The sequence below is a fragment of the Massilia sp. 9096 genome, assembly GCF_000745265.1.
Classification (GTDB): domain Bacteria; phylum Pseudomonadota; class Gammaproteobacteria; order Burkholderiales; family Burkholderiaceae_D; genus Telluria.
Genome location: NZ_JQNN01000001.1, coordinates 5423586 through 5478949 on the forward strand (window position 1 = coordinate 5423586; position 55364 = coordinate 5478949).

Genomic DNA, 55364 nt, shown 5'->3' on the forward strand with positions numbered 1-55364 from the left:
GCGCTGCGCCAGTCGCAGAAGATGGAAGCGATCGGCCAGCTCACCGGCGGCCTGGCGCACGACTTCAACAACATGCTCGGCACCATCGTCGGCAACATCGAGCTGGCGCGCCTGCATTTCCAGGGCGGGCGCACCGCCAACCTGCATCGCTATCTCGATGGCGCGGCGAACGCGGCGCACCGCGCGGCGACGCTGACCCATCGCCTGCTGGCGTTCTCGCGCCGCCAGACGCTCGACCCCAGGCCGACCGACGTCAACGGGCTGGTCACCTCGATGCACGAGATGATCGCGCGCACCGTGGGACCGGCGATCGGGGTCGAACTGCGGCTGGACAGCGCCTGCCCGGTCAGTTTCTGCGACACCAACCAGCTGGAAAACGCCATCCTCAACCTGGCGATCAATGCGCGCGATGCGATGCCCGGCGGCGGCGGCCTCCTGATCCGCACCGCGGACGTCCACTGCGCGCTGCCGAACCACCCGTCGGGGCTGGCGTCCGGCGAATGCATCCGCATCAGCGTGGTCGACAACGGCACCGGCATGGATGCGCAGACGGCGGCGCGCGCCTTCGAGCCTTTCTTCACCACCAAGCCGCAGGGCGAGGGCACCGGGCTGGGACTGTCGATGGTGTTCGGCTTCGTCAACCAGAGCAACGGCCACGTGGGCCTGGAATCCCGGCCAGGCAAGGGCACCGCGATCCATATCGACCTGCCGCGCCATTACGGCGCGGCTGGCGACGAGGAAGCGGCATCGGTGGCTCCCGGCGACGCCGCCGCCCCTGTTCGAAATGCGACCATCCTGCTGGTCGACGACGAGACCGCGCTGCGCCAGGTGCTGGGCGAGGTGCTGCGCGACGCCGGCCACACCGTGTTCGAGGCGGGCGACGCCGCCACCGCGCTGGCCAAGCTGCGCCACATCGACCAGGTCGACCTGCTGGTCAGCGACGTCGGCCTGCCGGGCGGGATGAACGGCCGCCAGCTGGCGGACGCGGTGCGCGCCAACCATCCCGCCATCCGCGTACTGTTCATCACCGGCTACGCCGAATCGAACGTGCTCAACGCCGACATGCTGGGCCAGGACGTACACATGCTGATGAAGCCGTTCGCGCTCAAGGAATTCCGCGACCGGGTCGGCGCCATCGTGGTGGCGCCGGACCGGAACGCCTGAACTCAGCGGTAACTGCGCAGGAAGTCGAGCAGCACGGCCGCCGCGACGTCGGCGTCGTCGGCGGTCATGGTCTCGAGCGGGTTGTGGCTGATGCCGCCGTTGCCGCAGCGCGTGAACAGCATCGCCACCTCGGTCAGGCTCGCCAGCGCCATGGCGTCGTGGCCGGCGCCGGACAGCAGCTCGAAGCGCGGCAGGCCGGCGCGTTCGAGCGCGGCGCCCAGCTGGTCCATCAGGCGCGGCGCGCACGGCGCGGCGGCGGCCTCGAGCAGCGTCTCGACGCCGTAGTCGATGCCGCGCCGTTCGCAGATGGCGCGGATGCCGTCCATGACGTCTGCGACAGCCGCCTGGCGCACCGCGTCGCTGGCTGCGCGGATGTCGAGCGACAGCCGGCAACGGCCCGGCACCACGTTGACCGAGCCGTCTGGCACGCTCAGCTGGCCGACGGTGCCGACCAGCGCATCCTCGCGCCCGCAACGCTGCTCGACCAGCAGCACGATCTCGGCGGCCGCGGCGGCGGCGTCGCGCCGCATCGTCATCGGGGTGGTGCCGGCGTGGCTGGCCAGGCCGCCCAGGTCGACCAGGTAGCGCGAGCTGCCGGCGATCGCGCCGACCACGCCCAGCGGCAGTCCGCGCTCGAGCAGCACCGGTCCCTGCTCGATGTGGACTTCGACGTAGCCCAGCACGTCCTCGCGCCTGCGCGCGATGCCGGGAATGGCCGCCGGATCGTGCCCGGCCGCTTTCAGCGCGGCGCGCATCGTGACGCCGTCGGTATCCAGCCGATCGAGCAACGCCATGTCGAAGGCGCCGGCCACCGCGCTGCTGCCGAGAAAGGTCGAGCGGAAGCGCACGCCTTCTTCTTCCGCGAAGCCGATGAGATCGAGGTGGAAGGGCAGGCGCTCCCCGCGCGCGTGCAGCGCGCGCACGAGCGCGAGCGGAAGCAGGATGCCGAGGCGTCCGTCGTACTTGCCGCCGTTGCGCACGGTGTCGTAGTGCGAACCGGTGATCAGGGCTTTCGCCTGCGGGTCGGCAGCGGCATGGCGCCCGACCACGTTGCCGACCGCGTCGACGTGCACCTGCATGCCGGCCTCGCGCATCCACTGCGCGAGCAGGGCGGCCGTGCGCCGGTGCGCCGGCGTCATGTAGGCGCAGGTCAGGCCGTGCTCGTCGTCGCTGATGGCGCCCAGCTGCTCGGCCCAGTCCATGATTGCCGCGCCGTAGGCCAGCTGGACGTTCAGCAGCGCGTTCAGGCGGATCTCGGCGATGCGCTGCACCTGGCGCAGCGCTTCCGCCAGCTCGGTGTCAACCCGGTTCTTCAGGCGCCGCTCGAAGGTGGCGATGATGGCCTGGCGCGTCAGGCCCTTGCCGGTCGGCCCCTTGACCGCGAGGATGAAGGGAAAGCCGAATCTGGCGTTGTAGTCGGCGTTCAGGCGCTGTAGAAGCGCGTATTCGTCCGGGCTGCACAGGTTCAGGCCGGAAGCGGCTTGCTCGCCGGTCGATTCCGCGGTCAGCGCGCCGGCGATCGCGGCCTTGCCGGCCAGCTCGGGGTGGGCGCGCAGCAAAGACAGGCGTTCGTCTTCGCTGGCCAGCTCGACCGCGTCCTGCAGCGCCAGCTTGAGGGCGGCCAGGCTGGAAAACGGCCGGCTTCTTGCGGCGCGCTCGGGAATCCAGGGCGAATGCTCGTAGATGCCGTGCAGCGCGTTGACGAAGGCGGCTGGGTCGAACGCGTTCAAATCCTGGAGAGTGGTCATGGCCTGGGGTTCCCGATTGGAGCAGTCGATGATAAATCCTGCAACACTGCGGGATATACGTCACTGCTGATGTGCGAATTCAGCCGTGGCATATAGCACGGACGAGCACGATCGCACGACAGCGCAATCCGCTGTCTTGGTACAATGACATCACCATGAAAAAGACCGCCATCTCCTTCATCCTCGGGGCCGCCTCGGTGACCGTACTGAGCGCCGCGCTGTCCGCCTGCGACAGCAAGACTTCCGCCAACGAAAAGAATTTCGGCATCGCCGTCACCCAGTATCTCGACAAGAAGGGCGAGCTGTGCCTGGACCCGGTGAGCTGGCCGGTCGACGTGTACGAGACCGACATCCGCCAGCAGAAGCTGTACCCGGATAACGCCGCCGGCCAGATGGCGGCGCTGGAGGCAGCCGGCCTGGCCATGGGCGAGGACACGACGTCGAGCGGGGTGAAGGTCAGGCGCTACCAGATGCTCGACGCCGCCAGGCCGTATCTGCGCGCGGACCCGGGCAAGAAGCCGCGCCTTTGCTGGGGCCGCAAGTCGCTGAGCAAGGTGCTGCGCTGGGACGATCCGGCCAAGGTGGGCGACCACGAGGAGTCCAGCGTGATCTACACCTACAAGCTGTCGAACGTGGTCGACTGGGCGCGCAAGCCGCAGTTCAAGGAAGCCTTCCCCGACCTGGGCCGGACCATCGACGGCGAGCGCGCGCAAAAGGAAAAGATGTACGTCAAGCTCACGCCGCAGGGGTGGGAAGCGTTCGGCCTGAACAACTGAGACGCGTTCCCCCCGCAGGGATCACGAACGCTTGAGCTGGCCGATGACGCTGGCGACCTTGGTGGTGATGACGTCGACCGCCGGGCCGTTCGCGCCGTGGGGCAGGATGACGTCGGCGTGGCGCTTGGTCGGCTCGATGAACTGCTTGTGCATCGGGCGCACCGTGTCCATGTACTGCTTGACGATGCTGTCCATGGTGCGGCCGCGCTCGGCGATGTCGCGTTGCAGACGGCGGATGAAGCGCACGTCGGGCGCGGTGTCGACGAAAATTTTCAGCGACATCATCTTGCACAAGTCCGCGTCGTACAGGGCGAACAGGCCTTCGATCACGATCACCGGAGCCGGCTTGACCGGGATGGTCTTGCCGGAGCGGTTGCTGATCGTGAAGTCGTATTCCGGCATCTGGATCGTTTCGCCATTGCGCAAGGACTGGACGTGCTCGACCAGCAGCGGCCAGTCGAAGGCGTGCGGATGGTCGTAATTGGTCTTGCGGCGATCTTCGAGCGTGAGGTCGGTCTGGTCGCGATAGTAGTCGTCCTGCATCACCACCGAGACCATCTCCGTGCCGAAGGAGGACAACACCTGCTGGGTCACCGTTGACTTGCCACTGCCGCTGCCGCCGGCGACTCCAATGACAAACGGTTGGAAGGGAATCTGATTCATCCTCGCATGATACCGGAGCGGCGCGCGAACCGACAGGGGCAGGGTGCTCTTGCCACTGGCGTGAGGCGATCTTGCGACGCCTGCACGCCGGGCAGGACCCTCAGCGGCTGTTCGCCCCGACGCCGTTGTTGCCGGTGCCGGCGCTGTTGCCCATCGAATTGTCGGCGCCGCCGCCGTTGGTGCCGTTGACGTGGTCCGTTGCGTTGGCCGCGTCCTGCGTGCCGACGCGGGTGGTGTTCATGTCCGTCGAGCTGCAAGCGGCCAGGCCCATGGCCATCATTCCTGCGATGAGAATGCCTTGGTAAGTCTTCATGATTGCTCCTCCCCTTGTGTGTGCACCAATCATGGACGCGGCTGCCCGTGTTCAAAATAGGATGGGTCCAAGTCGCCGTGTAGGACATGCCGTACGATCAGCCGGACAGCGCAGCCTTGGGAGCCGCAGTCAACCGTGCTGCACGAAATGTGGTTGGCGTTATATTCTGTTCAACATGGCAGGACAGATAAGCGACCACATTTAACGGACAAGGAGTGCTCATGCAAACGTGTTTACCGGTCAAATCTCCCGAGGGGGCAGCATCATGATGGCAAACCATCGTTCCACCAGATTCAGCCTGGGATCGGCATTGTTCGACCTGCTGGATCCGATCCCTTTCGGCTTCTTCGTGGCTACCCTGATTTTCGACATCATCTACGCAAACACCGCGGAGATATTGTGGGTGAAGGGTGCTTCCTGGCTCGTCAGCATCGGCCTGGTGTTCGCCATCATCCCGGAGCTGATCAACCTGTACAACGTCTGGTTCAACAAGCGCCGCGGCCGCATGCACGGCGAGGCCGCCAATTTCTGGCTCAACGTGGTCGGCATCGTCGCCGCCATCGTCAATGCATTCGTGCATAGCCGCGACGCCTATGCGGCGATGCCCGATGGGCTGTGGCTGTCCATCGTGACGGTTGCCACGCTGGCGATCGGCCGGATCATTCTGTCCGGGAGGAACGTGACCTACAAGGAATTCAACAATGAACGAGCATAAACAAAATTGGCGGTTCAAGGTCGGCGTAGTGGCAAGTCTGGCGCTTCTGCTGGCGGCATGCGACGAAAAAGCCAAAGTGGACCTCTCCCGGCAACTGGGAAGCAACCCGGAACTGCCCAAAGCGCAGGACTTCCTGGTGCCGCCGATGCAGGTTCCGGAAGGCGTGGGCTGGAAGGGCAATGCAAAGCCCCAGGTCGTGTCCGGCCTGCAGATCGAGAAGATCGCTTCGGGACTTCTGCACCCGCGCCAGCTGCTGGTGCTGCCGAACCAGGACATCCTGGTGGTCGAAGGGAACGGTCCGGGCGAAGAAGCGGTCACGAGCCCGAAACAGCTGATCGCGGGCATGGTCAAGGGCCGTTCGGGCAAAAGCGGCAAGGGCGGCAACCGCGTCACGCTGCTGCGCAAGAAAGCCGGGTCGACCGGCGAGTGGGAGCAGCACGTGTATATCGAGCACCTGCACTCGCCGTTCGGTATCCAGCTGGTGGGCGATACCCTGTATGTCGCCAACACCGGCAACATCATGAAATACCACTACACGCCGGGTGAAACCAGGATGTCCGATCCGGGCACCGAATTGGGCGACTTGCCCAGCACCGTCAACCACCATTGGACCAAGGCGCTACTGGCCAGCCCGGATGGCAAGAGGCTTTACGTCGGCATCGGCTCGAACAGCAATATCACCGAAAACGGCCTCGAAGTCGAATACCGGCGCGCCGACATTCTCGAAATGGATGCGGCGACCGGGGCCAGCCGTATATTCGCGTCCGGCATCCGTAATCCCACCGGTTTGGGATGGGAACCGCAGTCCGGCAAGCTCTGGGCCATCGCCAACGAGCGCGATGAAATCGGCGCCGACCTGGTGCCCGATTACCTGACCTCGGTCAAGGAGAAAGGCTTCTATGGCTGGCCTTACAGCTATTACGGCCAGCACGTCGACCAGCGCGTCAAGCCGCAGCGGCCGGACATGGTCGCGAAAGCCATCAAGCCGGATTACGCCCTCGGATCGCACGTGGCGGCGCTGGGCCTGTGGTTCTATACCGGCACCGGCCTGCCGGCGCAGTACCGGAGTGGCGCCTTCATCGCCGAGCACGGCAGCTGGGACCGTACGCCGCTGAGCGGCTACGCGGTCGTCTACGTGCCGTTCGCAAACGGCATGCCGAGCGGACCTGCCCAGACCGTCGTGTCGGGCTTCCACTCGGCCGACGAAAAGCAGCTGTACGGCGCGCCGGTCGGCATGGCGCAGGACGCCGCGGGCGCCTTGCTGATCGCCGACGACGTCGGTAACGTGGTCTGGCGCGTCACGAGCGCCGGGCAGTGATGAAGCTCCGGGGCGCCAATGACATGGCGCGCCCGGAACACGGCCTGCTGTCCGGCAGTTGTCGGAACAGCAGGCGGCACCCGTCTGTTCGAGCCACCATGGCGCTCAGTCGCTGCGCGGCCTGAACCACATCCATGCGCAGGTGAACAGTGCGCCGGCCGTAAAACCGGCGCCACCGGCGACTGCGATCGACATCGGCCGAATCGGAATCTCGTTGCCGAACAAGACGTGCAGAACGACATAAGTCACGACAAATTTAGCCGCAAAAATCCCTCCCGTCGTGCCCGCACGCTCCCCGGCATATCGCCATCGCTTCGTGCGCAGCGCCCATAGGATCCCGGCCCCGACCAACGGGCTGAGCGCGGCGCATAGCATGAAGATCCAGATCAACTTTTGACCAGCGCCCGGGCCGCCGCCGTCACCTGGTCGCGCAGCCATTTGTGCTCGGTCGACTGGTGCACGCGCTGGTGCCACAGCTGGTAAAAACGCATCGGCGGGAACTTGACGGGCACACTGAAGTTCTTCAGCGGCAGGGTTTTTTCATAGAAGCGGATGAACTGGCGACCGGTGGTCAGCACCAGGTCGGTCTGCGTGAGCATGTAGGGGATCAGGCCGAAGTAGGGCGACTCGACCGCCACCTTGCGCTGCATGCCCTGGCGTTCCAGAAAGCTGTCGATCACGCCGTGGTAGCCGGGCAGCATGGCGGCCGGCGCCACGTGCGGCAGCGACAGGTAATCTTCGATCGTCATCGCGTCGCTCGCGGTGCGGCGCGCGTAGGCGCTGTCGGCGCGCATGGTGCAGATGATCGGGTCTTCGAACAGCTTGGAGATGTGCAGGTGCGCCGGCGGTTCGTCCCAGTTGGCGATGACCAGGTCGATGTCGCCGTCGGACAGCATGCGCAGGTAGTCGTTGCCGCTGCCGAGGTGGTGGATCGCGACGCGGCTGTTGGGCGCGCCGCGCCGGATCGAGGCGACCACGTTGGGCAGGAACTGGGTGTCGAGGTAGTCCGGCGCGGCGATATGCCAGGTGCGCGCTGCTTCCTCGGGCAGGAACGGCGACTTCTTGATGAACAGGCTCTCGGTCTCGTCGAGGATGCGCTTGGCCGGTTTCAGCAGGCTCTCGCCGTGCTGGGTCGGGACCATGCCGCGCGCGCCGCGCACCAGCAGCGGGTCGCCGGTCAGTTCGCGCAGCTTGCGCAGCGAGGCCGAAATCGACGGCTGCGGCTGGTTCAGCTTGAGCGCCACGCGCGAGACGTTCTTTTCGACCAGCAGCAGATAAAGGATGCGGATCAGGTGCAGGTCGAGGTGTTGGGGCAGGCTGCTCATGGAAGAAAGGTCGACTGTTGCGTATATGCGGCGGACTATGTCGAATATACGGTATTTTTCATATGAAATAAATCCGAACCGGTTTATCGTCTGTTAATAGTTGATGATGTGTCTATGCAGTCCTAACCAGGAAGGAGCGGTATGGCGGTGCTTGAACTTTTCAATGCCTGGCTCGGGCCGTATGTGCTCGAATGGTTGAACATGCTGATCCGCTGGCTGCACGTCATCACCGGCATCGCATGGATCGGCGCCTCCTTCTATTTCGTCTGGCTCGACAACTCGTTGCGCCCGCCGGCGCCCGGCTCGGACCTCGCCGACAAGGGCGTCTCCGGCGAACTGTGGGCGGTGCACGGCGGCGGCTTCTACAACCCGCAAAAATACATGGTCGCCCCGGCCCAGCTGCCCAAGGAGCTGCACTGGTTCAAGTGGGAAGCCTATTCGACCTGGCTGTCGGGCTTCGCGCTGCTCACCGTGGTGTACTACTTCAACGCCTACGCGATGATGGTCGATAAAAGCGTCGCCGACCTGACGTCCTGGCAGGCGATCGGCATCGGCCTGGGCAGCCTGGTCGTGGGCTGGGTCGTGTACGACCTGCTGTGTCGCTCGCAACTGGGCAGGCACGGCCTGGCGTTCGGCGTGGTGGTGTTCGCGCTGCTGGTCGGCGCCGCCTGGGTACTGACGCATTTCCTCAGCGGGCGCGCGGCCTACATCCACGTCGGCGCGATGATCGGCACCATCATGGTCGCCAACGTGGCGATGGTGATCATCCCGGGCCAGCGCAAGATGGTGGGCGAGATGACGGCCGGACGCAAGCCGGACCCGGTCTACGGCATCCGCGGCAAGCAACGCAGTGTCCACAACAATTACTTCACGCTGCCGGTGCTGTTCATCATGATCAGCAACCACTTCGCGATGACCTACCGCCACGCCCACGCCTGGGCGGTCCTGGGAGCGATCATGGCGGCCGGCGTGTTCATCCGCCACTTCTTCAACCTGCGCCACAAGGGCCGCATCGAATGGCGCTACCCGGCGATCGGCGTGGCGATCCTGCTCGGCGTGTTCGTGGCGCTGATGCCGGAACCGCCCGGAATCACCGGCGCGCGCACGAGCGCGGGCGCGAGCCAGGTCCAGTTCGCCCAGGTCCAGACCATCATCCAGCAGCGCTGCGTGGCCTGCCATGCGGCGCATCCGACCCAGCCGGGCTTCGCCAGCGCACCGGCCGGGGTGATGCTCGACGATGCCAACGGCGTCAAGCAGAACGCCGCGCGCATCTACCAGCAGGCGGTGCAGCTCAAGGCCATGCCGCTGGCGAACATGACCAACATGACGGATGCCGAGCGCGCCCAGCTCGGGGCCTGGTTCCAGGCCGGCGCCCATACTCAATAATACGGACACGATGGCACACACACAAACGCAGGACCGCCTGCTGGCCTGGATCGACGCCCACTTCGACGAGGAAGTCGCGTTCTTGCAGGACATGATCCGCGTCCCGACCGACACCCCGCCGGGCGACAACGCGCCGCACGCCGACATGGTCGCCGACAAGGTGCATGCCTATGGCTGGCACGCCGAGAAGCACGCCGTGCCGGTCGACCGGGTGCGCGACTACGGCATGCAGAGCATCACCAACCTGATCGTGCGCCGCCAATATGGCCAGGACGCTGGCGACGGTCCGACGGTGGCCCTGAACGCCCACGGCGACGTGGTGCCGCCGGGCGAGGGCTGGAGCAAGCCGCCGTATGGCGCGGTGGTCGAAGACGGTTTCATCTACGGCCGCGCCGCCGCGGTCTCGAAAAGCGACTTCGCGACCTACGTGTTCGCCGCGCGCGCGCTGGAAGCGCTCGGGGTGGAGTTAAAAGGCGCGCTCGAGCTGCACTTCACCTACGACGAGGAATTCGGCGGCCTGCTCGGCCCGGGCTGGCTGCTAGAACAGAATCTCACGAAGCCGGACATGGTGATCGCCGCCGGCTTCGCCTACAACATCGTCACCGCGCACAATGCCTGCCTGCAGCTGGAGATCACGGTGCACGGCAAGGCCGGCCACGGCGCGATGCCCGAGACCGCCATCGACGCGCTGCAGGCCGCGACGCGCATCCTCAACGCGATCTACGGCCAGCTGCCCGAGCTGAAAAAGATCAAGTCGACCGTACCCGGCATCGATTCGCCGACCATGCTGGTGGGCCGCATCGACAGCGGCACCAACACCAACGTGGTGCCGGGCAAGGTCGTGATGAAGATGGACCGCCGCATGATCCCGGAAGAGGACCCGGCCGCGGTCGAAGCCCAGGTGCGCGCGCTGATCGAAGACGCGGTGCGCGACGTGCCCGGCATCCGCCTGGAGATCCGGCGCCTGCTGCTGTCGCAGGCGTTGCGCCCGTTGCCGGGGTCGAGCGCGCTGGTGGCCAGCCTGCAGCGCCACGCGCGCGACGTCATTGGCGAGGACATCCCGGCCCTGGGCACGCCCTTGTACGCCGATGCTCGCCTGTACGGCGAACGCGGCATCCCGGCCGTGCTGTACGGCGCCGGTCCGCGCACGGTGCCGGAATCGAACGCGAAAAAGGCGGACGAGCGCCTGCTGCTGGACGACCTGCGGCGCGCCACCAAGGTAGTGGCGCTGACCCTGCTCGACCTGCTGGCGGCCTGATTAGTCCTTCTTGGGGTCCGCCTTCACCCCGCGCGGCACGATCGCGAACTGCGGCGCGTTGCCGTAGTCCGGCTTGACGCTGCGCGCCATGAACAGCCGCCACGCTTCCTTGCCCGGGGCGCCGGCGACGTCGGCCGCATACGCCAGCGCCGGCTGCATGTTGGACGGGTAGCCCATGTTCGCATCCGGCAGGTTGTTCATCGAGCCGGGACGCAGCTTGAACTTCATCGCCATCTCCGGGCTGCCGCAGGGCAGGGACAGGATGTCGGCCGCGTGGCTGGCCTTGTAGGCTTCGGCCAGCGTCGCAAACAGCGGGGCGTTGTCCTTGGGCCGCACGGTCATCTCGTAGCTGGCGCCGTCGACCCAGCACACGCCCGGCGCCACCATGCGCCCGACCGGATAGCGCGCCTTCCATGCCAGCAGGCGCCCGGCATCCTTGAACCCGAGGTCGGCGAGGTGGCCGACGCTCGAGGTGAAGAAGTCGTCCTGCCAGGGCGCGAGGCCGGTGCCGTTGTTGTACACGATGGCGTAGCCGTTGACGATCACGCCCAGCTTGTTGGCGGCCGGGTTGTCGGTGTATTCGCCGTTGTACCAGTCGATGTTGTGCTTGACGACGCTGGTGAAGTAGCTCTTCAGGCGATCGTTGTCGGGCGTGGCGTAGGCCGCGTCGCCGAGGGTGCGCAGGCCCCAGGCCTGGCCGCGCACCTGCTCCGGCTTGAGCAGGCCCTTGACGTTGTCACGGTAGCCCGGGTTCGAGCTGAACGCATCCCAGCTGGCCCAGAACTGCAGCTCTTCCAGGTAATAGAAATCGCCGCTCAGCAGGTAGGGCACGTAGGCCAGGCTCGGCTGGTGCGGAACGTCCGGCGTGTACTCGGTGTCGCATGCATGCTGGGCGCAATCGGGGAATTTTTCCTGCTTGCCGGTGGCCGGGTTGACGGTGTCGCCGGGGTGGCCCAGCAGCGTCATGTAGGGATGGTCGAGCAGGCTCACCGGACGGCCGGTCTTCTTGTCGCGGTAGTGGATCGGCCAGCTGCCGGCGAGGTCGGCGGTGCCGAAGGTGGCCAGCGCCGCGTGCGGGTCCATGCTCAGCAGGTACATCGCGGCCCAGGACGGCAGCAGGCCGATGTCGTTGTGCGCGCCGGTGGTGGGCATGTAGGTCGTGGCCATGCCCGGGCCCATCGGCTCGATGGCCTTGCCGCTCATGCGCGCGCCGAGTTCGCCCAGCGCCGAGCTTGAAACCACGACCGACGGATCGTAGTGCGGCACCGCGCGCGTGGCGTCCAGGTAGACGCTGTCGTAGCGCAGCGCGACGGCGGGCGCATCGCCCCACCAGAATACCTTGCGCCAGCGCGCGTGGTGCAGGTGGTTCAGGCCCGGCTTGGCGTACACCTCCTTGCCGGCGAGGGTGACGCGCGCGTCGTACTTGATGTTGTGCGGGTCCGGCTCGTAGGCCCAGTCGTTGTCGACGCTGACGTCGACGCGCGCCTTGTGCGCGGCCGGATACCAGCGCACCGCGAAGCGCGCGGCCAGGTGCGGATGTTCGGCGCCCTTGGCGTTTGTCAAAGGCGCGTCGACCAGCCATTCGCGGCTGACCGGACCGGCCAGCCAGGCCGTGGCCTGCTTCCCGGCCAGCAGCTTGTCGGCGCAGGCCGACCAGGCCTGGCCGTCGATGGTGGCGCTGACGCAGGTGCGCAGGCCCTCGTCGAGCAGCGCCTTGGCATTCGTGGCGTTTGCGGCTGCGGCAGCGGGCGCGCCGGCCTTGCCGTCCTTGGCCAGCGCCAGCAGCACCGATTTGTGCGGCCCCAGCGCCGGCAGCAGCGCCGAGATCACCGCGTGGCGTACCGAACCGTCGGCGTGGCGCGCCTTGACGTCGACCTGCAGCGGCACCGTGGCGCCCCCGGCCAGCTTGCCGACCAGGCGCTCGCCCGGCTTGACCTCGCCCGGTGCGAATACCTGGCCGAAGGTGACCGGCACCTCGCGCTGGGCCACGCCGTCCGTGCTGTCGATGGCGACGCCGGTGAAGCCGCCCAGCTCGCGAAAGCCGTGCGGCACGCCGGCCGCGCCGTGCGACGGCGAGGGCCGCGGCGCCGGCTCGGCATGCGCGGCTGGTTTAGCCGGCGCGGGCGCCGTTGCAGCTGCCGTTGCGGCGGCCGTTGCAGCATGAGGCGGCTCCATGTGCATGGTGCCGGTAGTGGCGCTGACGCCGGCTCCGTTGCTGCCCGCGCTCGGCACGACCGGCGCAGTCGCCTCGGCCGCCTGGCCGTAGCGCGCCTTGACCACGCTTTGCGCATCCAGCTCGCCGGTGACGGGCAAGCCCTTGAACTGGCTGTCAGCGGAGGTCGACTGGGCCAGGGCGCCGAGGGTGGCGGAGCAGAGCAGGGCGGCGCTGGAAACCAGCAGCGGCAGGGGCGGACGACGAGACATGGCAAACCCGGTAGTGAACAAGCCGCTAGCTTAACCTGCTCGCGCGCGTGCAGGCGCGCCCGTGCGTACGCGGCGAAAAAAACGGCGCCACGCGGGCGCCGTCGTCATGCCGCCGGACCGGGCCCGGCGCTCGATGCGATCACTGCTTGAGCGTGCGCTCGAACAGCTGCCAGATGCGGCGGTACTCGTCGTACCAGCTTTCCGGCTGCACGAAGGCGTGGCGCTCCATCGGGTAGGGCGCCAGTTCCCAGTGGTCCTTTTTCAGTTCGATCAGGCGCTGCGACATGCGCACCGAGTCCTGGAAGAACACGTTGTCGTCGACCATGCCGTGCGCGATCAGCAGGTTGCCCTTCAGGTTCTGCGCGTACTCGATCGGCGACGAGACTTTGTACGCCTCCGGGTCCAGCTCCGGGGTGTTGAGGATGTTGGCGGTGTACTCGTGGTTGTAGGTCGACCAGTCGCTCACCGGGCGCAGCGCGGCGCCCGACTTGAACACGTCCGGCGCGCGCAGCAGGCCCATCAGGGTCATGAAGCCGCCGTAGCTGCCGCCGTAGACGCCGACGTTGGCCGCGTCGCCCTGCTGGTTGGCGACCATCCAGTTGACGCCGTCCAGGTAGTCGTCCAGTTCCGGATGGCCCATCTGGCGATAGATCGCGGTGCGCCACTTGGCGCCGTAGCCCTTCGAGGCGCGGTAGTCCATCGCCATCACGACGTAGCCCTTCTGCGCCAGCATGTTGTTGAACATCTGCTCGCGGAAGTAGATGCTCCAGCGCTGCGACACGTCCTGCAGGTAGCCGGCGCCGTGAACGAACATCACGACCGGGTACTTCTTGCCCGGCTCCATCTGGGCTGGTCGGTACACCTTGGCCCAGATCGGGGCGCCGCCGTGGGTCGACGGCACGGCCACGAACTGCGGCTGGATCCACTCGCGCGCCTTGTAGTCCGGGGTGCGGGTGTCGGTCAGCCTGGCCGCCGCGCCGCCCGACGAGGACAGGGTCGCGATCTGTTGCGGCAAGTAGGCGCTCGAGTAATGCACCAGCAGCTTCTTCTGGTCGGGCGACAGGCGGAAGTCCTCGACGCCGCCGTCCAGCGAAGTCACTTCGCGCACGCCGGCGTCCCTGGCCGAGACCGCGCAGACTTCATACGCGATCGGCGTCTTGCGGTTGCACATCATCCAGGCGGTCTGGCCGTCGGCCGACCAGGCCACGTCGCTGGCTTCCCAGTTGCCCTGGGTGAGCGCGCGCGTGCGCCCGTCCGCGCCACGCGTGTACAGGTGCGAGTAGCCGGTTTCCTCGGACAGGTACCACAGCGTGCCGTTGTCCGGCAGCCAGCCGAAGTCGTTGTTGTCGAAGTTGATCCAGGCCGGATCGGTGAGGCGATGCACCGGCTTGAGCGCGCCCTGGGGCAGGTCGACGGTGGCGATCCAGCGGTCCTTGTTGTCGATCGCGCGCAGCATCACGGCGACGTTGCTGCCGTCCCGGCTCCAGACGATCGACTCGCCTTCGAAGCCGACCTGCACCGGACGGTTGCCCTTCAGGGCGGGCAGCTTGCGCTCGGCGCGCAGCTGGGCCAGCGGGTCGGTGGCGATGCCGGGCAGGACGTCGAACGATACGTCCTTGATCTGGCGCGTGACCAGGTCGACCAGCTTGAGCGCGTGCGGGACCGGGTCGTTGCGGCCGACGCGGGTGCGCTCGTCCGAGGTCTCTTCATAGCCGCTTTCGGTGACGTAGCGCGGCATCTTGCCGACGCGGCCCTTGTCGTAGCCCTTGGGCGCGGTCACGACCAGCAGCCAGCGGCCATCCGGCGACAGGTGGCTGTCCAGCACGGTAAGCTTGTCGCCCAGGTAGATGGGCTCGCGCGCGCGCGTGGGATCGGCGCGGCGCTCGTCCTCGGCGCGCATGCGCAGGGCGTCGCGCTCGTCCTTCTGGCGCTTGAGCGTGGCGATCAGGCGCAGCTGCAGGTCGCGCTGCGCGTCCGGGTCGATCGCTTGCGGGTCCTTGGCGGCGCGCAGGATGGCCAGCGGGCCGGTCACACGCTCGGCGCGGTCCCAGCCGTACCACTCGTCGCCGGCGCGGAACTGCACGCTCTTTTCGTCTTTTGAATACTGCACGGCGCGGATCGGGCTGCCCAGGGCGCGCGTGATCTGGACCAGCGCACCGTTCTTGAGGTCGCGTTCGAACAGGTCGCCGTTGCGCAGCATGATGGCGCGCGTGCGGGCGCGGTTGTAGACCATGGCCGCGCTGTCCAGCCTGGCCAGTTCGGCGTCGGTCACCTGACGGAGCTTGCCGCCGGCCGCTTCCCAGGTGTCGCGCACCGGCGACCCGGCGCGCTTCTGCTTATAGAAGACGTCCTTGCCGTCCCAGCTCCACCAGGCGGCTTCGACCGGGTTGCCGATCCAGTCCGGATTGGCCATGGCCTGGTCGAGGGTGATCGGGGTCGGGGCGGCGGAGGCGCTGCTGAACGCAGCCATCAGCGCCGCAAGAACGGTAAAGGCAGGAAGTCGCATCGTGAATCGCTTTATGAAAGAACAAGAATGCTCGGGCGGCAAAATTGCAAAAAAGGATTCTAGCCCAGCGATATGCGATGCAGGTAAGAATTGGGGAGAACTTCAGGGGAGAAACGTCGAAGAAGTGGCGCGCGTGCGTAAGTACTGCACGAGAATGTAAAAAGCGGCGTTGCAAATGACAACGCCCGGCACATGCCGGGCGCATCGGAGACTCGAGCAGGAAACCGGGCGATCAGCCGGGTTGCTTCAGCTGCGGGTGTTCCGAGATCCACAGTTCGTTCGGCGTGGTGACCGACGGGTTGCGGATGAACATCACGATACGGGCAACGATGGCCAGGGCCGAGACGGAAACGGTGACGTATTCGACGGGCGTCATGATTATTCCTTGTTCAGGGTTTGATTGCGCGCCACAGCGGCGCTCGCCGGCTGGCCGGCGTCCAGGACGAACCAGCCGCCATGGGCCTGGTACATCTCGATCGCGAAAGCGCGGATCTTGCCGAGGGTCTCGGCGATTTGCTGGCGCACGCCGTGCGCCTGGGTCATGGTTGCAGTGGTCATCGAATTCTCCGGTTGATCTGAAATCTGTGTTGTTGCGGTGCAGTATAGAGAGGCTTTCGTCATAAATGAACTTTTAGTTTGTGATGTTCTTCATTCGCAAAACGAATATTTTCCGCAAGACAACTATTATTCTTTGTAGAGTCTAGATATCTTTTCTCGTGATATCTCCCCGTTCGCCACACGACTTGGCGCGAGATCTGGCCCAAAACTTGCATACCTCAACCGTATGAAATCGCCCCCTGTCCCGCGCACCCTGCGCATCGTCGTCGTCAACATCGCGCCCGGTGGCGCGGACGAACAGACCATGCAGGCCCAGGCCCGGCGCAACACGGCGTTGCGCATCGGCCTGCTCGAATCGGGCTACGACATCGTCGCCTCGCTGCCGGCCGACATCTTCCTGCCCGAGCGGATCGCCCAGATCCAGCCGGACATGATCATCATCGACAGCGAATCCGATGCGCGCGACGTGCTCGAACACATCGTGATCGCCACCCGCGACGAGCCGCGTCCGATCGTGCTGTTCACCGACGACCAGACCCCGGCCAGCATGGACGCCGCGATCGCCGCCGGGGTCTCGGCCTACATCGTGGCCGGGCTGCAGGCCGAGCGCGTGAAACCGGTGCTGGACGTCGCGCTGGCCCGCTTCAAGCGCGAGCAGAAGCTGCTGGACGAATTGACCGACACGCGGCGCCAGCTGGCCGAGCGCAAGCTGATCGAACGCGCCAAAGGCGTGCTGATGGCGCGCAACCGCATGACCGAGGACGAGGCCTACCAGAAGCTGCGCAGCATGGCGATGAACAAGAAACTCAAGCTGGCCGAGGTTGCGCAGCGCATCCTCGACGTCGAGGACCTGCTGTGATGCGCTCCTCTTTCATGAAGGTATCGATATGACAGGCGCATGGGTGGCGGGTTCCGACCGGCCGGAGAAAAAGGTGATCAAGGTCGGCTTCATGCCGCTGACCGACTGCGCCTCCTTGGTGATGGCGTCCGTGCTCGGGCTCGACGAAAAATACGGCATCAAGCTGGAGCTCAGCCGCCAGCACTCGTGGTCGGGCATGCGCGACCGCGTGATCAACGGCGAGCTGGACGCCGCACACGCCCTGTACGGCCTGCTCTACGGCGTCGAGATGGGCATCGGCTGCGCCGCGACACCGATGGCTGTGCTGATGGGCCTGTCGCGCAACGGCCAGGCGATCACGCTCTCGCGCGCGCTCGCGCAGGCGGGCGTGACCGACCTCGATGCGCTGTCTTCGGCCATGCGCGGCAGCGGACGCCGCTTCACCTTCGCCCACACCTTCCCGACCGGGAACCACGCGATGCTCCTGTATTACTGGCTGGCCGCGGGCGGCATCGACCCGGTGCGCGACGCCCAGATCGTCACGGTGCCGCCCAGCCAGATGGCGGCCAACCTGGCGGCCGGTCACATGGATGGCTTTTGCGTCGGCGAACCGTGGAACGGGCGCGCGGTACTCGACGGCAGCGGCGTCACGGTCGCGACCAGCCAGGACGTCTGGCCCGATCACCCTGGCAAGGCGCTCGGCGCGCGCGCCGATTTCGCCGATGCCAATCCGCACGCCTGCCGCGCGCTGATCGCGGCCGTGCTGGAAGCCGGGCGCTGGATCGACGCCTCCGGCGAACACCGCGAGGCTGCCGCCGAGGTGCTGTCCAGCCCCGCCTACGTCAACGCCGACCGCGCCATCATCGCCCCGCGCCTGCATGGCCGGTACGACAACGGCATGGGACTGCGCTGGGTCGACCCGCATCCGCTGCGCTTCCACCAGGACGGCGACGCCAACTTCCCCTATGTCTCGGACGGCATGTGGTTCATGACCCAGCACCGGCGCTGGGGCCTGCTGCGCGAAGACGTCGACTACCAGGCGGTCGCCGGCCGCGTCAACCGCGTCGGCCTGTACCGCGAAGCGGCGCTGCTGGCCGGCGTGAGCGCGCCTTACGGATTGACGCGTTCCTCGATCCTCATCGACGGCAAGACCTGGGACGGTAAAGACGCGGACGCTTATATCTCGTCGTTTGCGATCCGCAACCGCGCACTGATCAAAATCTAGGCGCTGCACCGAAGTGCATGCGCTTGCACATGAACGCCCGCTTTTCGGGCATGGTGCACTGCAATGACGCATGCCTCATCCTTGTGCAGCGCCGCGTGAGAGGGAAGGGACCTCTGGCACGGCTCTTGCAATTAACCGGGTAGTGGATCAACGGCGATCCCTGAACGAATCACATGACCGGTCCAACGGCGGACCGACAACCGGACAACGGCGTCCGCTGCAACCTTATCCATGCTCACGCATTCGTAAGGCCAGGCAGCGGGCGCCGTTTTGTTTTTGATATCGCAGATGCACAACAGGGGCTGATAATGATGTCGGGCAAAGCTAACAGCATCAAACTCTTTTCGTTCAACACACCGCAGATGCGTGCCTTCCACCTGAGCTGGGTGGCCTTCTTCGTCTGCTTCTTCGCCTGGTTCGCATGCGCGCCGCTGATGCCGGTCATCAAGGGCGAATTCCACCTGTCGGCCGGCCAGATCGCCGACATCAACATCGCCGCCGTTGCCATCACCATCATCGTGCGCATGCTGGTCGGCCCGCTGTGCGACCGCTTCGGCCCGCGCAAGACCTACACCGGCCTGCTGGTGCTGGGCGCCATCCCCGTGCTGGGCCTGGCCGCCGCTCAGAGCTACGAAAGCTTCCTGCTGTTCCGCCTCGGGATCGGTGCGATCGGCGCCAGCTTCGTCATCACCCAGTACCACACCTCGGTGATGTTCGCGCCGAAAGTGGTCGGCACCGCCAACGCCGCCTCGGCCGGCTGGGGCAACAGCGGCGGCGGCGTCGCACAAGCGCTGATGCCGCTGCTGATGGGCGCCGTCATCATGATGGGCGTGAACCAGGCCATGGGCTGGCGCGTCGCGCTGCTGGTGCCGGGCGTGATGATGCTGCTGACCGCCGTCGCCTACTGGAAGCTGACCCAGGATTGCCCGGAAGGTAACTTCGCCGAACTGCGCGCCGCCGGCGTGGCATTCGAGTCGAATAACAAGGGCGGCTGGGCCAGCTTCGTCGACGCCTGCCGCAACTACCGCGCCTGGCTGCTGTTCGTCACCTACGGCGCCTGCTTCGGCATCGAACTGTTCATCCACAACACCGCCGCCACCTATTACGTCGACCGCTTCCACCTGTCGCTGGCGCAAGCCGGCATGGCCGCCGGTTCGTTCGGCCTGCTGGCCCTGTTTGCCCGCGCACTGGGCGGTTTCATCTCCGACAAGATGGCCGCGCGCGGCGACTTGAACAGCCGCGTGACCCTGCTGACCGTCCTGATGGTGGGCGAGGGCCTGGGCCTGCTGTGGTTCGCCAACGCCGGCAGCGTCAACGTCGCGATCCTGGCCATGCTGTCGTTCGGCCTGTGCACCCACATGGCTTGCGGCGCCACCTACGCGCTGGTCCCGTTCGTGAACAAGAAGGCGTTGGGCGGCGTCGCCGGCATCGTCGGCGCGGGCGGCAATGCGGGCGCGGTGCTGGCCGGCTTCGTCATGAAGGGTACCGGCAACGTCAACCAGACCCTGATGATCCTGGGCGGCGCGGTGCTGGTGTCGGCGATCTGCGCGATCGGCGTGCGTTTCTCGAGCAGCACGGTCGAGACGCCGGCGCCGGCGGCAGCCTGAGTTCGAAAGTCGAGTTGAAAGTCTGAGCAGTCAAGGAGTCGCATCATGAAACTCATCGTCATCGGCCACGGCATGGTCGGCCACAAATTCCTCGAGACGCTTTTCGCTGATCCGCAGGCGGCGGCCGGCTTCGACGTCACCGTGCTGTGCGAGGAACCGCGTCCGGCCTACGACCGCGTGCACCTGTCCGCCTACTTTTCGGGCACCACCGCCGAGCAGCTGTCGCTGGTCGCGCCGGGCTTTTTCGAGCGGCACGCCGGCCGCGATGGCAAGCAACTGAGCTTCCGCCTGAACGCGAAAGCCGTATCGGTCGACCGCGCCGCCAAGACCGTGACCCTGGCCAGCGGCGAAATCCTCGGCTACGACAAGCTGGTGTTCGCCACCGGCTCGACCCCGTTCGTGCCGCCGGTCCCGGGGCGCGAGCGCGAAGGCTGCTTCGTCTACCGCACCATCGAGGACCTGGAAGCGATGCTGGCCGCGGGCGCGCAGTCGCGTTCGGGCGTGGTGGTCGGCGGCGGCCTGCTCGGCCTGGAATGCGCCAAGGCCCTGCGCGACATGAAGCTCGACACCCACGTGGTCGAATTCGCGCCGCGCCTGATGGCGGTGCAGGTCGACGAGCTGGGCGGGCGCGTGCTGCGCACCAAGATCGAAGAGCTGGGCGTGCACGTGCACACGCAAAAGAACACGCTGCGCATCGTCGACGGCGAATCGGCCAAGCACCGCATGGAGTTCGCCGACGGCACCTCGCTGGAAGCCGACATGATCGTATTCTCGGCCGGCATCCGCCCGCGCGACGAACTGGCGCGCGCCTGCGACCTGGCCATCGGGGCGCGCGGCGGCATCGCCATCGACGACGCCTGCGTGACGTCGGATGCGGACGTGTACGCGATCGGCGAATGCGCGGCCTGGAACGGCCAGACCTTCGGCTTGGTGGCGCCGGGGTACGACATGGCGCGCACGGTCGCCAAGGCGCTGCTCGGCCAGGAAGGCACTTTTGGCGGGGCCGACATGAGCACCAAACTGAAACTGATGGGCGTCGACGTCGCCTCGATCGGCGATGCGCACGGCGCCGCACCGGGTTCGCGCAGCTTCCAGTACCTTGATGAGCGCAAGCAGGTCTATAAAAAGATCGTCGTCTCCGACTGCGGCAAGAAGCTGCTGGGCGCGGTGCTGGTCGGCGACGCCGCCGAATACGGCACGCTGCAGCAGATGATGCTCAACGCGATGACGCTGCCGGCCTCGCCCGAGTTCCTGATCCTGCCGGATTCAAGCGGCGCGGCGCGTCCTTCGATCGGCGTCGATGCGCTGCCGGCCAGCGCCCAGGTCTGCTCATGCAACGCGGTCAGCAAAGGGACGATTCAAGCGGCGGTGGCAGAAGGCGCCTGCGACATCGGCGCGCTCAAGTCCTGCACCAACGCCGGCACCTCGTGCGGCGGCTGCGTCCCGCTGGTCACGCAGATCATGAAGGCCGAGATGCAGAAAGCCGGCCTGGCGGTCAGCAACCACCTGTGCGAGCACTTCCCCTACTCGCGCCAGGAACTGCACCACCTGATCCGCGTCGGCGGGATCAAGAGCTTCAACGACCTGCTGGACAAGCACGGCAAGGGCCTGGGCTGCGACATCTGCAAGCCGGTCGCCGCCAACATTCTGGCTTCGACCTGGAACGACTTCGTACTGAAACCCCAACACGCCAGCCTGCAGGATTCGAACGACTACTTCCTCGGCAATATCCAGAAGGACGGGACCTACTCGGTCGTGCCGCGCATGCCGGGCGGCGAAGTCACGCCGGACGGCCTGATCGCGGTCGGCCAGGTGGCCAAGAAGTACGGCCTGTACACCAAGATCACCGGCGGCGCGCGCGTGGACATGTTCGGCGCCCGCGTCGACCAGTTGCCGCTGATCTGGGAAGAGCTGATCGCGGCCGGCTTCGAATCCGGCCACGCCTACGGCAAGTCGCTGCGCACCGTGAAGTCGTGCGTCGGCTCGACCTGGTGCCGCTTCGGCGTCGGCGATTCGATCGGCTTCGGCATCGCGCTGGAGAACCGCTACAAGGGCTTGCGCGCGCCGCACAAGATCAAGTTCGGCGTCTCCGGCTGCACGCGCGAGTGCGCCGAAGCGCAGGGCAAGGACGTCGGCCTGATCGCCACCGACAAGGGTTGGAACCTGTACGTGTGCGGCAACGGCGGCATGAAGCCGCGCCACGCCGAACTGCTGGCCTCGAACCTGGACGAAGAGACGGTCGTGAAACTGGTCGACCGCTTCCTGATGTTTTACGTGCGCACCGCCGACCGCCTGCAGCGCACCAGCACCTGGCGCGAGAATCTGGAAGGCGGCCTGGAGTACCTGAAGCAGGTCGTGGTCGACGACAAGCTGGGCATCGGCACCGAGCTGGAAGCCGACATGCAGCGCGTGGTCGATACCTACGAGGACGAGTGGAAGAACGCCGTCGAAGACCCGGCCGTGCGCCAGCGTTTCCGCACTTTTGTGAACAGCGACAAGCAGGACGCCAACGTCGTCTTCATGCCCGAGCGCGGCCAGATCCGTCCGGCCACGCAGGAAGAACGCGATCAGCGCCGCGTGATCCCGATTGCCGTCGGTTCCATCTAATTCCAGGAGAATCCAAATGCACCGCGATCTTCAACTCAATCAATGGAACGCCATCTGCACCCTGGACCAGATCGTGCCCGACACCGGCGTCTGCGCGCTGGTCGATGGCCGCCAGGTGGCCGTGTTCCGTGTCGGCGCGGCGAACGATGCCAGCGAGACGCGCCTGTTCGCCATCGATAACTTCGATCCGAATGCGCAGGCGGGCGTGCTGTCGCGCGGGCTGGTCGGCTCGATCGGCGAGCGCATCGTGGTCGCCTCGCCGATCTACAAGCAGCACTTCGACCTGCAGACCGGCGAATGCCTGGAAGCGCCACATAACTCGGTGGCCAGCTATCCGGTACGCGTCGAGGATGGCAAGGTGTGGGTCGGCGCATGAATGGCGCTGGCGACAAGCCGTCGCTCGTTGTCATCGGCAACGGCATGGCCGGCATGCGCACCGTCGAGGAGCTGCTCAAGCTCGCGCCGGACATGTACCGCATCACCGTGTTCGGCGCCGAGCCGCACGGTAACTACAACCGCATCCTGCTGTCCCCGGTGCTGGCCGGCGAAAAGACCGTCGACGACATCATGCTGCACACGCGCGAGTGGTACGCGGCAAATGGCGTCACGCTGCACGCCGGCGATCCGGTCGTGCGCATCGACCGCAAGAAGCGCGTGGTGCACGCGGCCTCCGGCCTGCAGGTGGCGTACGACCGGCTCCTGATCGCAACCGGGTCGAAACCGTTCATCGTGCCGGTGCCGGGCCACCAGCTGCCGGGCGTGATCGGCTTTCGCGACCTGCAGGACGTCGACACGATGCTCGCGGCCGCGCACGCCGGTGGCAAGGCGGTGGTGATCGGCGGCGGCCTGCTCGGCCTGGAAGCGGCCAACGGCCTGCTGCGCCGGGGCATGCAGGTCAGCGTCGTGCACCTGGGCGGCAGCCTGATGAACCAGCAGCTCGATCCGCCCGCGGCCGAGCTGCTGCGCGCCAGCCTGGAGCGGCGCGGCCTGCGCATCCTGCTCAACCGCCAGACCGCGGCGATCGAAGGCGCGGGCAAAGTCGAGGCGATCCGCTTCGGCGACGGCGAGCGCCTCGAGGCCGACCTGGTCGTGATGGCCGCCGGCGTGCGTCCCAACGTCGAGCTGGCCCAGGCGGCCGGCCTGCACGTCGAGCGCGCCATCGTGGTCGACGACACGCTGCAGACCTACGACCCACGCGTGTACGCGGTGGGCGAGTGCGTGCAGCATCGCCGCTCGACCTTCGGCCTGGTGGCGCCGATCTGGGACCAGGCGCGCGTGTGCGCCGCCCACCTGGCCGGCCACGGCCATCGCCGCTACGTGCAGCAGGCGACGGCCACCAAACTCAAAGTGACCGGGGTCGACCTGTACTCGGCCGGCGACATCGTCGGCGGGGAAGGGACCGAAGACCTGGTCTTGCGCGACCGCCGCGGCGGCGTGTACAAGCGCCTGGTGGTGGCGGGCAACCGCCTCACCGGCGCCGTGCTGTACGGGGACGTTCTCGATGGTCCCTGGTACTTCGAATTGATCCAGAAGCGCACCGACATCTCGGCGATGCGCGACCAGCTGTTGTTCGGTCAGGCCCTCTGCATGGCGGCCTGACGGAGGATTCGTCATGAAGTTGTATCCGCAGTTGCCGATCCGCGCCGCGACCGTGCGCACCACCTGTCCGTATTGCGGCGTCGGCTGCGGCGTCTCGGCCGGCATCGATGCCGACGGCGAGCTGGCCATCGCCGGCGACGCCGCGCACCCCGCCAGCCAGGGCCGCCTGTGCGTGAAGGGCTCGGCGCTGGGCGAGACCGTCGGCCTGCAGGGCCGTCTGCTTGCGCCGATGCTGCGCGACGGACGCGCGCTGCGCGAAGCCGGCTGGGACGAGGCGCTGGCCAAGGTCGCCGACGGTTTTTCCCGCATCGTCGCCGAGCACGGCCCGGACGCGGTCGCGCTGTACGTCTCCGGCCAGCTGCTGACCGAGGACTACTACGTCGCCAACAAGTTCATGAAGGGCTACGTCGGCAGCGCCAACATCGACACCAACTCGCGCCTGTGCATGTCCTCGGCCGTGGCCGGCCACAAGCGCGCCTTCGGCGAAGACCTGGTGCCGGGCGCGTACGAGGATTTCGAGCTGGCCGACCTGGTCGTGCTGGTCGGCTCCAACGCCGCCTGGTGCCACCCGACGCTGTACCAGCGCCTCGCGCGCGCGAAGGAACAGCGCCCGCAGATGCAGGTCGTGGTGATCGACCCGCGCCGCACCGCCACCTGCGACATCGCCGACCTGCACTTGGCCGTCAAGCCGGGCAGCGACGTCTGGCTGTTCGACGGCCTGCTCGGCTACCTGGCCGCGCGTGCGCCCGACCAGGCTTTCGTCACCGCGCACACCAGCGGCCTGGCCGATGCGCTGGCCGCGGCCGGCGAGGCCGGCAGCCTCCTGGACGTCGCCAAGGCCTGCAAGCTCGACCCGCGGCAGCTGCTGCGCTTTTACGAGCTGTTCGCAAAAACCGAAAAGGTCGTCACCGCCTTCACGATGGGCGTGAACCAGTCGACCAGCGGCGCCGACAAGGTCAACGCCATCATCAACTGCCACCTGGTGACCGGCCGCATCGGCAAGCCGGGCATGGGGCCGTTTTCCCTGACCGGCCAGCCGAACGCGATGGGCGGGCGTGAAGTCGGCGGCCTGGCCAACATGCTGGCGGCGCACATGGAGCTCGACCATGCCGGCCAGCGCGCCGCGCTGCAGGACTTCTGGCAGGCGCCGCGCATGGCCGCCCAGGCCGGCCTGAAGGCCGTCGACCTGTTCCGCGCGATCGAAGAGGGGAAAGTCAAAGCCGTGTGGATCATGGCGACCAACCCGATCGTCAGCCTGCCGGACGCCGACCAGGCGCGGCGCGCCTTGGAAAAGTGCGAACTGGTGGTGGCGTCCGACATCGTGCTCGGCACCGACACCAATGCGTTTGCCGACGTGCTGCTGCCGGCGCTGGGCTGGGGCGAGAAGGATGGCACGGTGACGAACTCCGAGCGCTGCATCTCGCGCCAGCGCGCTTTTCTCTCCGCCCCGGGCCAGGCGCGCGCCGACTGGGACATCGTCTGCGACGTCGCGCGCCGCATGGGCTTTTCGGGCTTCGACTTCACGGCGCCGCACGAGATTTTTGACGAGCATGCGCGGCTGTCGAGCTGGCGGAATGGTGTGGCGGGCCAGCCGCGCCGCATGTTCGACATCGGTGGCTTGACCGGGCTGACGCGTGGGGACTACGACGCGTTGGAACCGGTGCAGTGGCCGGTGCGCGCGCGCGGCGAGTCGACCGAGCGCCTGTTCGCCGATGGCCGCTTCGCGCACGCGGACGCGCGCGCGCGTTTCGTGCCCACGCGCGTGCGCGCGCCCGCGCACCTGCCCGACGGAGATTATCCCCTGGTACTCAACACCGGCCGCGTGCGCGACCAGTGGCACACCATGACCCGCACCGGCCGCTCACCCAAGCTGGCAGAGCACATGCTCGAACCGACCGTCGACCTGCACCCGCAGGATGCGCTGCTGTGCGGCGTGAAGGAAGGCGAGCTGGCGCGCGTGAGCAGCCAGTGGGGCGCCGTGGTGGCGCGGGTCCAGCACGGCGGCGGCATCGCGCGCGGCAGCGTGTTCATGCCGATCCACTGGAGCGCCCAGACGGCGTCCGATGCGCGCGTCGGCGCGGTGGTCAACCCGGCCGTCGATCCGGTCTCGGGCGAGCCGGAATTCAAGCACACGCCGGTGCGCGTCGAGCCGTTCGGCGTGAACTGGTACGGCTTCATCCTCAGCCGCGGCGCACTTCCGCTGGACGGCGCCGCGCACTGGACGCGCATCCAGGGCCGCGACTTCATCCGCTACGAGCTGGCCGGGCGCACCAAGGTGTTCGAGGCCGCCGGCTGGGGACGTGGCCTGCTGGGCGTGGGTCTGGACGACGACGAGGCCGACTGGATCGAACTCGAAGACAAGAGCGGCGGCGTGTACCGCGCGGTGCATCTGGTCGACGGCCGCATCGAAGCCTGCCTGTTCGTCTCGCAGCGCCAGGACCTGCCGGCGCGCGCCTACCTGGCCGGCCTGTTCGCCAAGGAGGAGCTGACCCCGAGCGAGCGCCTCGGCCTGCTGTCGGGCCGCGCGCGCGAGGCGGGGGAAGACCCGGGGCCGACCGTGTGCTCGTGCTTCGGGGTCGGCCGCAAGACCATCGAGATCGCGATCCGCAAGAACGGCTGCACGGACGCGGCGCAGGTCACGGCGTGTACGAAGGCGGGTGGCAATTGCGGATCGTGCGTGCCGGAGATCCGGGCGATTCTGGCGCAAACGCAGGCGGAGGCGCGGGCGGAGGCCGCGGGCTGATCAGAATGCCGACCGCCTTGGGGTATCTCTTGGTGTCCCATCACCAGTCTTCTTTCTTGCCTGAGGGTGGCGTCAGTTTTGCCGGTGCGGCCATCGCTTTGGTTGGTGTCGAATGGCCTGGACCGTCCGCTTTCGCGCTCGGCATGGATCCGGCTTTTGGTTGGGCGTGTACGGTATTTGACTTACGTGGCCTGGATATTGGCCGTGTGGACGAGCCTGCGACTTGCAGCGCCATGCCGGCTCCAATGGCTTGCAGGATTGCCAGGAACCGTCCCACGCTCGTGGTCGACGGGTCAGCTTCGATCCTCGCGTAGGTCTGCTGGGTTGTTCCGATCCGCAAGGCGACTTCGGCTTGCGTCAAGCCCGCTTGCTTTCGGAATCCGCGCAGCACTGGCGAGAGTTGTGCGGACGTATTCAAAGGAAAGTCCATGGTATTAAAAACATCATGGATAATGTAAATTCAATTTACATCATAAATGATGTTGCATCAAGCTGATTACATTACATACAGTGTAATTTCAATTTACATCGCATGCGGTGTAAAAGACAATCTTTCCGATCAGTGAAGGTGTTACGTTTACGAAGTTCACGGCCTGGGCAAGCGGCGAGCTGCGCTTTGGCTATACCATGAGCGCCTTGCATGGCCAGGCACGGCCGCACTCCAGCCTCATCCTGCCGCGCTGATCCCGAACGCCTGCGGCACCGCCACCTTCATGATGTCGATGAATCTCCGCAGCCGCGCCGGATAGAAGCGCGCCGGCGGGTACACCAGGTCGACCGGCAGCGGCGACGCCGCCCAGCTTGGGGCGATCGCCAGCAGTTCGCCGCGCGCCAGCTCTTCGCGCACCGCCCACAGCGACGTCACGGCCACGCCCAGCCCCATCACGGCCGAGTTGCACAGCGCGTACAGGTTGTCGGTGTACAGGCGCGGCTTGAAGCGCAGCTGGGCGGTGGCGCCACTGTCGTTGTGCGTCAGCGCGATCTCGTCGCGGTAAAAATTGGTCTGCGACAGCCAGGGCAGGCGCATCAGGTGATCCGGTTCGACGGGCAGGGCGCTCGCCGCCACCAGCGAAGGCGCCGCGACGACGATGCGCGGTACCCGCCCCAGGCGCAGCGCCACCAGGTTCGGATCGGGCTCGACGCCGACCCGGATCGCGCAATCGATGCCCTCGGCGATGAAATCGGGCGTGCGGTCGTGCAGCAGCCACTCGACCGTCATCTGCGGATAACGGCCCAGGTATTCGGCCAGCGGCGCCACCAGCTGCTGCTGGCCGAAGGCGTGCGGCGCCACTACCTTCAGGGTGCCGACCGGCTCGTCGCCGGCGCCTCGGATCTCGCTTTCGAATTCCTGCCAGCCGGCGATGAGTTCCTTCGCGCGCGCGTAGCAGCGCATGCCGTCGTCGGTCAGCTTCATCGCGTGGGTCGAGCGCTGGAGCAGGGGCACGCCCAGCGATTTTTCCAGCGTCTTGAGGCGCCGGCTGATGGTCGGCTGGGTCGTCTCCAGCTGGCGCGCGGCCGCCGACAAGCTGCCGGCATCGACGATGCGCACGAAGGTCTCGACCAGCATCATGCGGTCCAGCGTAGAAATGTTGAGATTTTGGGCTGTGCTCATACGCCCATCGTATAACACTTTGACGTCCGCTGCGTCTACCGTCCCGTTTGGGCTGTAAGGATAATGGCGCTCATTCATTGTCCAACTTAACATCCAACCAGGAGTCGCCATGACCACCTCCCGAACGGCGGAGCAGGCAAAACAGCCAGCCACGGCTAATCCGGCAACGCAGGCCACCTTGTCGCCCGCGCTGACCTTCCTGCTCGCCGCCGGCACCGGCCTGTCGGTCGCGGCGCTGTACTACAGCCAGCCGTTGCTGGGCGTGCTGGCCGGCGACCTGCACGCCAGCGGCCGCCAGATCGGCTGGATCCCGACGCTGACCCAGCTCGGCTACGCCTTCGGCCTGCTGCTGCTGGCGCCGCTGGGCGATCGTTTTGATCGCCGCAACATCATCCTGATCAAGTCGGTGATCCTGTGCGCGGCGCTGGTGCTGACCGGATTCGCGCCCGGCCTGGCGGTGCTGATGGGCGCCAGCCTGGTGGTCGGCCTGTTCGCCACCGTAGCCCAGGACATCGTTCCGGCCGCGGCCACGCTGGCGCCGCCCGAGCACCGCGGCAAGGCGGTCGGCACGGTGATGACCGGGCTGTTGATGGGCATCCTGCTGTCGCGCGTGGCGAGCGGCTTCATCGCCGAACATTTCGGCTGGCGCGCCGTGTTCCTGGCGGCCGCCGTCAGTATCGCGCTGATGACGATCGTGCTGGCGCGCGGCCTGCCGCGCTTTGCGCCGACAACGACCCAGGCTTATCCGGCGCTGCTGCGCTCGCTGGGCCACCTGTGGGTCGCGCACCGCCGGCTGCGCCTGGCCGCGTTCGGCCAGGGTCTGCTGGCGCTGGGTTTTTCGGCGTTCTGGTCGACGCTGGCCGTGATGCTGCACGGCGCGCCGTTCCACATGGGGTCGGCGGTGGCCGGTTCCTTTGGCCTGGCCGGCGCGGCCGGCGCCTTGGCCGCCCCATTCGCCGGGCGCCTGGCCGACCGCCGCGGTCCGGAGTGGGTGACGCGCCTGGCCGCCGCCATTACCGTCGTGTCGTTCGCGACCATGCTGGCGATGCCGCTGCTGTCGACCGGCGCCCAGCTGGCGCTGCTGGCGCTGGCCACGGTCGGCTTCGACCTGGGCGTGCAAGCCAGCCTGATCTCGCACCAGAGCATCGTGTTCGGCCTGGAGCCGCCGGCGCGCAGCCGCCTGAATGCCATCCTGATGACCAGCGTCTTCATCGGCATGGCGGCGGGCGGCTTCTTCGGCGCCCAGGCGCTGGCAGGCTGGGGCTGGACCGGCGTGGTCGGCGTGGCGATGCTGGCCAGCCTGGTGGCACTGGGGGTGCGCATCCACGCCGCCAAGGTGCGCGACCACTGAGGCCGCCGGCCCGGCTGCCGGCGCCCGATTACGGTTGGGTGGCCGGCGCCGCCTCCTTCAGTCCCGGCACGTATTGCGCGCCTTGCTTGATCTGGGCGGTCGAAGGCTGCAGCGCGGCGCCGATCGGCTCCGCGCGTCCACCCAGGCAAGGCGCCAGGAAGTTTTCGGCCACGGCATTGAAGGCGATGTTGTTGACCGGGCGCGCAAAGCCGTGGCCTTCGTCCGGGAACACGACGTAGGTCACGGGGATATGCTTCGCCTCCATCGCCGCGACGATCTGGTCGGACTCGCGCACGTTCACGCGCGGGTCGTTCGCGCCCTGGCCGATCAGCAGCGGCCTGCTGATCTTGTCTGCGAAGTTGAGCGGCGAACGTTCCTTCAGCAGCGCGCGGCCTTCCTCGGTGGTCGGGTCGCCCATGCGTTTGTAGAATTGCTGCTTGCCGGCTTCCCAGTAAGGCGGAATGGTCTGCAGCAGCGTGAACAGGTTCGACGGGCCGACGATGTCGACGCCGCAGGCGAAGGTCGACGGCGTGAAGGCCATGCCGGCCAGGGTCGCGTAACCGCCGTAGGAGCCGCCCATGATGGCGACCTTGTCGCGCGTGGTGACGCCGTTCTTGACCGCCCAGTCGACCGCGTCGAGCAGGTCGTCGTGCATCTTGCGGCCCCACTGCAGGTCGCCCTTCGAGATGAAGTTCTTGCCGAAGCCGGTCGAGCCGCGGTAGTTCACCGACAGCACCGCATAGCCGCGGTTGGCCAGCCACTGGTGCGAGCGGTTCGAGCCGAAGCTGTCGCGCGCCCACGGGCCGCCGTGCACGAACAGCACCATCGGCACCGGATGCGAGGGACGGCCAGCGCCCTGCGGGTCGACGCTCTTCGGCAGCGACAGGTAGGAAACCAGGTTCAGGCCGTCGCGCGACTTGATCTCCTCGGCGAACATCGGCACCAGCGGCGCGCCCTCGAGTTCGGGACGGGCGACGAACAGCCGGGTCAGTTTCTTGGTCTTGCGATCGTACAGCCAGTCGGATACCGGACTCGAGACCGGGTCGTCCTCGACGATCCACTTGTCGTCCTGGTCGCTGCGCGCGTGCACCTGGAAGTCGCCCTTGAGCGCCCCCTTCAGGTGCTTCAGGTCGGCCTCGACCGAGGCGTCGAGCGGGATGTATTCATGCTTCAGGTACTCCACTTCGTAGGCCTGGATGCGGCCGGTGCGCACGTCGAACAGGCCGGATTCGATGTCGGCGCGCGGGTCCTGGGCCACGACGCTGCTCGCGCCGCTGGCGAAATCCTGGGCCACCAGCGCGGCCGTGTCGCGCCCGCGCGAATCGCGCCAGTACAAGGTCTTGCCGTCGGTGGTGAAGCCCAGCGGCGACGTCGTCAGCGAATCGTCCAGGCCGACCTGCACGAAGGGCTTGTCCTCGACCTTGGCGTCAACCATGCGGAAATAGTCGCTGCCGCCGTCGGGGCGCGACTTGGCGGCCGCGCGCAGCTTGAGCTGCTCGTCCGCGATGAAGCCGGCATAGCCGCCCTCGTTCTTGTATACCAGGGTCAGCTTGCCGCTCGCCAGGTCGAGGCTGTAGACGTCGTGCCAGCGCGGGTCGCGGTTGTTGACGCCGACCAGGATGCGGTCCTTCACCTGCCGGCTGATATTGACGATCATGACGCGCGTCTTTTCGAACGGCGTCAGCGAGGTCTGCTTGCCGCTGGCGACGTCGACGCCGTACAGCAGAAAGTTCTCGTCGCCGCCCTTGTCGTTAATGAACAGCAGCGATTTCGAGTCCGGCGCCCAGAACGTCGTGCGGATCGGACGCGTCTTCTCAGACGTGAGCGGCTTGGCCTCGCCCGGCTTGTCGATCGGCGCCACCCAGACGTTCAGCACGCCGTCGCGTGGCGCGATCCACGACAGCCACTTGCCGTCCGGGCTGACGCTGGCCGCCATCTTGCTCGGGTTGCCGAACAGCTTGGCGCGCTCGATCAGCGGCGTCTCGGTAGACGGGGACGGCGCGGTTTGCGCGAAGGCGCCGTGGACAAGGCTCAGGATGGTCAGTGCTACGAAGGCGGGACGGCGCATGAAGACCTCACAAGTGGCGTAAATACTCATCGTAACTATTTTCAAAACTGAAATATAGTTAAATTTGATGCATATGTGTTACGCCGGCTTGCGCTACAAACGCCGCCGATTGGCCGCCTCGCTTATTGCATATACCAGCCGTGGCTGACCACGATCGACTGCCCGGTCAGGGCGTTCGACGGGAAGGCCGCCAGGAACAGCGCGGTCTGGGCGACGTCGTCGACGGTGGTGAATTCCCCGTCGACGGTCTCCTTCAGCATCACCTTCTTGACCACGTCGTCCTCGCTGATGCCGAGCTCCTTGGCCTGCTCGGGAATCTGCTTTTCGACCAGCGGGGTGCGCACGAACCCCGGGCAGATCGTGTTGGCGCGCACGCCGTACTTGGCGCCTTCCTTGGCGACCGTCTTGGCCAGGCCGATCAGGCCATGCTTGGCCGTCACGTACGGCGCCTTGAGCACCGACGCTTCCTTCGAGTGCACCGATCCCATGTAGATCACGCTGCCGCCGCGGCCCTGCGCGTACATGTATTTCAGGCAGGCGCGCGTGGTGAGGAAGGCGCCGTCGAGGTGAATCGCCAGCATCTTCTTCCACTGGCCGAAATCGAAGTCCTGCACCGGCGCGACGATCTGGATGCCGGCGTTCGACACCAGCACGTCGATGCCGCCGAGCTGGTCGGCGACCGACTTGATGCCGGCGTCGACCTGTTCTTCATTGGTGACGTCCATCGCGACCGCGATCGCGCGCGCGCCCGAGGGGTCGAGTTCGCGCGCCGCGGTCCTGGCAGCTTCGAGGTTCAAATCGGCGATGGCGACCTTGGCGCCGTGCTGGAAAAACACCGTGGCGATCTGCTTGCCGATGCCGCTGGCGGCGCCGGTGACGACCGCGATCTTGTCTTTCATGTCCATGGATGGGTACCTGCTCAAGTGGGTGAGTGGATGGGTTGTGGGCGCGCCGGGGCGGTGAGGAAATCGTACAGGGCCGGGTTGTTCTCGAGCTGCGGCAGCTCGAAGATCTCGCCGTGCGCCACGGTCTTGGCGGCGTCGGCGTAGCCCGCCTGCCAGTGCTCGTTCATGGTCCGGCGCGAGAACTCGAAATCCTTGAACTGGCCCTCGTAAGTGGGCGAGCGGTAGACCAGCGTGACGATGTTGTACAGCGCCGGGTCGGCGGCTTCGGCCAGCAGGCGCGCCTGCGGCGAAGCGGCCAGCTCGGGCGGCATCTGCGCCAGCAGTTCGTTGAAGGCCGTGCGCAGCTTTTCGGTACGGCGGAAGGCGTCGGTGGCGCTGCGCGTGCGGCTCGAGTACTGGATTTCCTTCATGCGCGTGGCGACGCTGGCCAGGTCGTTCGGCAGCTCGCCGCGCGCGCTCCACAAATCGACCTGGAAGATCAGGGTGTCCAGGCCCGAGCGCGAGGACAGCACCCAGTCGAGCGGCGTGTTCGAGACCATGCCGCCGTCCCAGTAACGCTCGCCGTCGATCTCGACCGCGTCGAAGCCCGGGGGCAGGGCGCCGCTGGCCATCACGTGCTCGGGCCGGATGGTATCGGTGGCGTTGTCGAAGTAGGCGAAGTTGCCGGTCCTGACGTTGACCGCGCCGATCGAGAGCCGCGTCTCGCGCGCGTTGATGCGATCGAAGTCGACCAGGCGCTCGAGCGTGGCGCGCAGCGGCGCGGTGTCGTAATAGCTGGTCGCGCCGGCGCCAGCCAGCGCCATGAAGGGCGGCGGCACGCGTGGCTCGAAGAAGCCCGGCACGCCGCTCACCAGCACGCGGCTGGCGGCCAGCTGGTTGAGCCAGACGCGCATTGGATCGGCCAGCGCCATGGTCGTCCACTGGTCGCCGACCACGCCGTCGCTGGCGTTGCTGACCAGCTCCCAGAACTTGCGCAGGCGCTCGACGCGGTGTTCGCGCGCGTTGCCGGCGATGATCGCGCTGTTGATCGCGCCGATCGAGATGCCGGACACCCAGGTCGGCTCGACCTCGGCTTCCAGCAGGCGCTCGTACACGCCGGCCTGGTAGGCGCCCAGCGCGCCGCCGCCCTGCAGCACCAGCGCCACGCTCTCGAACTGGGTGGCGCCCGGCCTGGGCGGTTCGGCCGGCGCATGCGTGCCCTGATGCAGCACGCTTTCGTCTCGTCTATTCACGTTCGGGCACCGGCACGTTGTAGCCGTTGAGCGTGGTCGACACCAGCGCATACAGGCCGACCAGGTAGATCAGCTCGTTGGTGGCGTGCTGGCCGAAGGTCCCGATCGCCAGGCGGTACAGCGGCTCGGGCAGCACGCCCCCGCGCGCGAGCGCGTGCGCGAAGTCGAAGGCGACGTTTTCTTCCTTGGCGAGGTCGGTCGGCTTGACGCCCGCGACCAGCGCGGCCAGGCGCTCCGGCGACATGCCTTCCTTCTCGGCGACCGCGACGTGGGCATACAGCTCGTAGGCCGCGTTGTAGCGCGCGCCGACCACGAGGATCGCGATCTGGCGCACGTTGTCGGGCAAGACCGCGTTGGCGGTCATCGCCAGCGTCAGGTCCCAGATCGCCTTGCCGATCGCGGGCTCGTGCAGCCACGGGTTCCACGGGCCCATCAGGGCGCCGTCTTCGCGTTCGACCTTGAAGGCGTTGAAATTGCTGGCGATGCCCTTGCGCATCGCGTCGTACAGGGGCTTCTGTTCCGGGCTGAGCTCAGCCGGCGGGATGAGGGGCAAGCGCATTGTTCCTCCTGGTGTCAATACGTTGAGGAGGCAACGATGTCGGTGGGCTCTGCGTTGCCTCGTCCATCATTCTGGCATCAGCGGGAGAGGGGTGACGCTCGATTGATTGTGGGCGCCATATTTACATCTCGGCCGCGAACAGGACCACGGCCGCAAAAGCAAAAAGCCGGATCAGCGCAAAGCATGATCCGGCCTTCTTGAATTCTGTGGTCGGGGTGAGAGGATTCGAACCTCCGGCCTCTACGTCCCGAACGTAGCGCTCTACCGGGCTAAGCTACACCCCGACGGTAGGGTCTTTGAAGCGGCGACACCGCTAAAGAGAGATGAAACTGATGGTCGGGGTGAGAGGATTCGAACCTCCGGCCTCTACGTCCCGAACGTAGCGCTCTACCGGGCTAAGCTACACCCCGACTGTTCGAGAATCGTTGCCGAATCTCGGGAAGGCATTACTATAGTTGTCTCAATGGTTCCTGTCAACAGCGAAGCTGCACAGCTGGAGCAGGCTCTGCTTGTATTCGCTGTCCGGCAGGTCGGCGATCGCGCCTTGTGCGCGCGCGGACGCGGCTTCGGCCTGGCGGCGCGTGTAATCGAGTGCGCCGCTGCTGGTGACGGCGGCCAGCACGGCGTCGAAATGGGTCTCGTCGCCGTTCTCGATGCAGGCGCGGATCAGTTCGCGCTGCTCGGCCGTGCCGTTTTCCATCACGTAGATCAGGGGCAGGGTCGGCTTGCCTTCGCGCAGGTCGTCGCCGACGTTCTTGCCGATCTCGCTGGCGTCGCCGGCGTAGTCGAGCACGTCGTCGATCAGCTGGAAGGCGGTGCCCAGCGAGCGGCCGTATTCGCCGGCCGCATCGATCTGCGTGTCGTTGGCGCCGGCGATCAGCGCGCCCAGCTCGGCCGCGGCTTCGAACAGCTTGGCGGTTTTCGAGCGGATCACGGTCAGGTAGCTGGCTTCGGTGACGTCCGGGTCGTGCATGTTCAGCAGCTGCAGTACCTCGCCCTCGGCGATGACGGTGGTGGCGCGCGACAGGATCTCCATTACGCGCATCTCGTCCAGGCTGGTCATCATCTCGAACGCGCGCGAATACAGGTAGTCGCCGACCAGCACCGAAGCCGCGTTGCCGAACATCGCGTTGGCGGTCTGGCGGCCGCGGCGCATCGACGATTCGTCGACCACGTCGTCGTGCAGCAGCGTCGCGGTGTGGATGAACTCGACCACGGCGGCCAGCTCGTGGTGGCCGCGGCCCTCGTAGCCGTAGGCGTTCGCCAGCAGCAGCACCAGCACCGGACGGATCCGCTTGCCACCGGCGCTGATGATGTATTCGGCGATCTGGTTGACCAGCGCGACGTCCGACTGCAGACGCTGTCGGATCACCGCGTTGACGGCCTCCATGTCGGCTGCAATCGTGCGGGTGATCGGGTTCTGTTGTGCGTTTTGGGTAGCGGCGGACAAGGCGGACCTGCTTGCGGTTGAAGGCAAAACGGAGTTGTTGAGTGGCGCGATTATACGATAAGCAAGGGCGTCCAGCGCTTTTTCGCTGTGAAACCGGCACATCGGGACGGATGCGGTGCGTTGGCAGCGAATTTATACATACATCGGTACGCCGGGGCCGCCCGCCGGACTGTGCGGCGACGCCACATCCGTTTTGACGCCCGCCGCGCGTTTATGTATAATCCCCTGTTCCCCGAAGCCAGAGCGCGCTGTTCGCCGGCAGCGTGGGAATTTTCTTAACAATTAACGAGGTTTCAAATCATGTACGCGGTCATAAAAACCGGTGGCAAGCAATACAAAGTTGTCGCTGGCGAAAAACTCAAAGTAGAACAGATACCGGCAGACATTGGTTCCGAACTCACTATCGATCAGGTTCTCGCCGTTGGCGAGGGCGAGAGCATCAAGTTTGGTGCTCCGCTGGTGGAAGGTGCTTCGGTTCGCGTGACTGTTGTGTCGCACGGTCGTCACGACAAAGTGCGTATCTTCAAGATGCGTCGTCGTAAGCACTACCAGAAGCGTCAGGGCCATCGCCAGAACTACACCGAAATCCAAGTGGTCGCGATCAACGGCTAATCGCCGCGCGTCCATTCTTTAGTCAGCAAGGAGCATCTAAATGGCACACAAAAAAGGTGGCGGTACTACCCGCAACGGCCGTGACTCAGAAAGCAAACGCCTCGGCGTGAAGGTCTACGGCGGCCAGGCAATCAATGCCGGCGGCATCATCATTCGTCAGCGCGGCACCACCGTGCGTCCGGGCACCAACGTCGGCATGGGCAAGGATCACACCCTGTTCGCGCTGGTCGATGGCTCGGTCAAGTTCGTCAAGCAAGGCGTCGGCTCGAAGCAGTACGTGACCGTCGTTGCCGCTGAAGCAGCTGAAGCAGTCGCTGCCTAAATAGCGCAGCAGAAGCCCGTCCTGCGCGGCGGGCTTTGCGAAGCAGGGCGTAGGCCCTGCAATCTTAGGCTCTGCCTCCAGGTAGGGCCTTTTTAATTTCCGGCGCTGTCACCGTTAAGTGCGGATCGCTTAGTGCAGATCCATCCAGGGCGTTCTATCATGAACCCCGATCCGTATTTAACAGTGACATAGCCTCAGTTTTGGTGGTCTCATCATGAAGTTTATCGACGAAGCAAGAATCGAAGTCATCGCCGGCGACGGCGGCAACGGCTGCGCCTCGTTCCGCCGCGAGAAGTTCCGCCCGTTCGGCGGTCCGGACGGCGGCGACGGCGGCCGCGGCGGCTCGATCTGGGTCGTGGCCGACCGCAACATCAACACGCTGGTCGACTTCCGCTTTTCCAAGGTCCACACGGCGCGCAACGGCGAGCCGGGCCGCGGTTCCGACTGCTACGGCAAGGGCGCCGACGACGTGACACTGCGCATGCCGGTCGGCACCATCATCATCGATGACGCCACCGGCGAGATCATCGCCGACCTCACCGAGCACGGCCAGACCGAACTGCTGGCCAGGGGCGGCGAGGGTGGCTGGGGCAACATCCACTTCAAGACCTCGACCAACCGCGCGCCGCGCCAGAAGACCGAAGGCAAGGAAGGCGAGCGCCGCGCGCTGCGCCTCGAGCTGAAAGTGCTGGCCGACGTCGGCCTGCTGGGCATGCCGAACGCCGGCAAGTCGACCTTCGTCACCGCCATCTCGAACGCGCGCCCGAAAGTCGCGGACTACCCGTTCACGACCCTGCATCCGAACCTGGGCGTGGTGCGCGTCTCGCATGAGAAGAGCTTCGTGATCGCCGACATCCCGGGCCTGATCGAAGGCGCGGCCGAAGGTGCGGGCCTGGGCCACCAGTTCCTGCGCCACCTGAGCCGCACCGGCCTGCTGCTGCACATCGTCGACGTGGCGCCGATGGACGACAAGACCGACCCGGTCAAGGAAGCCAAGGCACTGGTCAAGGAACTCGAGAAGTACGACGAGGAGCTGCTCAACAAGCCGCGCTGGCTGGTGCTGAACAAGCTGGACGTCGTGCCGGAAGGCGAGCGCAAGAAGGTCGTCAAGGACTTCGTGAAGAAGATGGCCTGGAAGGGCCCGGTGTTCGAGATATCCGCGCTGAACCGCGAAGGCTGCGAAGACCTGGTCCACGCGATCTACCAGTACCTGGAAGAGAAGCGCCATGCCGAGCACCGTTCGGCAGAAACGCAGATGACCGAGGAAGCCCGCGCGATCTCGTCGATCGATCCGGACGACCCGCGCTTCAAGATCCTCGAAGATTAAGCGCACCCCTTGAGTACCAGCGCCATCGCCCCGACCGGCTTCGCGCGCGCGCGTGCACGCCTGCGCGGGCAGCTGCTGCAGCTGGCCGCGATCGCCGGTTCGCTGGCCGCGCTCGCGGCGATGCTCGATCCCGACCGGATCGCGGACGCGATGGGCTTGTTTCTGGTGGGCGTGAACGGCTACAGCCAGTTCTACGCCATCTATGTCGGAGTGCGCCTCGCCACCGCGGGGCTGGCTCTGCTGGCGGCCAGGAAGGGCGACCTGCCCATCCTCGGCGACCTCGCAGCATTGTTGATCCTGGCGCAGCCGCTCGGCCGCCTGGTTGCGGCGTTCGCGATCGGCCTGCCCACGGGATCCTTGTTCGTCATCTGCGGGATCGAACTGGCGGTCGGCCTGGCGCTGCTGCTGTTGCGACCGCAGGGACGCTTGTTGTCTTCCTGACCGAGTTCTCCTGAGCGCAGCCATGTCTTCCGATTCTTCGAACACCACTTCCGTCATCCAGCAAGCCGGCCGCATCATCGTCAAGGTCGGCTCCTCGCTCGTCACCAACGAAGGCCGCGGCCTCGATCACACCGCGATCGCGCGCTGGGCCGCGCAAATCTCGGCGCTGCGCCAGCTCGGCAAGGAAGTCGTGCTGGTGTCGTCCGGCGCCATCGCCGAGGGCATGCTGCGTCTCGGCTTCACGGCGCGCCCGACCGACATCCACGAGCTGCAGGCCTGCGCCGCGGTCGGCCAGATGGGCCTGGCGCAGATCTACGAAACCAGTTTCAGAAGCCACGGCGTGAAGACCGCCCAGGTGCTGCTGACCCACGCCGACCTGGCCGACCGCGAACGCTACCTGAACGCGCGCTCGACCTTGACCACGCTGCTGGCCTTTGGCGTGGTCCCGATCATCAACGAGAACGACACCGTGGTCACCGACGAGATCAAGTTCGGCGACAACGACACGCTCGGCGCGCTGGTCGCCAACCTGATCGAAGCCGATGCGCTGGTGATCCTGACCGACCAGAAGGGGCTGTATTCCGCCGATCCGCGCAAGGACCCCTCGGCCTGCCTGATCCAGCAGGCCCAGGCCGGCGACGCCACGCTGGAGGCGATGGCCGGCGGCGCCGGCAGCAGCATCGGCCGCGGCGGCATGCTGACCAAGGTGCTGGCCGCGCGCCGCGCCGCACGCTCGGGCGCGCACACGGTGATCGCCTGGGGCCGCGAAGACGAGGTGCTCACGCGCCTGGCCGGCGGCGAAGCGATCGGCACCCAGCTGGTCGCGCCGACCGCGCGCCTGGCCGCACGGCGCCAGTGGATGGTCGACCACCTGCACACCGCCGGCGAATTGGTGCTCGACGCCGGCGCCGTGGACAAGGTGCAGAAGGAAGGCAAGTCGCTGCTGCCGATCGGGGTGGTGGCGGTGCGCGGCGAATTCGGCCGCGGTGCGCTGGTCACCTGCGTCGGCGAGGACGGCCGGGAAGTGGCGCGCGGGCTGGCAAACTACACCGCCAGCGAAATCCGCCGCATCATGCGGCATCCGTCCAGCGAGATCGAGGCCATCCTCGGCTACGTCGAGGCGCCGGAGCTGGTGCATCGGGATAACCTGGTGCTGCTCTGAACCAGAACGGGATGCCGGCGCCGGCTCAATGGCCGAGCGCCGGTGGCGCCGTCCCCCCCCCCATCGTGCGGCGCGTACTTCTGCACGAAGCTGCCGACCACCTCGTCCAGCAAACCGTCCACCAGCTTGTCGGAAGGCGAGCTCAGATGCGCGACGCGCAAATGCAGCAGCATGCCTTCCTCGCCCAACATCGATTGCAGCAGCGGGGGCGGCGCTTCCTTGCGGTGCACGTAGGCCAGCGCCAGCTTGGCCGCTTCCAGGTTCGACGTGTGCGCGATCGCCACCGAGACCCCGGCCGGATTCTTGTCGTCGTCCGTGTCGCGGTTCGCGTAGATGATCAGCCTGGCATACGGGAACTGGCTGCGCAGCTGGACGTGCAGCCTGGCGAAGCGTTCTTCGATGCCGCTGCGCAGGCGCTGGGCCAGGACGGGATCGTCGTCGCAGAACACCGTGTAGGCAAATACCGGCGATTCGGCCGCCGTTGCGGCGTGCACGGCCAGGTACAGCAGGAGTGCCGCCACGATCCGCGTCAAGAGGGTCAGCATGGTAGTCCTTTGCCGGTTCAGGTAAGCCGCGTAGGCGAGCGGCAGGTCGGGCAGGGCCGGCATCGATCGATCCTCTCAGCTTGGGGCATCGTGGCAGACCACGCACAGCTTGTTGCGGTCCGGGTCGCGCAGGTAAGCGCCGTAGTAATGCGAGTGATAGCCGGGGCGCAGTCCCGGTGCGCCTTCATCCGTGCCGCCATGCGCCAGCGCGAGCGCATGGGCCTGGTCGACGGCCGCGCGGGTGGGCGCAAGGAAGGCCGTCATCTGGCCGTTGCCGGGAATGTGCGGCTGGCCGTCGCTAGGGGCGCCGATCAGGAACAGCGGGCGGCCTTGGCCGGGCGTTTGCCAGCCTGCCCACGGGCGGCCGGCATCGCAGAAACGTTCCTCGAGGCCGAGCGCGGCCAGCACCGGCCGGTAGAAAGCCAGTGCGCGCTCGAAGTCTGTGATGCCGATGAAGACATGGGAAAACATGAATGACAGCTTAGCATGTCCCTCCCGCAGCAAGATACGCGGACTATCACGAGCGGTCGGCATCGAGGCCATCATCGAAAACTGGTGACGCCGATTGTGCTATCCAATGGCATTTAAAACTGCTTGAATGTAGAATTTGTGTGATACATTGGAAAGCATAGTTCGCTACAACCGCTTTCCCATGAGAGGATGCCGATGCCACGATCGCTACGCCTGCCCACCCTATGCTGCCTGCTGCTGCCGGCCTTGCCCGCCGCGGCCCAGGAATTCGATCTCGCGTCGCAGCTGAGCAACGGCGGCATCGGCATCCTGGTGATCGGCGCCTTGTCGGTGCTGATGCTGGCGGTCTGCCTCGAGCGCCTGGCCAACCTGCGTGGACAAAAGCTGGCGCCGCAGGCGCTGGCCGAGGAGGCGCAAGCGCTGTGGCGCGAAGGCCGCTACGACGCCTTGCGCGAACGCGTGGCCGATGGCGCCAGTCCGCTGGCGCGCATCGTCGGCTTCCTGCTCGAGCATCGCTTCTTTCAGCCGGAGACGCTGGCCACGCGCGCGGCCGAACTGGCCGCCACCGAGCTGCGCGAGCAGCAGCAGAAAGCCTATGCGCTGAACGTGGTGGCCACCATCGCACCGATCGTCGGCCTGCTCGGGACCGTGGTCGGCATGATCGAGTCGTTCCACGTCATCGCCTTCAACGGCATGGGCGATCCGACCCTGCTGGCGGGCGGCATCTCGAAGGCGCTGGTCAACACGGCGGCCGGGCTGTCGGTGGCGCTGCCCTCGCTGGCGCTGCACCACTTCTTCCGCAACCGCCTGGTCAACATCGGCATCCGGCTCGAGCGCCAGCTCAATGGCCTGCTCGACCTCGTGCGTGCGCCGGCGCCCGCGTACGCGCGCGAGGCCCTCCCTGCCGCGCAGGAGGCCGAACATGCGCATTGACCTCGGCGACGACGAACAGCCCGAGATCGGCCTGATCGCGCTGATCGACTGCATCTTCTTCCTGCTGATGTTCTTCATGGTCGCGACCTCGTTCAAGCAGAAGGAGACCCGGCACAAGGACAAGGCGCTGCCGATCACGCTGCCGCGCTCGAGCGCCACGCTCGACCTGGAGCGCGCCGCGCCGGATCCACTGGTGATCCGCGTCGACCGCGCCGGCGATGTCGTCATCGGCGGCGACAAGCTGTCGATCGAAGCGCTGCACGAGCGCCTGCGCGGCGAGGCCCTGCGCAGCCCGGGCCGGCCGGTGCGCATCGAAGGCGACGGCCAGGCGTCCTACCAGTCGATCGTGCACGTGCTCGACCTGTGCCAGTTCGAGGGGCTGACCAACATCGCGATGCGCACGCGCCGATGAACGCCTACGTTCCCGCGCGGCTGGACGGCGCCTCGCTGGTCCACCTGTGGCGCCGCCATCCGTGGTGGCTGGCGTCGCTGGGCGCGCACGCCGTGCTCGTGGCCAGCCTGGTCACGGCCGGCCCGGTGCGCGTCGCGGTCAAGCGCGACGACGGCGTACGCGTGCAGGTGGCGCAGTCGCTGGCGCGTACCGCGCAGCGGCAAATGGGGCGCGAGCTGCGCGCGATGGAAGCCATCCGCGACGCGCTGGCCCAGAGCGCCGGCGACGTCGTGGGCGAAGGCGGCGATGGCGCCGGCAAACCGCAGGCCACCGATCCGGCCGCGCGCGCGCAGGCGCTGGCCAGGCAGATCGATGCGGTGCGCGAGAAGACCCGCGCGATGGAGATGGCGCGCCTGCTGAACATCCCCGAAGCCGAGGCGCGCCGGCGCGTGCGCATGGAAGCGGCGCGCCGGCCAGGCGCCACACCGCCGACGCATCTGCAACCCGAAGCCCAGGTCGCGCAGCTGCTGCAGCAAGCGAAGGACGCGCTGGCGCAACGCCGCGCCGAGCTGCTGGCGCAGCGCCATGGCGTACCGCTCACGCCGCCCGTCGAGGGGCCGCACGGCGCAAAAGGCGACAAAAGCGGCGCGCGCACCGCAAACACCGGCGGGGTCGGACCGGGCAATGGCAAGACCGGCGGCCAGGGCGCCCGGAACGGGCGCACCGGCGGCGGCGGCGTCCACGACTCGGCCTCGCTCGGCAGCACCGTCGATGCCCTGGCCACCGGCCTGGCGATGGGGCCGCCGGGCGCGATCACCGACAGCAGCATCGACATGTCGAGCACCTCCTTCAGCGATACGCGCCGCTTCGGCGCCTACGTCAAGCCGCCGCCGGTCGATGCGGCCAGCGTGCGCGGCGGGCGCGGGCGCACGATCGGCGCCGGCGGACCGTACGCCAACCGCATCTTCCTCGACACCTGGTACGTCATCGGTCCCTTCGAAGGCGCCGGCTACGACAGCCAGAACACGATCTATCCACCGGAGCGCGGCGTCGACCTCGACGCCGTCTACTTCGGCAAGAACGACCTGCCGGTGCGCTGGACCTTCCAGCAGGACGCACACTATCCGTCGGTCCCGCTGCCGCGCGCCGAGAACGCGGTCTACTACGCCTGGACCGAAGTCACGGTCGACCGCGACATGGACCTGTGGGTCTGGATCGGCGGCGACGACGACACCAAGCTGTGGTTTAACGACCGCCTGGTCTGGCTCAGCGGGGCCAGCCTCGACAAGCCCTGGTACCGCCAGGCTTTCCATACGCTCGACGGAATGGACACGCTGAACCTCACCGAAGGCCAGCGCAAGCTGCATTTCAAGCAGGGGCGCAACAGCATCCTGCTCAAGCTTTACAACGGCATCGACCTGATGTTTTATTCGGTCGTGCTGTCGCGCTGAATCGCCGGGGACACCGCCGGCAAGGGCAGCGGCTTCAAGGTCATCGAAGGCTTCCCGCCAGCGAGCCTGGCGCGGGTGGCGGACGCCTCAGACGGGCAAGGGCACCAGGCCCGCCGGCGCCGGCGTCTTGGCCTTGTACTCGCACAAGTCGTTGATGATGCAATTCCAGCACTTGGGCGTGCGCGCCACGCAGGTGTAGCGCCCGTGCAGGATCAGCCAATGATGGGCATCGTGCTGGAATTCCTTCGGCACGAATTTGAGCAGCTTCTGTTCGACGATGTCGACGTTCTTGCCGGGCGCGATGTTGGTGCGGTTAGACACCCGGAAGATGTGGGTGTCGACCGCCATGGTCGGCTCGCCGAAGGCCGTGTTGAGCACCACGTTGGCGGTCTTGCGGCCCACGCCCGGCAGCGCTTCGAGCGCCTCGCGCGCGCGCGGCACTTCGCCGCCGTACTGGTTCACCAGGATCTCGCAGGTCGCGATCACGTTCTTGGCCTTGTTGTTGTACAGGCCGATGGTCGAGATATAGGTCTTGAGTTCGTCCAGGCCGAGGTCGAGAATGGCCTGCGGCGTGTTGGCCACCGGGTAGAGCCGGCGCGTGGCCTTGTTGACGCCGACGTCGGTCGATTGCGCCGACAGCAGCACCGCGATCAGCAGTTCGAACGGCGTGCTGTATTCGAGTTCGGTGGTCGGGTGCGGATTGGCGGCGCGAAAGCGCGTGAAGATCTCGTAGCGTTTGGCTGCGTTCATCGTGACGTCCGGCGGCTTATTGTTGTGTGTCGTCGGTGCCGGGCGAAACCGGCGGCGCTGCGGCCGGCGCGGCGGCCTTGGCGCGCGCGCGCTCGATCGCGGCGGCGATGATCGCGCGCTTGCGCTCCTTTTCCGCCAGCTCGTCCGGGGTGTTGGTCTGCTCGGCGGTCACGGCGCGCATCTTTTCGACCGCCTTGGCGGCCAGGCGCGCGTCGTTCTCTTCCTTTTCGCGCTTCAGGCGCTCGCTGCGGAAGTCGTGGCGCGCGCGCGCGGCGTCGGCCTGTTCCTGCGACCAGGCGGCCCAGCCGGTGGCCTCGCCGGTCACCGGCAGCATGCTGATGCAGTCGACCGGGCAGGGCGGCACGCACAGGTCGCAGCCGGTGCACAGGCTCGGCACGATCGTGTGCATCTGCTTGGCCGCGCCAATGATCGCATCGACCGGGCAGGCCTGGATGCACAGCGTGCAGCCGATGCACAGGTGTTCGTCGATGAAGGCGACCGGGCGTGGGCGCTCGACGCCGTTGGCCGGATTGATCGGGATGACCGGACGGCCGGTGACGCGCGCCAGGCGCTCGACCCCTTCGATGCCTCCCGGCGGGCAGCGGTTGATGTCGGTTTCGCCGCGCGCGATCGCCTCCGCATACGGGCGGCAGGCGGGGTAGCCGCACTTGGTGCACTGGGTCTGCGGCAGCAGGTCTTCGATCTGGTCGGCGAGCGTCTTGGTCACGGGGTCAAGCGTTTGATAAGAAACAGTTTAGCGTTTGCTAAACCGCCATTATCCGCGAAAAGCAGGGTGGCGTCGAAATGCCGACGAATGTTGCCTGGCACACCTCCCAGGCAACTTTTGATGCCGGTCGTATGCGTAGGTGTGGCAACGTACGGAGCGCAAGGCAGACCTGGTGGTCTACTGGACTCATGCAAGTTCATGCAATCTATTCAAGGAGGGCCTTATGAATACGAAGCACCTCATGATTCCGGCGCTGCTGGCAGCGCTGATGTCCACCGCGCCGGCATTCGCCCAGGACCGCGACCATGGCAACTGGAACCAGGGCGACCGCGACCGCGGCGGCTACAGCCAGGGCGACCGTGGTAACTATGACCGCGGCAACAACGACCGCGGCAACCATGACCGTGGCGGCGATCGCCGCGACGGCTACGCTGCACGCGGCGGCCACGGCGGGGATAATGGCTATGGCGGCGGCCGTCACTGGAACGGCGCCGGCCCCGACCACAGCTGGCGCCGCGGCGACCGCCTGCCGGACCGCTACCGCAGCAACCAGTACGTCGTGAACGACTGGCGCGGCCATCATCTGCGCCAACCGCCACGCGGTTACCACTGGGTGCAATCGGGCGGCGACTATGTGCTGGCGGCCGTGGCTACCGGCGTGATCGCGGACCTGATCATCAACAGCCGTTAAGTTCAATTCCGGCTATTCCCCGCTCCGCGAGGGGCGGCGTGCACGGCCTGCTTCGCGCATGCGAGGCGGGCCGTTTGCGTTTGGCGCGAGTTTTCTTTTACGGCATAAGCTTTTACACTGGCTGTCTGAAATGTCATTCCGTGTCGAAAGCGCCCCTACATGAACGAGATCGCCCCGTCGTCGCAAATCGTGCTTTGCATACCTGGACCATGGAAAGATCCGTCCGAGTTTTTACAGCGAGTGGTCGATGGGACCGAGGGAGATTATCTGTTTGCCGGCCGTGTGTTGATGCATGTGCCGACCGGCACTGCCTGGGAACTGGAATTCGAAGGCCGCGATGCGCGGATGGCGCACGCCTTTGCGTCAGCCGGTCCGCATTGGCGCGACTCGCCCGAGATGGCCCGCATCGACACCCACCAAAGCGTCGTCTACTTGGTGGAGCAGGGTGGATCGGCGCAGAATGTTCAGGCGCTGATGCTGGCGGCGCGCGCGGTGCTCGATGCCGGCGGCCTCGGCGTCAAAGTCGAAAGCAGCGGTATTGCGCATTCCCCGGCTGCTTGGCGCAACATGTGCTCCGAACTTGTACTGTTCAGTGCTTATCGCGCGTTTGTCCTTGTCGTGACCATGCACGGCGAAGCCTATTCCTGCGGTATGCATACCTTCGGTTTATGGGACGTCCGGGTCGCCGACGAGGATAGCGCGAGCGCCTTGCAAACCGCCCGAGCGTTTTCTCATTACCTTTTCACCGAATCGCCGTCCCTCGAGGACCGGCAGACCTTTTCCAGCGATGCACAAGCGCCGGTTTATCGTATTTCGTCGGGGGGAAACGTGGAATATGAACATTCGCTGTTCGCCAATCCTTATGGGACCTGGCAACTGCGGCGCATCGATTCCGAAAACCAGCCATCGTCCTGGATGCAGGCAGTGCGGCGTCGTGTATTGGGACAGTAGCCTGATACGCCTGTTTGCCTTGAGAATATGAAAAAACCGCGGACCTGCCGCGGTTTTTGTTTGGAACGCTTGAAAGCTTGATCGATCAGGCGTTCTTGCGAATGAACTCGCCGATCATCGGGCAGATGATCTCGCGCCAGCGGCGGCCCGAGAAGATGCCGTAGTGGCCGCATTTCGGCGCCGTGAAATGCTGGTGCTTTTCCGGCGGGATGCCGGTGCACAGCTCGTGCGCGGCCTGGGTCTGGCCGGCGCCGGAGATGTCGTCCAGTTCGCCCTCGACGGTGAACAGGGCCACGCTCTCGATGTCTTGCGGGCGCACCAGCTGGCCGCCGACCTCCCAGGTGCCTTTCGGCAGGCGGGATTCCTGGAACACGGTTTTGATCGTTTCCAGGTAATACTCGGCCGGCATGTCGAGCACGGCGTTGTATTCGTCGTAGAACTTGCGGTGCGACTCGGCCGAATCGTCGTCGCCGCGCATCAGGTGCTGGTAGAACTCGCGGTGGCTCTGGGCGTGGCGGCCCGGGTTCATCGCGATGAAGCCGGCGTGCTGCAGGAAGCCCGGATAGACCTTGCGGCCGAAACCCGGGTAATTGCCCGGCACCGCGTAGATCACGGTGTTTTCGAACCACGAGAACGGCTTTTCGGTGGCCAGGTCGTTGACCGCGGTCGGCGACTTGCGCGGGTCGATCGGGCCGCCCATCATGATCATGGACTTGGGCAGCTTCGGATCCTTGTTGGTCGCCATCAGGGCAATGGCGGCCAGCACCGGCACGGTCGGCTGGCAGACCGAGATGACGTGCACGTCGGGGCCGAGGTGGCGGATGAAGTCCTGGACGTAGTAGATGTAATCGTCGAGGTGGAATGCGCCTTCGGACAGCGGCACCATGCGCGCGTCGACCCAGTCGGTGATGTAGACGTCCTGGTCGGGCAGCAGCGCGCGCACGGTGTCGCGCAGCAGCGTGGCGTGGTGGCCCGACAATGGCGCCACGACCAGCACGGTCGGTTGTGCGAGCGCGGCGAACTCCGCGTCCGGCAGGTCTTTCTTGAAATGGAGCAGCTTGCAGAACGGCTTGTCGACAGCCGTTTGTTCCACGATGCCCACCGTCTTCCCGTTGATCGTGGTCGAGGTCAGGCCGAAAGCAGGTTTCTCATAGTCCTTGCCGAGGCGGTACATCAGTTCGTAGCCGGCAGCGATGCGCTGCGAGAACGGGGTATGCGCGAACGGGGAGACTGGATTCGAAAACAGTTTGGCAGAGGCATCGGCCCACTGCATCAGCGGGTTCAGGAAGGAGCGTTGCATCTCGTGCAGTTGATAAAGCATAGGTTTTCCTTCGTGACTCTGTGCGCAATAAATAAACGTTTGCGCTACGTATGCGGTTGATTATAGGCTTATTTTAACGTGCGGCAACACTTGCATCTCGCCAATCTGAAAATGGTTCGTTGCAGTCGTTTTATCACACTTCGTTATACGCAGTTCGTTAAGTGCGATACATAAGACAATGCCCCGCTCGGGGCGGGGCATTCGGTATGTCGTAAGACTGTAACGGAACGATCAGTCGAACACAGGCGTCTCGACGCCGAGGATCTTGTGCAGCTTCGGCGAGGTGGTGGTGTACTGCATGTGGATCTTCTTGTCCGGGAAGATGTACGGCGCGGCGCCGAAGGCGGCCAGCGCGGCTTCGTGGAAGCCCGACAGGATCAGCTTCTTCTTGCCCGGGTAGGTGTTGATGTCGCCCACGGCGAAGATGCCCGGCACGTTGGTCTCGAACTTTTCGGTGTCCATGACCTTCAGCTGGCGGCGCTCGATGTCCAGGCCCCATTCGGCGATCGGGCCGAGCTTCGGCGACAGGCCGAAGAACACCATCAGCATGTCCAGCGGCACGCGGCGGGTAACGCCGTCGGCGCCGGTGACCTTGACTTCCGACAGCTTGCCGTCGCGCTCGTCGAAGCCGGTGACCTGGCCGGTGATCAGCTGCATCTCGTACTCGTCGCACAGCTGCTTCATCTTGGCGACCGAGGCCGGGGCGGCGCGGAAGTCGTCGCGGCGGTGCACCAGCACGACCGACTCGGCCTTGCCGACGAAGTTCAGGGCCCAGTCCAGCGCGGAGTCGCCGCCGCCGCAGATGACCAGGTTCTTGCCGTCGAACAGGCTCGGATCCTTGACGCGGTAGAACAGCTGGCTGTTCTCGAACTTCTCGATGCCGTCGACCTTGATGGTGCGCGCCTGGAACGAACCGACGCCGGCCGCGATGAAAATGGTCTTGGTGATGAACCGGGTGCCGGTCGAGGTCTCGACGTTGAAGCGCTGGTCTTCGCGGCGCTGCACGGTCGTGACTTCCTGGCCCAGGTGGAAGGTCGGCTCGAACGGCTCGATCTGCTTGAGCAGGTTGTCGGTCAGTTCCTGGCCGGTGCACACCGGCACGGCCGGGATGTCGTAGATCGGCTTGTCAGGGTACAGTTCCACGCACTGGCCACCGACGGCCGGCAGCGAATCGATCACGTGGGCTTTGATTTCCAGCAGGCCCAGTTCGAACACCTGGAACAGGCCGACCGGGCCCGCGCCGATGATCACGGCATCGGCTTCGATGGCGCCGGCAAAGGAACTGTTGGGAGCGATGGTGCCCACTTCGGGCGTAGCGCTGATAGTCATGGTTGTGGGATTTTCCTGTCGATGTTGTTTGGCTTGGCGGTCGGTCGAGGCGGAAAGCGGTGCTCGCAACACTGGCGTAGCGCGCTAGTGTGCCACGATTGCGGCAGATTTGCCGGGACCGGCCTCGCAGCGCAACCCGGACAATGCCGGGTCGGCGGGTGAGCGATTAACGCGCCAGTTCGCCCAGCTTGTCCTTGACGTCCTTCCACTCTTCGGCGTCGGGCAGGGCAGGCTTGGTCTTGGTGATCGACGGCCAGTTGCGCGCCAGGTCGACGTTGATCTTGATGAATTGCTGCTGGTCCGACGGCACGTCTTCTTCCGCGTAGATCGCGTTGACCGGGCACTCGGCCACGCAGACGGCGCAGTCGATGCACTCGTCCGGGTCGATCACGAGGAAATTCGGGCCTTCCCGGAAGCAATCTACCGGGCATACATCCACGCAATCGGTGTAGCGGCAACGGATGCACGATTCGGTAACAACGTGGGTCATAACAATCCTATCAATACGTTTTCAAGGCCCCCGGCCGAAAGCGGCGGCATGTGATGTGAGTGGGAGTTCGCCGGACGCGGCAAAGCACTGTATTTTAGGGCAATTCTGCGCCTAGGACAAATCAGACTTATACACAATACACATAAGCAAATGTGATGGGTACGCCCGGCAGGTTCCGGATCTTGCGGAAATTTGTGCGGATGAGCCGGCAGCTCAGGCTTCGGGCGTACGCGCGCCCGCGCGCAGGTGCGCGAGCAGGGCCGGCCAGAGCGCCTGGTCGAGGCCGCCGTCCTCGTGCAGGACGACGGTATGGCAGCGCTGGCCGTCGTCGGCGGTGATTTCCCAGCGGACCAGGTCGGCGCCGGCGGCCGCAGGCGGCGGCGCGGTGAAAAAGTCGAGCTGATCGAGCAGGGCCTCGATCGCGGCGCCGTCGCCGCGGCAGCCGGTATCGAGCTCGAAGCAGTCGCTGCGGCCGGCAAAGCCGCCGCTGGTTCTGGCGGTGATTTTCATGGCGCCGGATCGAGCACGGCCAAGGCCGCGACTTCGGTGGTGACGGCGGCGCCATCGCCATCCGTGGCGGTGCTGCTGACGGCGACGCCGGCCAGCATCGCCTGCGTACTCGGCTGGCCGGCGCCGGCCGGGCCCGAGCGGCCATGCGCCGCGCACCAGCGCGCCAGCGCCTGCATCTCGGCGTCGAGCACGCGTTCGGCGTCGTAGTACTCGGACAGATTCATGGTGCCGCAGCAGGCCCGGCGGTCCTGGCGTGCGCCGGGCGCATCGCTGACGCAGGCGGCCAGGCGCAGGCCGGGCGGATGCGCCTGGCCGGCCAGGGCGGCCGCCAGTTCGGCCGGCACCTCCAGCACCTCGCGCTGGGCGAAGCGCTGGCGGATGAAGTCTGTATAGGCGGGCGGCTTGCCGTCTTCCTGGCAGATGCGCAGCATCTCGTTGGCGACGTCGGCGTAGGTGGCCGCCCGTTCCGGCGCGGCGATCAGTGCACGCAGCAGCAGGCCGCGCAGCCAGGCGGCGCTGCGATGCAGGACGCTGGCGCAATCCTCGAACGCGGGCCGGCGCTCGAACGCGAACACGTCGGCGAGGATGTCGTAGACGGCGCCGGTGAACACCTGCGAGATCGCGTGGACTTCGGTACCGGCCTGCGACAGCGTCAGGTCGTTGTCGGCGTTGCGTAAACCGTTGGTGTTGCCGAGCGCCAAGCCGAACTGCTCCGCGATATCGGCCAGAAACGTCTTGTCGTGCAGCCGGGCCTTGGTCTGGGCCACCACGGCGTCGCATTGGTCGAGCTGGGACAGCGCCAGGAAGATCGCGGTCAGGTCGCCGAAGGATTCGTGCAGGCCGCCGGTCTGGGGCGGATTGTCGGCGTTCAGCCATTGCGGCTTGAGGCCGTCTAGCACGGCGTGGCCGGTCTCGTGCGAAACGATGTCGAACGAGCGGCAGGTGTAGATGCGAACGGCCTCGTCCGGCGCCGCGCCCGCGCCCCCGCCGGCCTGGGCGAAATCGCCGAACTTCAGGCAGCACTGCGAGCGGCTGTAGAAGGCATTCATCACGTTCGGCAAGCCGTAGGGATGGATTTGCAGCGGCGAGGTGTCGACGCTGCTGTTCCATTGCCAGGGCAGGGGCATTTCGGCGCCGGCCGCGGACAGCGCGCGCTGGTACATCGTGAGCGTCTGGCGCACCACGGCGAAGGTGTGAACGGCGTCGAACTGAGGCGTATCGGGCATGGTGACGAAGTCGCCGAAGGCGTTCGGCTCGACCTTCGGAATGTTCGGATCGTCGATGGCGATGCGGGCGTCGCGCGGTCCGGCCAGCACAACGCCCGGTAAAAACGCCTTGCGGGTGCCGATCTCGGACACCGACGGATCCTGTTTCCACATCAGGACACGCGCGCCGAAGGCATACGGCAGGGGCACATCGCCGCCCTGGCCGTCGCCGGCTCCGCTGGACGGCGCCGGGTCGCCAGGGCGCGGCCGGCCAGGCTGGTCGAGCAACTGGGCCGCCTTGCGGTGCTGGCGATAGGGGGCGGTGGGCATCGGAACGAAGCCGAGCGGCGGGATGACGGGCGATTCCATGGCGTACTCCTGGTGAAGGCCTGATCTACCGCATGGTCTTCCCTTGCCCGAAACCGGCATTGAGAAGAATCAAGTGCTCACTGGCTAGAAGCAAACCCTCTGTCCATCACGCAAGATGCGTGTCGGAAATCTTTACAGTCGGCATTTTTGCTCGTTGCCAAAATTCATGAGTATTGAGGAAAATCAATAACTTAGTCATGCTGGCACAGAACCTGCTTATAGGAAATTATCAAAAGGGAATATCCCCGACAACAAGGAAAGATGAAATGCGTGCAATGATCAAAGCTCTGGTAGGTACCGCAGTCGCCGTGGCAGCCATGTCGGCTCAGGCAGACACTCAACTGTTCGGTTGGCAGCTGCACCTGCCGGGCCAGACCATCACCAACATCAACCAGCTCGGCTTCAACGGCGACAGCTTCGTCCAGAACAACTTCGGCAACGGCGGTGACGCATTCACCTTCACCGACAACGGTATCTTCAACATCACCACCAAGAACGCCGGCACCTCGCTGTTCGGGGGCGTCGGCCAGCTGACCGGCGACTTCCAGGGTGGCAACGGCACCGGCAGCCTGTCGGCTGGCCGCATCACCTTCAACGCCGGCGGCGTCCTGAACATCTATTACAACGCTGCCCAGACCTACGACGGCGTTGGCGCAACTGCTGCCAACCGTGACGGCGCAGCGACCGGCACCCTGATCGCCTCCTTTGCCCAGGTGGCTGGCGGCGGCGGCGCGATCAACCCGGACGGTACCCCGAACAGCAACGGTCAGCTGACCCTGAACTTCAAGTCGACCTTCTTCGCACCGGGCGTGTTCACCTATGCCAACGGCACCGCGCTGCCGGTGGGCTGGACCTTCGGCTTCGTGACCACCAACGCGTCCGAAGACCTGGGCAACGCCTCGAGCGCCACCGCGCGCGAAGCGCTGACCGGTTCGGCCAACACCGTCAACAACCCGCCGGCTTACTTCTACGTCAACAACGGCGGCCAGCTGAAGCTGTCGAACGTGCCGGAACCGGCATCGCTGGCGATCTTCGGTGCCGGCCTGATGGGCCTGGCTGCTCTGCGCCGTCGCAAGTCGAACTGATTCGACTTCCCCGCAGTACTCGAAAAAAACCGGCTTCGGCCGGTTTTTTCATGCCCCTGGCATTGGCGGCCCGGAGCTGGCATCATGGCGAGCTGTTCTTTTGTAACCGAATCCAGGAAGGATAGCCGAATGGCGGACATCAGCATCACCCAGCCCCACAGCCTGAGCCCGGACGCGGCGCGCGCGGCGGCTCAGAAGGTCGCGGACAAGTTGTCCTCGGACTATGGATTGGCGTGCAAGTGGGTCGGCGACGTGCTGCAGTTCGAGCGTGCCGGCGTGGATGGCACGCTGACGCTCGGCGGGCGCGAGGCGCTGATCAGGATCAAGCTGGGACTCATGATGAGCGCATTTGCGCCCACCATCGAGCAGAAAGTGGCGGACAACATGCGCAAGGTGTTTGCGTAGTCCGCCGGGGGAGGGCTGGCATCAGCCCTTCAAGCATCAATCTTTCAATTCTGCTATCAGGTCGACGTACTGCTGCTGCGCGTCTTCCCGCGACGTGCCTTTCAGGGCCGCCCAGGCATCGTACTTGGCGCGGCCGACCATGTCGGTGAAGCCCGGACGCTCGCCGCTGATGTCGCCGTTCGCGCCTTGCTTGAACAACGCGTAGATCTTCAGCAGCGTCATGTTGTCCGGGCGTTCCGGCAGGTTTTTCGAATCGGTCTGGGCCTGGGCGAACTGATCTTGCAAACTCATGGTGACTCCTTGATAGACGGTCAATACTCCGGTCATCTTAGCGCATCGCGCCGGAATCGCCCCTGAGTTGCAAGGATTTTAGAGGAAACGCTCAGGCGTTCGGTGACTCGGTGGCCTGGACCGTCTAACAGCGCCCCCAAGGCAAGGCGCATCGGCGCAGACAGTACGCTAGTACCGCGAGACGATGCAACGCAGCCATGGGGGATTTTGTTACGCGCGCTTACAGGGTGTGGACGAAATCAACCTTGATAAGCGAGCCTGCTGAGTAGCATACGTGCCTCGGCCAGCCAAACCCAAGCCGCTGATACCGCGAGTTTGCGGTCGTGATGCATCACTGTGCGGCGCCAGCGTTCGGTCCAAGCGTGGGTTCGTTCAACGACCCAGCGTTTGGGCAGGATCGTGAATCCTGAGTTGATAACAGCAGTTGGCTCAGATGTCGTCTTGGGATCGTGCAGCGTTCCGATCGTGCTGTTACCTGGACGACGAACGACTTCGACACGAATATGATGCGCCTGCTCGATATCATGGGCGCACTTCCCACCGTACGCGCCGTCGGTGTAAAGCTTTTCGAGCCGAGGGCTCTTGGCGCACGCTTGCGCAACCACGGCTGCGGCAGCATCTCGGTCCTGCACGCTCGCGGCGGTCACCGTGACTGCGATGAGCAGCCCCATTGTATCGACGACGAGATTGCGCTTTCGTCCTTTGACCTTCTTGCCTGCATCGAATCCGCTTTCGCCACCTTGTGGCGACGCGCGAGTGGACTGTGCATCGATCACTGCTGCGGCCGGCGTACTCGCGCGTCCCATTCGTGCACGCCATTGTTCGCGCAGCCGGTCCTGCATCTGCTCGAATACGCCGGCTTCGACCCAGCGCGAAAATGCCTTGTAGACCGCCTGCCAAGGTGGAAACGTCTCGGGTAACAGCCGCCAGGCGCAACCCGTGCGCAGTACATACGAGCACGCATTTACCAGATCGCGGCGGCTGTAATGCACAGGCGTGCCGCGTTTTCCTGGTAATCGCTCGAACAAATCAGCGACCAGCTCCCACTCGGCATCTGTCAGATTGGTGCTGTATGGGGAAATATCCTCGCGTCGGTGCGCTGCCGTGTAGCCATACCGTTTGGCGCCCTCAGCTCGCTCCGTATGCGCGCGGCGCGCTGGCTTGAGCCGTACGATGCCTTGCGCACGCAGCACGCGTCGAATCGTTGCATCGCAAACGCGTAACCCACAGCGGCGATGCAGCTCGTCGGCGATTTCATGCAAACTGGCTTGGGCGCGCTCCGTCACGATGTCGTGCAAAATCGCGATATGCTCAGGCTTCAACGCCGGCGGCCTGCCGCCAACGTTGCTTGAGGGCTTAGTACCGTCGAGTGGATGTTTCGTTGCCATGGCATGCTCCTTCCACATCGGGATAGCATGCCACAGCTACGTTATTGATTTTGTCTACACCCTCTTAGACGCCCAGCAGTTCCACGTCGAAAATCAGCGTGGCATTCGGCGGAATCACGCCGCCGGCGCCGCGTGCGCCATAGCCCAGGCTGGCCGGGATGATCAGGCGACGCGCGCCGCCGACCTTCATGCCCTGCACGCCTTCGTCCCAGCCCTTGATCACGTGACCGGCGCCCAGCGGGAACTG

Annotated in this window: 54 protein-coding genes and 2 tRNA genes (2 of these 56 cut by a window edge); 26 read left to right on the top strand and 30 right to left on the bottom strand. The window is 66.0% G+C overall.

The window, feature by feature from the left end:
* Positions 1 to 1164 carry the 3' end of a PAS domain-containing protein gene (locus FA90_RS25305; protein ID WP_081934009.1) on the top strand. It extends 1389 nt beyond the left edge of the window, so only the last 1164 of its 2553 coding nucleotides appear in the window; its start codon lies beyond the left edge, outside the window; it ends in the stop codon at positions 1162 to 1164.
* A 2-nt stretch (positions 1165 to 1166) separates the two neighbouring features.
* On the opposite strand, the gene FA90_RS23705 is transcribed toward FA90_RS25305, so the two are convergent.
* Complete coding sequence (locus FA90_RS23705; RefSeq protein WP_036173218.1) at positions 1167 to 2912, bottom strand: allantoate amidohydrolase; 1746 nt, start codon at positions 2910 to 2912, stop codon at positions 1167 to 1169.
* Positions 2913 to 3067: 155 nt separating this feature from the next.
* On the opposite strand from FA90_RS23705, the gene FA90_RS23710 reads away from it, so the two are divergent.
* Positions 3068 to 3688, top strand: coding sequence for a hypothetical protein (locus FA90_RS23710; RefSeq protein ID WP_036173220.1), 621 nt, complete (start codon positions 3068 to 3070; stop codon positions 3686 to 3688).
* 21 nt (positions 3689 to 3709) lie between these two features.
* On the opposite strand, the gene udk is transcribed toward FA90_RS23710, so the two are convergent.
* Both udk and FA90_RS23720 read right to left on the bottom strand, forming a co-directional pair.
* Positions 3710 to 4351 carry a uridine kinase gene (udk, locus tag FA90_RS23715; RefSeq protein ID WP_036173223.1) on the bottom strand — a complete coding sequence of 214 codons (642 nt, stop codon included), beginning with the start codon at positions 4349 to 4351 and terminating at the stop codon, positions 3710 to 3712.
* Between the two features lie 100 nt (positions 4352 to 4451).
* Positions 4452 to 4664 carry a hypothetical protein gene (locus tag FA90_RS23720; protein WP_156116819.1) on the bottom strand — a complete coding sequence of 71 codons (213 nt, stop codon included), beginning with the start codon at positions 4662 to 4664 and terminating at the stop codon, positions 4452 to 4454.
* A gap of 265 nt (positions 4665 to 4929) precedes the next feature.
* On the opposite strand from FA90_RS23720, the gene FA90_RS23725 reads away from it, so the two are divergent.
* Both FA90_RS23725 and FA90_RS23730 read left to right on the top strand, forming a co-directional pair.
* Entirely contained in the window at positions 4930 to 5379 is a 450-nt protein-coding gene (locus FA90_RS23725) for a DUF2231 domain-containing protein (RefSeq protein WP_156116820.1), read from the top strand.
* Complete coding sequence (locus FA90_RS23730; RefSeq protein ID WP_051972044.1) at positions 5366 to 6697, top strand: sorbosone dehydrogenase family protein; 1332 nt, start codon at positions 5366 to 5368, stop codon at positions 6695 to 6697. Before FA90_RS23725 ends, FA90_RS23730 begins: the two co-directional genes overlap by 14 nt.
* 105 nt (positions 6698 to 6802) lie before the next feature.
* Here FA90_RS23730 and FA90_RS26705 read toward each other — a convergent pair whose 3' ends face one another.
* Together FA90_RS26705 and FA90_RS23735 are read right to left on the bottom strand one after the other, a co-directional pair.
* The gene (locus FA90_RS26705) at positions 6803 to 7087 is read right to left on the bottom strand and encodes a hypothetical protein (RefSeq protein ID WP_156116821.1); all 285 of its coding nucleotides are present in this window, start codon (positions 7085 to 7087) and stop codon (positions 6803 to 6805) included.
* The gene (locus FA90_RS23735; protein WP_036173229.1) at positions 7084 to 8022 is read right to left on the bottom strand and encodes a LysR family transcriptional regulator; all 939 of its coding nucleotides are present in this window, start codon (positions 8020 to 8022) and stop codon (positions 7084 to 7086) included. The genes FA90_RS26705 and FA90_RS23735 overlap by 4 nt, the downstream gene beginning before the upstream one ends.
* 201 nt (positions 8023 to 8223) lie before the next feature.
* Here FA90_RS23735 and FA90_RS23740 point away from each other — a divergent pair, with 201 nt between their 5' ends.
* Together FA90_RS23740 and FA90_RS23745 are read left to right on the top strand one after the other, a co-directional pair.
* Entirely contained in the window at positions 8224 to 9408 is a 1185-nt protein-coding gene (locus tag FA90_RS23740) for a urate hydroxylase PuuD (RefSeq protein WP_239701049.1), read from the top strand.
* Positions 9409 to 9418: 10 nt separating this feature from the next.
* On the top strand, positions 9419 to 10666 hold the full coding sequence (locus FA90_RS23745) for a M20/M25/M40 family metallo-hydrolase (RefSeq protein ID WP_036173235.1): 1248 nt from the start codon (positions 9419 to 9421) through the stop codon (positions 10664 to 10666).
* Here the strand turns inward: FA90_RS23745 and FA90_RS23750 are convergent, their stop codons facing one another.
* From FA90_RS23750 to FA90_RS26715, 4 genes are all read right to left on the bottom strand, one after another.
* The gene (locus FA90_RS23750; protein WP_239700936.1) at positions 10667 to 13090 is read right to left on the bottom strand and encodes a hypothetical protein; all 2424 of its coding nucleotides are present in this window, start codon (positions 13088 to 13090) and stop codon (positions 10667 to 10669) included.
* 139 nt (positions 13091 to 13229) lie between these two features.
* Entirely contained in the window at positions 13230 to 15596 is a 2367-nt protein-coding gene (locus FA90_RS23755) for a prolyl oligopeptidase family serine peptidase (protein WP_051972045.1), read from the bottom strand.
* A 232-nt stretch (positions 15597 to 15828) separates the two neighbouring features.
* Positions 15829 to 15972 carry a hypothetical protein gene (locus tag FA90_RS26710; protein ID WP_156116822.1) on the bottom strand — a complete coding sequence of 48 codons (144 nt, stop codon included), beginning with the start codon at positions 15970 to 15972 and terminating at the stop codon, positions 15829 to 15831.
* Between the two features lie 2 nt (positions 15973 to 15974).
* Positions 15975 to 16154 carry a hypothetical protein gene (locus FA90_RS26715; protein ID WP_156116823.1) on the bottom strand — a complete coding sequence of 60 codons (180 nt, stop codon included), beginning with the start codon at positions 16152 to 16154 and terminating at the stop codon, positions 15975 to 15977.
* A 226-nt stretch (positions 16155 to 16380) separates the two neighbouring features.
* On the opposite strand from FA90_RS26715, the gene FA90_RS23760 reads away from it, so the two are divergent.
* The 7 genes from FA90_RS23760 to FA90_RS23790 all read left to right on the top strand — a co-directional run bounded on the left by FA90_RS23760 (position 16381) and on the right by FA90_RS23790 (position 26773).
* Entirely contained in the window at positions 16381 to 17013 is a 633-nt protein-coding gene (locus FA90_RS23760) for an ANTAR domain-containing response regulator (RefSeq protein WP_036173241.1), read from the top strand.
* A gap of 28 nt (positions 17014 to 17041) precedes the next feature.
* On the top strand, positions 17042 to 18217 hold the full coding sequence (locus FA90_RS23765; protein WP_036173244.1) for a CmpA/NrtA family ABC transporter substrate-binding protein: 1176 nt from the start codon (positions 17042 to 17044) through the stop codon (positions 18215 to 18217).
* A gap of 311 nt (positions 18218 to 18528) precedes the next feature.
* Positions 18529 to 19824 (top strand): MFS transporter, encoded by a 1296-nt coding sequence (locus FA90_RS23770; RefSeq protein ID WP_036176918.1) that lies wholly within the window; start codon positions 18529 to 18531, stop codon positions 19822 to 19824.
* A gap of 45 nt (positions 19825 to 19869) precedes the next feature.
* Positions 19870 to 22431, top strand: a complete 2562-nt coding sequence (nirB, locus tag FA90_RS23775; protein ID WP_036173248.1) for a nitrite reductase large subunit NirB — start codon at positions 19870 to 19872, stop codon at positions 22429 to 22431.
* A gap of 16 nt (positions 22432 to 22447) precedes the next feature.
* The gene (nirD, locus tag FA90_RS23780; RefSeq protein ID WP_036173251.1) at positions 22448 to 22807 is read left to right on the top strand and encodes a nitrite reductase small subunit NirD; all 360 of its coding nucleotides are present in this window, start codon (positions 22448 to 22450) and stop codon (positions 22805 to 22807) included.
* Complete coding sequence (locus FA90_RS23785) at positions 22804 to 24030, top strand: NAD(P)/FAD-dependent oxidoreductase (protein ID WP_051972046.1); 1227 nt, start codon at positions 22804 to 22806, stop codon at positions 24028 to 24030. The genes nirD and FA90_RS23785 overlap by 4 nt, the downstream gene beginning before the upstream one ends.
* Positions 24031 to 24043: 13 nt before the next feature.
* Positions 24044 to 26773 carry a nitrate reductase gene (locus tag FA90_RS23790; protein WP_036173255.1) on the top strand — a complete coding sequence of 910 codons (2730 nt, stop codon included), beginning with the start codon at positions 24044 to 24046 and terminating at the stop codon, positions 26771 to 26773.
* Positions 26774 to 26813: 40 nt separating this feature from the next.
* Here FA90_RS23790 and FA90_RS27755 read toward each other — a convergent pair whose 3' ends face one another.
* Entirely contained in the window at positions 26814 to 27203 is a 390-nt protein-coding gene (locus tag FA90_RS27755) for a helix-turn-helix transcriptional regulator (protein ID WP_081934010.1), read from the bottom strand.
* Between the two features lie 237 nt (positions 27204 to 27440).
* Positions 27441 to 28385 (bottom strand): LysR family transcriptional regulator, encoded by a 945-nt coding sequence (locus tag FA90_RS23795; RefSeq protein WP_036173258.1) that lies wholly within the window; start codon positions 28383 to 28385, stop codon positions 27441 to 27443.
* 109 nt (positions 28386 to 28494) lie between these two features.
* Between FA90_RS23795 and FA90_RS23800 the strand changes: the two genes are divergently transcribed.
* Positions 28495 to 29736 carry an MFS transporter gene (locus tag FA90_RS23800; protein ID WP_036173261.1) on the top strand — a complete coding sequence of 414 codons (1242 nt, stop codon included), beginning with the start codon at positions 28495 to 28497 and terminating at the stop codon, positions 29734 to 29736.
* Between the two features lie 28 nt (positions 29737 to 29764).
* Here FA90_RS23800 and FA90_RS23805 read toward each other — a convergent pair whose 3' ends face one another.
* The 7 genes from FA90_RS23805 to ispB form a co-directional block, all read right to left on the bottom strand.
* On the bottom strand, positions 29765 to 31804 hold the full coding sequence (locus FA90_RS23805; RefSeq protein ID WP_036173262.1) for a S9 family peptidase: 2040 nt from the start codon (positions 31802 to 31804) through the stop codon (positions 29765 to 29767).
* 122 nt (positions 31805 to 31926) lie between these two features.
* The gene (locus tag FA90_RS23810) at positions 31927 to 32709 is read right to left on the bottom strand and encodes a 3-hydroxybutyrate dehydrogenase (RefSeq protein WP_036173264.1); all 783 of its coding nucleotides are present in this window, start codon (positions 32707 to 32709) and stop codon (positions 31927 to 31929) included.
* A gap of 14 nt (positions 32710 to 32723) precedes the next feature.
* A complete protein-coding gene (locus FA90_RS23815; RefSeq protein WP_051972047.1) occupies positions 32724 to 33920 on the bottom strand; it encodes a patatin-like phospholipase family protein in 1197 nt (398 codons plus the stop codon).
* Between the two features lie 13 nt (positions 33921 to 33933).
* Positions 33934 to 34500: a carboxymuconolactone decarboxylase family protein gene (locus FA90_RS23820; RefSeq protein ID WP_036173268.1), complete on the bottom strand. Its 567-nt coding sequence runs from the start codon at positions 34498 to 34500 to the stop codon at positions 33934 to 33936.
* Positions 34501 to 34707: 207 nt separating this feature from the next.
* Positions 34708 to 34784, bottom strand: a tRNA-Pro gene (locus tag FA90_RS23825).
* Positions 34785 to 34833: 49 nt separating this feature from the next.
* Positions 34834 to 34910: transfer RNA gene (locus FA90_RS23830), tRNA-Pro, on the bottom strand.
* Positions 34911 to 34960: 50 nt separating this feature from the next.
* Positions 34961 to 35950: an octaprenyl diphosphate synthase gene (gene ispB, locus FA90_RS23835; protein WP_036173276.1), complete on the bottom strand. Its 990-nt coding sequence runs from the start codon at positions 35948 to 35950 to the stop codon at positions 34961 to 34963.
* Between the two features lie 300 nt (positions 35951 to 36250).
* On the opposite strand from ispB, the gene rplU reads away from it, so the two are divergent.
* The 5 genes from rplU (at position 36251) to proB (ending at position 39814) form a co-directional block, all read left to right on the top strand.
* Positions 36251 to 36562 carry a 50S ribosomal protein L21 gene (rplU, locus tag FA90_RS25955; RefSeq protein ID WP_036230184.1) on the top strand — a complete coding sequence of 104 codons (312 nt, stop codon included), beginning with the start codon at positions 36251 to 36253 and terminating at the stop codon, positions 36560 to 36562.
* Positions 36563 to 36602: 40 nt separating this feature from the next.
* Positions 36603 to 36884: a 50S ribosomal protein L27 gene (gene rpmA / locus FA90_RS23845; RefSeq protein WP_036173280.1), complete on the top strand. Its 282-nt coding sequence runs from the start codon at positions 36603 to 36605 to the stop codon at positions 36882 to 36884.
* A gap of 214 nt (positions 36885 to 37098) precedes the next feature.
* Positions 37099 to 38211 carry an Obg family GTPase CgtA gene (gene cgtA, locus FA90_RS23850; protein ID WP_036173283.1) on the top strand — a complete coding sequence of 371 codons (1113 nt, stop codon included), beginning with the start codon at positions 37099 to 37101 and terminating at the stop codon, positions 38209 to 38211.
* A gap of 9 nt (positions 38212 to 38220) precedes the next feature.
* On the top strand, positions 38221 to 38652 hold the full coding sequence (locus FA90_RS23855) for a hypothetical protein (protein WP_036173286.1): 432 nt from the start codon (positions 38221 to 38223) through the stop codon (positions 38650 to 38652).
* Positions 38653 to 38674: 22 nt separating this feature from the next.
* Positions 38675 to 39814, top strand: coding sequence for a glutamate 5-kinase (proB, locus tag FA90_RS23860; protein ID WP_036173288.1), 1140 nt, complete (start codon positions 38675 to 38677; stop codon positions 39812 to 39814).
* Here the strand turns inward: proB and FA90_RS23865 are convergent.
* Positions 39763 to 40422 carry a hypothetical protein gene (locus FA90_RS23865; RefSeq protein ID WP_036173291.1) on the bottom strand — a complete coding sequence of 220 codons (660 nt, stop codon included), beginning with the start codon at positions 40420 to 40422 and terminating at the stop codon, positions 39763 to 39765. The genes proB and FA90_RS23865 overlap by 52 nt on opposite strands.
* A gap of 12 nt (positions 40423 to 40434) precedes the next feature.
* On the bottom strand, positions 40435 to 40830 hold the full coding sequence (locus FA90_RS23870; RefSeq protein WP_036173305.1) for a VOC family protein: 396 nt from the start codon (positions 40828 to 40830) through the stop codon (positions 40435 to 40437).
* A 195-nt stretch (positions 40831 to 41025) separates the two neighbouring features.
* Between FA90_RS23870 and FA90_RS23875 the strand changes: the two genes are divergently transcribed.
* Genes FA90_RS23875 through FA90_RS23885 form a run of 3 tightly spaced genes read left to right on the top strand, consistent with a single transcriptional unit; the run spans position 41026 to position 43605 of the window.
* Positions 41026 to 41763 (top strand): MotA/TolQ/ExbB proton channel family protein, encoded by a 738-nt coding sequence (locus tag FA90_RS23875; RefSeq protein WP_197065348.1) that lies wholly within the window; start codon positions 41026 to 41028, stop codon positions 41761 to 41763.
* The gene (locus FA90_RS23880; protein WP_036173311.1) at positions 41753 to 42175 is read left to right on the top strand and encodes a biopolymer transporter ExbD; all 423 of its coding nucleotides are present in this window, start codon (positions 41753 to 41755) and stop codon (positions 42173 to 42175) included. The genes FA90_RS23875 and FA90_RS23880 overlap by 11 nt, the downstream gene beginning before the upstream one ends.
* Complete coding sequence (locus FA90_RS23885) at positions 42172 to 43605, top strand: hypothetical protein (protein ID WP_036173313.1); 1434 nt, start codon at positions 42172 to 42174, stop codon at positions 43603 to 43605. Before FA90_RS23880 ends, FA90_RS23885 begins: the two co-directional genes overlap by 4 nt.
* An 87-nt stretch (positions 43606 to 43692) precedes the next feature.
* Here the strand turns inward: FA90_RS23885 and nth are convergent, their stop codons facing one another.
* Both nth and rsxB read right to left on the bottom strand, forming a co-directional pair.
* Positions 43693 to 44355, bottom strand: a complete 663-nt coding sequence (gene nth, locus FA90_RS23890) for an endonuclease III (RefSeq protein WP_036173314.1) — start codon at positions 44353 to 44355, stop codon at positions 43693 to 43695.
* Between the two features lie 16 nt (positions 44356 to 44371).
* Positions 44372 to 45082 (bottom strand): electron transport complex subunit RsxB, encoded by a 711-nt coding sequence (rsxB, locus tag FA90_RS23895; protein WP_036173315.1) that lies wholly within the window; start codon positions 45080 to 45082, stop codon positions 44372 to 44374.
* 223 nt (positions 45083 to 45305) lie between these two features.
* Between rsxB and FA90_RS23900 the strand changes: the two genes are divergently transcribed.
* Positions 45306 to 45773: an RcnB family protein gene (locus FA90_RS23900; protein ID WP_036173316.1), complete on the top strand. Its 468-nt coding sequence runs from the start codon at positions 45306 to 45308 to the stop codon at positions 45771 to 45773.
* Positions 45774 to 45932: 159 nt separating this feature from the next.
* Positions 45933 to 46724 carry a DUF4261 domain-containing protein gene (locus FA90_RS23905; protein ID WP_197065349.1) on the top strand — a complete coding sequence of 264 codons (792 nt, stop codon included), beginning with the start codon at positions 45933 to 45935 and terminating at the stop codon, positions 46722 to 46724.
* Positions 46725 to 46809: 85 nt separating this feature from the next.
* On the opposite strand, the gene FA90_RS23910 is transcribed toward FA90_RS23905, so the two are convergent.
* The 5 genes from FA90_RS23910 to FA90_RS23930 all read right to left on the bottom strand — a co-directional run bounded on the left by FA90_RS23910 (position 46810) and on the right by FA90_RS23930 (position 51948).
* Complete coding sequence (locus tag FA90_RS23910; protein ID WP_036173317.1) at positions 46810 to 48045, bottom strand: polyhydroxyalkanoate depolymerase; 1236 nt, start codon at positions 48043 to 48045, stop codon at positions 46810 to 46812.
* Between the two features lie 231 nt (positions 48046 to 48276).
* Positions 48277 to 49374 (bottom strand): NAD(P)/FAD-dependent oxidoreductase, encoded by a 1098-nt coding sequence (locus FA90_RS23915; RefSeq protein WP_051972048.1) that lies wholly within the window; start codon positions 49372 to 49374, stop codon positions 48277 to 48279.
* A gap of 166 nt (positions 49375 to 49540) precedes the next feature.
* Positions 49541 to 49864 (bottom strand): ferredoxin FdxA, encoded by a 324-nt coding sequence (gene fdxA / locus FA90_RS23920; protein WP_036173319.1) that lies wholly within the window; start codon positions 49862 to 49864, stop codon positions 49541 to 49543.
* Positions 49865 to 50077: 213 nt separating this feature from the next.
* The gene (locus FA90_RS23925; protein ID WP_036173321.1) at positions 50078 to 50374 is read right to left on the bottom strand and encodes a protealysin inhibitor emfourin; all 297 of its coding nucleotides are present in this window, start codon (positions 50372 to 50374) and stop codon (positions 50078 to 50080) included.
* The gene (locus tag FA90_RS23930) at positions 50371 to 51948 is read right to left on the bottom strand and encodes a hypothetical protein (protein ID WP_239700939.1); all 1578 of its coding nucleotides are present in this window, start codon (positions 51946 to 51948) and stop codon (positions 50371 to 50373) included. The genes FA90_RS23925 and FA90_RS23930 overlap by 4 nt, the downstream gene beginning before the upstream one ends.
* Positions 51949 to 52265: 317 nt before the next feature.
* Here FA90_RS23930 and FA90_RS23935 point away from each other — a divergent pair, with 317 nt between their 5' ends.
* Positions 52266 to 53033, top strand: a complete 768-nt coding sequence (locus FA90_RS23935; RefSeq protein WP_036173324.1) for a PEP-CTERM sorting domain-containing protein — start codon at positions 52266 to 52268, stop codon at positions 53031 to 53033.
* A 129-nt stretch (positions 53034 to 53162) separates the two neighbouring features.
* The gene (locus tag FA90_RS23940; protein ID WP_036173327.1) at positions 53163 to 53438 is read left to right on the top strand and encodes a polyhydroxyalkanoic acid system family protein; all 276 of its coding nucleotides are present in this window, start codon (positions 53163 to 53165) and stop codon (positions 53436 to 53438) included.
* 36 nt (positions 53439 to 53474) lie between these two features.
* Here FA90_RS23940 and FA90_RS23945 read toward each other — a convergent pair whose 3' ends face one another.
* The 3 genes from FA90_RS23945 to FA90_RS23955 form a co-directional block, all read right to left on the bottom strand.
* Positions 53475 to 53729, bottom strand: coding sequence for an acyl-CoA-binding protein (locus FA90_RS23945; RefSeq protein WP_036173330.1), 255 nt, complete (start codon positions 53727 to 53729; stop codon positions 53475 to 53477).
* Positions 53730 to 53968: 239 nt separating this feature from the next.
* Positions 53969 to 55117 carry an IS5 family transposase gene (locus FA90_RS25960; RefSeq protein WP_081934136.1) on the bottom strand — a complete coding sequence of 383 codons (1149 nt, stop codon included), beginning with the start codon at positions 55115 to 55117 and terminating at the stop codon, positions 53969 to 53971.
* 64 nt (positions 55118 to 55181) lie between these two features.
* Positions 55182 to 55364, bottom strand: the 3' portion of a protein-coding gene (locus FA90_RS23955) for an FKBP-type peptidyl-prolyl cis-trans isomerase (RefSeq protein ID WP_036173332.1). 174 nt of this gene lie beyond the right edge of the window; the window shows 183 of its 357 coding nt (coding positions 175–357); its start codon lies beyond the right edge, outside the window; its stop codon occupies positions 55182 to 55184.

Excerpts from the sequence above, each read along its gene's own strand:
- FA90_RS23705 (WP_036173218.1), bottom strand. The coding sequence starts at position 2,912 with ATGACCACTCTCCAGGATTTGAACGCGTTCGACCCAGCCGCCTTCGTC.
- FA90_RS23710 (WP_036173220.1), top strand. The coding sequence starts at position 3,068 with ATGAAAAAGACCGCCATCTCCTTCATCCTCGGGGCCGCCTCGGTGACC.
- udk (WP_036173223.1), bottom strand. The coding sequence starts at position 4,351 with ATGAATCAGATTCCCTTCCAACCGTTTGTCATTGGAGTCGCCGGCGGC.
- FA90_RS23720 (WP_156116819.1), bottom strand. The coding sequence starts at position 4,664 with ATGAAGACTTACCAAGGCATTCTCATCGCAGGAATGATGGCCATGGGC.
- FA90_RS23725 (WP_156116820.1), top strand. The coding sequence starts at position 4,930 with ATGATGGCAAACCATCGTTCCACCAGATTCAGCCTGGGATCGGCATTG.
- FA90_RS23730 (WP_051972044.1), top strand. The coding sequence starts at position 5,366 with ATGAACGAGCATAAACAAAATTGGCGGTTCAAGGTCGGCGTAGTGGCA.
- FA90_RS23735 (WP_036173229.1), bottom strand. The coding sequence starts at position 8,022 with ATGAGCAGCCTGCCCCAACACCTCGACCTGCACCTGATCCGCATCCTT.
- FA90_RS23740 (WP_239701049.1), top strand. The coding sequence starts at position 8,224 with ATGCTGATCCGCTGGCTGCACGTCATCACCGGCATCGCATGGATCGGC.
- FA90_RS23745 (WP_036173235.1), top strand. The coding sequence starts at position 9,419 with ATGGCACACACACAAACGCAGGACCGCCTGCTGGCCTGGATCGACGCC.
- FA90_RS23750 (WP_239700936.1), bottom strand. The coding sequence starts at position 13,090 with ATGTCTCGTCGTCCGCCCCTGCCGCTGCTGGTTTCCAGCGCCGCCCTG.
- FA90_RS23755 (WP_051972045.1), bottom strand. The coding sequence starts at position 15,596 with ATGCGACTTCCTGCCTTTACCGTTCTTGCGGCGCTGATGGCTGCGTTC.
- FA90_RS26710 (WP_156116822.1), bottom strand. The coding sequence starts at position 15,972 with ATGACGCCCGTCGAATACGTCACCGTTTCCGTCTCGGCCCTGGCCATC.
- FA90_RS26715 (WP_156116823.1), bottom strand. The coding sequence starts at position 16,154 with ATGACCACTGCAACCATGACCCAGGCGCACGGCGTGCGCCAGCAAATC.
- FA90_RS23760 (WP_036173241.1), top strand. The coding sequence starts at position 16,381 with ATGAAATCGCCCCCTGTCCCGCGCACCCTGCGCATCGTCGTCGTCAAC.
- FA90_RS23765 (WP_036173244.1), top strand. The coding sequence starts at position 17,042 with ATGACAGGCGCATGGGTGGCGGGTTCCGACCGGCCGGAGAAAAAGGTG.
- FA90_RS23770 (WP_036176918.1), top strand. The coding sequence starts at position 18,529 with ATGTCGGGCAAAGCTAACAGCATCAAACTCTTTTCGTTCAACACACCG.
- nirB (WP_036173248.1), top strand. The coding sequence starts at position 19,870 with ATGAAACTCATCGTCATCGGCCACGGCATGGTCGGCCACAAATTCCTC.
- nirD (WP_036173251.1), top strand. The coding sequence starts at position 22,448 with ATGCACCGCGATCTTCAACTCAATCAATGGAACGCCATCTGCACCCTG.
- FA90_RS23785 (WP_051972046.1), top strand. The coding sequence starts at position 22,804 with ATGAATGGCGCTGGCGACAAGCCGTCGCTCGTTGTCATCGGCAACGGC.
- FA90_RS23790 (WP_036173255.1), top strand. The coding sequence starts at position 24,044 with ATGAAGTTGTATCCGCAGTTGCCGATCCGCGCCGCGACCGTGCGCACC.
- FA90_RS27755 (WP_081934010.1), bottom strand. The coding sequence starts at position 27,203 with ATGGACTTTCCTTTGAATACGTCCGCACAACTCTCGCCAGTGCTGCGC.
- FA90_RS23795 (WP_036173258.1), bottom strand. The coding sequence starts at position 28,385 with ATGAGCACAGCCCAAAATCTCAACATTTCTACGCTGGACCGCATGATG.
- FA90_RS23800 (WP_036173261.1), top strand. The coding sequence starts at position 28,495 with ATGACCACCTCCCGAACGGCGGAGCAGGCAAAACAGCCAGCCACGGCT.
- FA90_RS23805 (WP_036173262.1), bottom strand. The coding sequence starts at position 31,804 with ATGCGCCGTCCCGCCTTCGTAGCACTGACCATCCTGAGCCTTGTCCAC.
- FA90_RS23810 (WP_036173264.1), bottom strand. The coding sequence starts at position 32,709 with ATGGACATGAAAGACAAGATCGCGGTCGTCACCGGCGCCGCCAGCGGC.
- FA90_RS23820 (WP_036173268.1), bottom strand. The coding sequence starts at position 34,500 with ATGCGCTTGCCCCTCATCCCGCCGGCTGAGCTCAGCCCGGAACAGAAG.
- rplU (WP_036230184.1), top strand. The coding sequence starts at position 36,251 with ATGTACGCGGTCATAAAAACCGGTGGCAAGCAATACAAAGTTGTCGCT.
- rpmA (WP_036173280.1), top strand. The coding sequence starts at position 36,603 with ATGGCACACAAAAAAGGTGGCGGTACTACCCGCAACGGCCGTGACTCA.
- cgtA (WP_036173283.1), top strand. The coding sequence starts at position 37,099 with ATGAAGTTTATCGACGAAGCAAGAATCGAAGTCATCGCCGGCGACGGC.
- proB (WP_036173288.1), top strand. The coding sequence starts at position 38,675 with ATGTCTTCCGATTCTTCGAACACCACTTCCGTCATCCAGCAAGCCGGC.
- FA90_RS23865 (WP_036173291.1), bottom strand. The coding sequence starts at position 40,422 with ATGCCGGCCCTGCCCGACCTGCCGCTCGCCTACGCGGCTTACCTGAAC.
- FA90_RS23870 (WP_036173305.1), bottom strand. The coding sequence starts at position 40,830 with ATGTTTTCCCATGTCTTCATCGGCATCACAGACTTCGAGCGCGCACTG.
- FA90_RS23875 (WP_197065348.1), top strand. The coding sequence starts at position 41,026 with ATGCCACGATCGCTACGCCTGCCCACCCTATGCTGCCTGCTGCTGCCG.
- FA90_RS23880 (WP_036173311.1), top strand. The coding sequence starts at position 41,753 with ATGCGCATTGACCTCGGCGACGACGAACAGCCCGAGATCGGCCTGATC.
- FA90_RS23885 (WP_036173313.1), top strand. The coding sequence starts at position 42,172 with ATGAACGCCTACGTTCCCGCGCGGCTGGACGGCGCCTCGCTGGTCCAC.
- nth (WP_036173314.1), bottom strand. The coding sequence starts at position 44,355 with ATGAACGCAGCCAAACGCTACGAGATCTTCACGCGCTTTCGCGCCGCC.
- FA90_RS23900 (WP_036173316.1), top strand. The coding sequence starts at position 45,306 with ATGAATACGAAGCACCTCATGATTCCGGCGCTGCTGGCAGCGCTGATG.
- FA90_RS23905 (WP_197065349.1), top strand. The coding sequence starts at position 45,933 with ATGAACGAGATCGCCCCGTCGTCGCAAATCGTGCTTTGCATACCTGGA.
- FA90_RS23910 (WP_036173317.1), bottom strand. The coding sequence starts at position 48,045 with ATGCTTTATCAACTGCACGAGATGCAACGCTCCTTCCTGAACCCGCTG.
- FA90_RS23915 (WP_051972048.1), bottom strand. The coding sequence starts at position 49,374 with ATGACTATCAGCGCTACGCCCGAAGTGGGCACCATCGCTCCCAACAGT.
- fdxA (WP_036173319.1), bottom strand. The coding sequence starts at position 49,864 with ATGACCCACGTTGTTACCGAATCGTGCATCCGTTGCCGCTACACCGAT.
- FA90_RS23925 (WP_036173321.1), bottom strand. The coding sequence starts at position 50,374 with ATGAAAATCACCGCCAGAACCAGCGGCGGCTTTGCCGGCCGCAGCGAC.
- FA90_RS23930 (WP_239700939.1), bottom strand. The coding sequence starts at position 51,948 with ATGGAATCGCCCGTCATCCCGCCGCTCGGCTTCGTTCCGATGCCCACC.
- FA90_RS23935 (WP_036173324.1), top strand. The coding sequence starts at position 52,266 with ATGTCGGCTCAGGCAGACACTCAACTGTTCGGTTGGCAGCTGCACCTG.
- FA90_RS23940 (WP_036173327.1), top strand. The coding sequence starts at position 53,163 with ATGGCGGACATCAGCATCACCCAGCCCCACAGCCTGAGCCCGGACGCG.
- FA90_RS23945 (WP_036173330.1), bottom strand. The coding sequence starts at position 53,729 with ATGAGTTTGCAAGATCAGTTCGCCCAGGCCCAGACCGATTCGAAAAAC.
- FA90_RS25960 (WP_081934136.1), bottom strand. The coding sequence starts at position 55,117 with ATGGCAACGAAACATCCACTCGACGGTACTAAGCCCTCAAGCAACGTT.